This window comes from Rheinheimera soli, from assembly GCF_021290985.1.
In the GTDB taxonomy this organism is placed as follows: Bacteria; Pseudomonadota; Gammaproteobacteria; order Enterobacterales; family Alteromonadaceae; genus Pararheinheimera; species Pararheinheimera soli.
The window spans coordinates 1-51,733 of record NZ_JAJOYU010000030.1; the positions used below are offsets into that span (position 1 = coordinate 1).

At 45.8% G+C, this 51,733-nt stretch carries 57 protein-coding genes; 44 read left to right on the forward strand and 13 right to left on the reverse strand.

From position 1 onward, the window contains the following. From LSG37_RS16990 to LSG37_RS17015, 6 genes are all read left to right on the forward strand, one after another. The coding region (locus tag LSG37_RS16990) for a serine hydrolase domain-containing protein (protein WP_233080997.1) at positions 1–1,044 on the forward strand (1,044 nt) is incomplete at its 5' end. Continuing rightward, positions 1,045–1,305 (forward strand): hypothetical protein, encoded by a 261-nt coding sequence (locus LSG37_RS16995; protein WP_233080998.1) that lies wholly within the window; start codon positions 1,045–1,047, stop codon positions 1,303–1,305. 246 nt (positions 1,306–1,551) lie between these two features. Beyond that, positions 1,552–1,758 (forward strand): hypothetical protein, encoded by a 207-nt coding sequence (locus LSG37_RS17000; RefSeq protein ID WP_233080999.1) that lies wholly within the window; start codon positions 1,552–1,554, stop codon positions 1,756–1,758. 66 nt (positions 1,759–1,824) lie between these two features. Further along, entirely contained in the window at positions 1,825–2,043 is a 219-nt protein-coding gene (locus LSG37_RS17005; RefSeq protein ID WP_233081000.1) for a DUF6500 family protein, read from the forward strand. Between the two features lie 203 nt (positions 2,044–2,246). Beyond that, positions 2,247–2,813 carry a GNAT family N-acetyltransferase gene (locus LSG37_RS17010; RefSeq protein ID WP_233081001.1) on the forward strand — a complete coding sequence of 189 codons (567 nt, stop codon included), beginning with the start codon at positions 2,247–2,249 and terminating at the stop codon, positions 2,811–2,813. 22 nt (positions 2,814–2,835) lie between these two features. Further along, complete coding sequence (locus LSG37_RS17015; protein WP_233081002.1) at positions 2,836–3,273, forward strand: hypothetical protein; 438 nt, start codon at positions 2,836–2,838, stop codon at positions 3,271–3,273. Between the two features lie 180 nt (positions 3,274–3,453). Here the strand turns inward: LSG37_RS17015 and LSG37_RS17020 are convergent, their stop codons facing one another. After that, the gene (locus LSG37_RS17020) at positions 3,454–4,782 is read right to left on the reverse strand and encodes a S41 family peptidase (RefSeq protein WP_233081003.1); all 1,329 of its coding nucleotides are present in this window, start codon (positions 4,780–4,782) and stop codon (positions 3,454–3,456) included. A gap of 283 nt (positions 4,783–5,065) precedes the next feature. On the opposite strand from LSG37_RS17020, the gene LSG37_RS17025 reads away from it, so the two are divergent. Further along, the gene (locus LSG37_RS17025; protein ID WP_233081004.1) at positions 5,066–6,526 is read left to right on the forward strand and encodes an aminoacyl-histidine dipeptidase; all 1,461 of its coding nucleotides are present in this window, start codon (positions 5,066–5,068) and stop codon (positions 6,524–6,526) included. A 236-nt stretch (positions 6,527–6,762) separates the two neighbouring features. On the opposite strand, the gene LSG37_RS17030 is transcribed toward LSG37_RS17025, so the two are convergent. After that, positions 6,763–7,143: a VOC family protein gene (locus LSG37_RS17030; protein WP_233081005.1), complete on the reverse strand. Its 381-nt coding sequence runs from the start codon at positions 7,141–7,143 to the stop codon at positions 6,763–6,765. A 548-nt stretch (positions 7,144–7,691) separates the two neighbouring features. Here LSG37_RS17030 and LSG37_RS17035 point away from each other — a divergent pair. From LSG37_RS17035 to LSG37_RS17120, 18 genes are all read left to right on the forward strand, one after another. Beyond that, positions 7,692–8,186, forward strand: a complete 495-nt coding sequence (locus tag LSG37_RS17035; protein ID WP_233081006.1) for a GNAT family N-acetyltransferase — start codon at positions 7,692–7,694, stop codon at positions 8,184–8,186. Positions 8,187–8,609: 423 nt separating this feature from the next. Beyond that, complete coding sequence (locus LSG37_RS17040; protein WP_233081007.1) at positions 8,610–9,047, forward strand: GNAT family N-acetyltransferase; 438 nt, start codon at positions 8,610–8,612, stop codon at positions 9,045–9,047. A gap of 344 nt (positions 9,048–9,391) precedes the next feature. Then, complete coding sequence (locus LSG37_RS17045; RefSeq protein WP_233081008.1) at positions 9,392–12,112, forward strand: cation-transporting P-type ATPase; 2,721 nt, start codon at positions 9,392–9,394, stop codon at positions 12,110–12,112. A 66-nt stretch (positions 12,113–12,178) separates the two neighbouring features. Further along, positions 12,179–12,721 carry a DUF2569 domain-containing protein gene (locus tag LSG37_RS17050; protein WP_233081009.1) on the forward strand — a complete coding sequence of 181 codons (543 nt, stop codon included), beginning with the start codon at positions 12,179–12,181 and terminating at the stop codon, positions 12,719–12,721. Then, complete coding sequence (locus LSG37_RS17055; protein WP_233081010.1) at positions 12,718–13,026, forward strand: hypothetical protein; 309 nt, start codon at positions 12,718–12,720, stop codon at positions 13,024–13,026. Before LSG37_RS17050 ends, LSG37_RS17055 begins: the two co-directional genes overlap by 4 nt. Before the next feature lie 39 nt (positions 13,027–13,065). Further along, entirely contained in the window at positions 13,066–13,566 is a 501-nt protein-coding gene (locus tag LSG37_RS17060; RefSeq protein ID WP_233081011.1) for a DUF2937 family protein, read from the forward strand. A 75-nt stretch (positions 13,567–13,641) separates the two neighbouring features. Then, on the forward strand, positions 13,642–14,052 hold the full coding sequence (locus LSG37_RS17065) for a DUF2784 domain-containing protein (protein ID WP_233081012.1): 411 nt from the start codon (positions 13,642–13,644) through the stop codon (positions 14,050–14,052). A 45-nt stretch (positions 14,053–14,097) separates the two neighbouring features. Further along, a complete protein-coding gene (locus tag LSG37_RS17070) occupies positions 14,098–14,649 on the forward strand; it encodes an AAA family ATPase (protein ID WP_233081013.1) in 552 nt (183 codons plus the stop codon). 103 nt (positions 14,650–14,752) lie between these two features. Then, positions 14,753–15,532: an alpha/beta fold hydrolase gene (locus tag LSG37_RS17075; RefSeq protein WP_233081014.1), complete on the forward strand. Its 780-nt coding sequence runs from the start codon at positions 14,753–14,755 to the stop codon at positions 15,530–15,532. Between the two features lie 64 nt (positions 15,533–15,596). Then, complete coding sequence (locus tag LSG37_RS17080; protein WP_233081015.1) at positions 15,597–16,238, forward strand: hypothetical protein; 642 nt, start codon at positions 15,597–15,599, stop codon at positions 16,236–16,238. A gap of 95 nt (positions 16,239–16,333) precedes the next feature. Beyond that, positions 16,334–16,795: a nuclear transport factor 2-like protein gene (locus tag LSG37_RS17085; protein WP_233081016.1), complete on the forward strand. Its 462-nt coding sequence runs from the start codon at positions 16,334–16,336 to the stop codon at positions 16,793–16,795. Between the two features lie 105 nt (positions 16,796–16,900). Beyond that, on the forward strand, positions 16,901–17,191 hold the full coding sequence (locus LSG37_RS17090; protein ID WP_233081017.1) for a hypothetical protein: 291 nt from the start codon (positions 16,901–16,903) through the stop codon (positions 17,189–17,191). 51 nt (positions 17,192–17,242) lie between these two features. Next, the gene (locus tag LSG37_RS17095; RefSeq protein WP_233081018.1) at positions 17,243–17,473 is read left to right on the forward strand and encodes a hypothetical protein; all 231 of its coding nucleotides are present in this window, start codon (positions 17,243–17,245) and stop codon (positions 17,471–17,473) included. 369 nt (positions 17,474–17,842) lie between these two features. Continuing rightward, a complete protein-coding gene (locus LSG37_RS17100) occupies positions 17,843–18,619 on the forward strand; it encodes a Crp/Fnr family transcriptional regulator (protein ID WP_233081019.1) in 777 nt (258 codons plus the stop codon). Positions 18,620–18,657: 38 nt separating this feature from the next. After that, complete coding sequence (locus LSG37_RS17105) at positions 18,658–19,548, forward strand: GGDEF domain-containing protein (RefSeq protein ID WP_233081020.1); 891 nt, start codon at positions 18,658–18,660, stop codon at positions 19,546–19,548. Positions 19,549–19,596: 48 nt separating this feature from the next. After that, positions 19,597–19,962, forward strand: coding sequence for a hypothetical protein (locus LSG37_RS17110; protein WP_233081021.1), 366 nt, complete (start codon positions 19,597–19,599; stop codon positions 19,960–19,962). Between the two features lie 165 nt (positions 19,963–20,127). Further along, positions 20,128–21,450, forward strand: coding sequence for a hypothetical protein (locus tag LSG37_RS17115; RefSeq protein WP_233081022.1), 1,323 nt, complete (start codon positions 20,128–20,130; stop codon positions 21,448–21,450). A gap of 58 nt (positions 21,451–21,508) precedes the next feature. Next, the gene (locus LSG37_RS17120; protein WP_233081023.1) at positions 21,509–22,084 is read left to right on the forward strand and encodes a YdeI/OmpD-associated family protein; all 576 of its coding nucleotides are present in this window, start codon (positions 21,509–21,511) and stop codon (positions 22,082–22,084) included. Between the two features lie 278 nt (positions 22,085–22,362). On the opposite strand, the gene fusA is transcribed toward LSG37_RS17120, so the two are convergent. Beyond that, on the reverse strand, positions 22,363–24,468 hold the full coding sequence (gene fusA / locus LSG37_RS17125) for an elongation factor G (RefSeq protein WP_436286426.1): 2,106 nt from the start codon (positions 24,466–24,468) through the stop codon (positions 22,363–22,365). 385 nt (positions 24,469–24,853) lie between these two features. Then, positions 24,854–25,039 (reverse strand): hypothetical protein, encoded by a 186-nt coding sequence (locus tag LSG37_RS17130; RefSeq protein ID WP_233081025.1) that lies wholly within the window; start codon positions 25,037–25,039, stop codon positions 24,854–24,856. A 414-nt stretch (positions 25,040–25,453) separates the two neighbouring features. Here LSG37_RS17130 and LSG37_RS17135 point away from each other — a divergent pair, with 414 nt between their 5' ends. Further along, the gene (locus tag LSG37_RS17135) at positions 25,454–26,911 is read left to right on the forward strand and encodes a PepSY-associated TM helix domain-containing protein (protein WP_233081026.1); all 1,458 of its coding nucleotides are present in this window, start codon (positions 25,454–25,456) and stop codon (positions 26,909–26,911) included. A 139-nt stretch (positions 26,912–27,050) separates the two neighbouring features. After that, positions 27,051–28,076 carry a hypothetical protein gene (locus tag LSG37_RS17140; protein WP_233081027.1) on the forward strand — a complete coding sequence of 342 codons (1,026 nt, stop codon included), beginning with the start codon at positions 27,051–27,053 and terminating at the stop codon, positions 28,074–28,076. Between the two features lie 44 nt (positions 28,077–28,120). Here LSG37_RS17140 and LSG37_RS17145 read toward each other — a convergent pair whose 3' ends face one another. Continuing rightward, positions 28,121–29,173: an alkene reductase gene (locus LSG37_RS17145; protein WP_233081028.1), complete on the reverse strand. Its 1,053-nt coding sequence runs from the start codon at positions 29,171–29,173 to the stop codon at positions 28,121–28,123. Positions 29,174–29,183: 10 nt separating this feature from the next. Next, a complete protein-coding gene (locus LSG37_RS17150; RefSeq protein WP_233081029.1) occupies positions 29,184–29,489 on the reverse strand; it encodes an ArsR/SmtB family transcription factor in 306 nt (101 codons plus the stop codon). Between the two features lie 136 nt (positions 29,490–29,625). Between LSG37_RS17150 and LSG37_RS17155 the strand changes: the two genes are divergently transcribed. From LSG37_RS17155 to LSG37_RS17165, 3 genes are all read left to right on the forward strand, one after another. Beyond that, entirely contained in the window at positions 29,626–30,099 is a 474-nt protein-coding gene (locus LSG37_RS17155) for a hypothetical protein (RefSeq protein ID WP_233081030.1), read from the forward strand. A 161-nt stretch (positions 30,100–30,260) separates the two neighbouring features. Then, positions 30,261–30,743: a fasciclin domain-containing protein gene (locus LSG37_RS17160; protein ID WP_233081031.1), complete on the forward strand. Its 483-nt coding sequence runs from the start codon at positions 30,261–30,263 to the stop codon at positions 30,741–30,743. A gap of 150 nt (positions 30,744–30,893) precedes the next feature. Further along, a complete protein-coding gene (locus LSG37_RS17165; RefSeq protein WP_233081032.1) occupies positions 30,894–31,889 on the forward strand; it encodes a DUF481 domain-containing protein in 996 nt (331 codons plus the stop codon). Between the two features lie 45 nt (positions 31,890–31,934). Here LSG37_RS17165 and LSG37_RS17170 read toward each other — a convergent pair whose 3' ends face one another. Both LSG37_RS17170 and LSG37_RS17175 read right to left on the reverse strand, forming a co-directional pair. Further along, on the reverse strand, positions 31,935–32,378 hold the full coding sequence (locus LSG37_RS17170; RefSeq protein WP_233081033.1) for a hypothetical protein: 444 nt from the start codon (positions 32,376–32,378) through the stop codon (positions 31,935–31,937). Between the two features lie 322 nt (positions 32,379–32,700). Continuing rightward, positions 32,701–33,687: an LLM class flavin-dependent oxidoreductase gene (locus tag LSG37_RS17175; RefSeq protein ID WP_233081034.1), complete on the reverse strand. Its 987-nt coding sequence runs from the start codon at positions 33,685–33,687 to the stop codon at positions 32,701–32,703. Positions 33,688–33,922: 235 nt separating this feature from the next. On the opposite strand from LSG37_RS17175, the gene LSG37_RS17180 reads away from it, so the two are divergent. The 5 genes from LSG37_RS17180 to LSG37_RS17200 all read left to right on the forward strand — a co-directional run bounded on the left by LSG37_RS17180 (position 33,923) and on the right by LSG37_RS17200 (position 37,549). Beyond that, a complete protein-coding gene (locus LSG37_RS17180; protein WP_233081035.1) occupies positions 33,923–35,200 on the forward strand; it encodes an MgtC/SapB family protein in 1,278 nt (425 codons plus the stop codon). 100 nt (positions 35,201–35,300) lie between these two features. Continuing rightward, the gene (locus tag LSG37_RS17185) at positions 35,301–35,855 is read left to right on the forward strand and encodes a cytochrome b (RefSeq protein WP_233081036.1); all 555 of its coding nucleotides are present in this window, start codon (positions 35,301–35,303) and stop codon (positions 35,853–35,855) included. A gap of 58 nt (positions 35,856–35,913) precedes the next feature. Beyond that, on the forward strand, positions 35,914–36,837 hold the full coding sequence (locus LSG37_RS17190; RefSeq protein WP_233081037.1) for a pseudouridine synthase: 924 nt from the start codon (positions 35,914–35,916) through the stop codon (positions 36,835–36,837). Continuing rightward, positions 36,837–37,187, forward strand: a complete 351-nt coding sequence (locus LSG37_RS17195; RefSeq protein ID WP_233081038.1) for a putative quinol monooxygenase — start codon at positions 36,837–36,839, stop codon at positions 37,185–37,187. The genes LSG37_RS17190 and LSG37_RS17195 overlap by 1 nt, the downstream gene beginning before the upstream one ends. A gap of 113 nt (positions 37,188–37,300) precedes the next feature. Next, entirely contained in the window at positions 37,301–37,549 is a 249-nt protein-coding gene (locus tag LSG37_RS17200) for a DUF2798 domain-containing protein (RefSeq protein WP_233081039.1), read from the forward strand. A gap of 75 nt (positions 37,550–37,624) precedes the next feature. On the opposite strand, the gene LSG37_RS17205 is transcribed toward LSG37_RS17200, so the two are convergent. Beyond that, positions 37,625–39,628, reverse strand: a complete 2,004-nt coding sequence (locus LSG37_RS17205; RefSeq protein ID WP_233081040.1) for a PhoX family protein — start codon at positions 39,626–39,628, stop codon at positions 37,625–37,627. A gap of 257 nt (positions 39,629–39,885) precedes the next feature. Further along, complete coding sequence (cobB, locus tag LSG37_RS17210) at positions 39,886–40,590, reverse strand: Sir2 family NAD+-dependent deacetylase (protein ID WP_233081041.1); 705 nt, start codon at positions 40,588–40,590, stop codon at positions 39,886–39,888. Between the two features lie 350 nt (positions 40,591–40,940). Between cobB and LSG37_RS17215 the strand changes: the two genes are divergently transcribed. The 6 genes from LSG37_RS17215 to LSG37_RS17240 all read left to right on the forward strand — a co-directional run bounded on the left by LSG37_RS17215 (position 40,941) and on the right by LSG37_RS17240 (position 45,227). Further along, positions 40,941–41,846 (forward strand): sensor domain-containing protein, encoded by a 906-nt coding sequence (locus LSG37_RS17215; RefSeq protein WP_233081042.1) that lies wholly within the window; start codon positions 40,941–40,943, stop codon positions 41,844–41,846. A 58-nt stretch (positions 41,847–41,904) separates the two neighbouring features. Further along, positions 41,905–42,504: a hypothetical protein gene (locus tag LSG37_RS17220; protein WP_233081043.1), complete on the forward strand. Its 600-nt coding sequence runs from the start codon at positions 41,905–41,907 to the stop codon at positions 42,502–42,504. Positions 42,505–42,768: 264 nt separating this feature from the next. Further along, entirely contained in the window at positions 42,769–43,449 is a 681-nt protein-coding gene (locus LSG37_RS17225) for an energy transducer TonB (protein ID WP_233081044.1), read from the forward strand. 10 nt (positions 43,450–43,459) lie between these two features. Then, complete coding sequence (locus tag LSG37_RS17230) at positions 43,460–44,188, forward strand: MotA/TolQ/ExbB proton channel family protein (protein WP_233081045.1); 729 nt, start codon at positions 43,460–43,462, stop codon at positions 44,186–44,188. Then, a complete protein-coding gene (locus LSG37_RS17235; RefSeq protein WP_233081046.1) occupies positions 44,189–44,602 on the forward strand; it encodes an ExbD/TolR family protein in 414 nt (137 codons plus the stop codon). Between the two features lie 133 nt (positions 44,603–44,735). Further along, entirely contained in the window at positions 44,736–45,227 is a 492-nt protein-coding gene (locus LSG37_RS17240) for a glutathione peroxidase (RefSeq protein ID WP_233081047.1), read from the forward strand. 121 nt (positions 45,228–45,348) lie between these two features. On the opposite strand, the gene LSG37_RS17245 is transcribed toward LSG37_RS17240, so the two are convergent. Further along, positions 45,349–45,690 carry a glycosyltransferase gene (locus LSG37_RS17245; RefSeq protein ID WP_233081048.1) on the reverse strand — a complete coding sequence of 114 codons (342 nt, stop codon included), beginning with the start codon at positions 45,688–45,690 and terminating at the stop codon, positions 45,349–45,351. Between the two features lie 283 nt (positions 45,691–45,973). Here LSG37_RS17245 and LSG37_RS17250 point away from each other — a divergent pair, with 283 nt between their 5' ends. Beyond that, positions 45,974–46,849 carry a DMT family transporter gene (locus LSG37_RS17250; protein WP_233081049.1) on the forward strand — a complete coding sequence of 292 codons (876 nt, stop codon included), beginning with the start codon at positions 45,974–45,976 and terminating at the stop codon, positions 46,847–46,849. 136 nt (positions 46,850–46,985) lie between these two features. Next, the gene (locus LSG37_RS17255) at positions 46,986–48,203 is read left to right on the forward strand and encodes a glycerophosphodiester phosphodiesterase family protein (RefSeq protein ID WP_233081050.1); all 1,218 of its coding nucleotides are present in this window, start codon (positions 46,986–46,988) and stop codon (positions 48,201–48,203) included. Between the two features lie 48 nt (positions 48,204–48,251). Here LSG37_RS17255 and LSG37_RS17260 read toward each other — a convergent pair whose 3' ends face one another. Together LSG37_RS17260 and LSG37_RS17265 are read right to left on the reverse strand one after the other, a co-directional pair. Beyond that, positions 48,252–49,364, reverse strand: coding sequence for an MBL fold metallo-hydrolase (locus LSG37_RS17260; RefSeq protein WP_233081051.1), 1,113 nt, complete (start codon positions 49,362–49,364; stop codon positions 48,252–48,254). Between the two features lie 193 nt (positions 49,365–49,557). Then, entirely contained in the window at positions 49,558–50,436 is an 879-nt protein-coding gene (locus tag LSG37_RS17265) for a LysR family transcriptional regulator (RefSeq protein ID WP_233081052.1), read from the reverse strand. A gap of 119 nt (positions 50,437–50,555) precedes the next feature. Here LSG37_RS17265 and LSG37_RS17270 point away from each other — a divergent pair. Beyond that, positions 50,556–51,733 (forward strand): MFS transporter (locus LSG37_RS17270; protein WP_233081053.1); only part of this gene is annotated, 1,178 nt, incomplete at its 3' end.

Genomic DNA, 51,733 nt, shown 5'->3' on the forward strand with positions numbered 1-51,733 from the left:
GCACCAGTCATTCAGACAAATAACACAGTGGTTACTGCTTTGGCTGATGAACTTCAGCGTGAACACAAGGCGGGCACTTTTGCTGGGCAGGTACTTATTGCTCAGAACAACAGCGTGGTATTTAAGGCCGCTTACGGCTGTGCAGACAGGCAACTTCGGATAAGCAATAGTGCTGGCACTGTCTCGGATATGGGCTCTATTGCTAAAACATTCACCGCCGCTGCAGTGCTTCAGCTTGTTGCCAATAAAAGGTTGCAGCTGTCCACTAGGGTCGGAGATATTTATCCGGAAGCTGCCGCTGCTATAAAACCTGTCACCATTGAGCAGTTGTTGGGGCACTCTGGTGGTTTGGATAACTTTCATAACGATTCTGACTTTGAACCTATGGATAAGGCTGAGGCTGAACGCAGAATTTTATCCATGCCATTGATTGCTGCGCCTGGCGAAAAGATTGCGTATTCAAATGCAGCCTATACGCTGTTGGCCGCCATAGTGGAGAAAATAACTGCTCAAAGCTTTCAACAGTATGTTCATGAGTATCTGTTAAGTCCTTTAAAACTGGCTGATACCGGCTTTTATCAGGACCCAACTATATCGGTCAGTAAGCTGGCTCGTGGATATGGCGGTGATGATCAAGGTAGTACAACCTATCAGAAAGGCTTAACCTGGGCGCTTATTGGCGCTGGAGGCATGGTAACGTCAGTGGATGATTTAGCCTCCTGGTTTGTCGCGCTGAAACAAGGAACTCTGTTTCCCGACAACACAGCTAATTTAACCTTTACTCAGGCCAACGAAAAATGGTTGTTGGGCAGCTTCTCCAAGCTTGATATCCAGGGGGAGCCCATCATTCAAATGGGGGGCAGTACAGACTTTGGTTACACTGCACTCATTCAATTTGTTCCGGATCGCGACTTATTGGTCGTGTTGTTGCTGAACGCACACAACACTAAGTATGCAAATGCAACACACCACCGCCTGAGCCGGAATCATATTTTGCCAATTATTCAAAGTAAAAATCAGACAGATACGTTATCTGACCAATGAATGCAGGTTATCGGTGAAGTGCTGCCTGATGGAGAAGTCAGCAAGAATGTTGAGAGCTTTATGAATACGAAGAAGTACCTTGTTGTCAGCCCACACGAAAGCGAGTTTCCAAAGCCTATTAGGTTCAAAAAGGGGATACGCTTATCGTTGGTGAAAAATATTCAGGAGCTGAAGACTGGGATAACTGGTTCCTTTGCAGCACGTCAGGGCAAGAACCTGGCTGGGTTCCTGGCCAGGTTATTGAGCGACTTGGCGATTTGACAGGGATGGCACTTGAAGGCTATACGGCAAGGGAACTCAATGTGTTGGAAGGAGAGCAACTGAAGGGCATAAGAACTTTGAATGGCTGGGTATGGTGTACAAAACATGCCAGTACAGAATCAGGGTGGGTGCCATTGGAGAAGCTGGAAGAAGTTGTTGAGTAATATCGCGCGGGTGATGTTCAGTTTCCGGGTTTTGTGGAATGCGAAGACCAGGTTTATAGCATTTGAGCTCCGGAGTTATAAATTGAATAATCTAATGAAAATTCTCCTCTGTTCTGTGGCTGTATCTATGTTGGCATCCTGTGCCAGCATAAAAGAAACAGGCAGAACCATAGGCCATACCACGAGGGATGTAACCAAAAAAATTGGACATGCATCAAGAGATACCGTCAAGGCTATTGGAAAAGAGACAAAAGAAGTTGTGAAAGACATCAAGGATGACGAGGGTTAAGCAGAACATTTTTATTTTATACAAATGTCAGATCTGCCAAAGGTTTACAGGCAATGGAGCAAACCGATGAGAGATGAGCTGAGAGAGAAAATTGTCAGGGTGTGCGCCAGTAAAATATTGAGTAAGGGAGAGTCCGTTGGTGTCTCGTTTTATGCTTTTTTCGCCAACCAAAATGATGATCCGGATCTTCTTATGGAAGCCGCAACCTGGTGGATAAAGACCCACAAGCTCAATCACTTCGAGAAAGCGAATAAAGTTAAAACTATGGTTGAAGCGGGGCTTTAGTTAAAACAGGGCGTTACAAATGACTGCTATGGTTCAGCGCTGAACTGGGCTTTTTAGGCTGGTCAACTCATTATCCTGAGTCCTGTAGCTATAAAACTATTATTCTTCCTGCAAAGTACAGCAACTAGTGGTAGGGCTGTACCGCTGTTCCCGCATGTTCCCGCATGTTCCCCAGCAAGATATATACGAAATTGGAGAGATGGATGTTTGAAGCGTTTTATCCGGTTATTGAAACAAAAAGATTAGTATTACGACCGCTGGCCATCAGTGATTCCGAATCCTTGCTGAGCATATTCTCCGATGCTGAGGTGATGAAGTATTGGAATACACCACCCTGGACATCTATTCAGAATGCAGTGGCTTTTATCAATGACAGTAAGGATTCAATGCAACGTCAGGTATCTCTTACTCTTGGAATTTATCTGAAATCTACAGATGAGTTGGTTGGGAAATGTATGCTGTTTAACTATGACAAAGAGTCTAAGCGCGCTGAAATTGGCTTTGGCTTAAGTCGGGCTTGTTGGGGGAAAGGCTATATTAATGAAGCCGGAGAAGCTTTGATCCAGTATGGTTTCAACAAACTAGGGCTTCGTCGTATTGAAGCTGAGATTGACCCGGGCAACCTTTCCTCGGCGAACGCTCTGGAGAAACTCGGGTTTTCCAGGGAGGGGCTGCTAAGGCAGCGCTGGGAAATTAATGGTGTTGTCTCTGATTCGGCACTTTACGGCAGGCTGGTCACTGACGAGCCGTTAAAATTAAACAAAGCGTAATAAAACAATCAAGATCCCCGTTATGATTGCCCTTTTGTTGTTTAACGACAGATTTAAAGAGGGCTTTAGCTTTGCAACTGTCTTAGCACCTGGTGTTGTAACTCTGCGAGCGACGAGTGAGTCGTCGGTCGGGAAAAGATTTAAGGAAAAAATAATGTCGTGGCAATGCCAACATTGTAATACCACTATTGATGATGATGAATTTGAAGTCTGCTGGAACTGTAATTGTGAAAAAGGTCAGGGGGCGCCAGTTCAATCCTTACGGGATATCAGTCCAGATTGTGTCCGGTGCAAGTCGGCTTTAACTTTTTTAGGCACTAAAGGTTTCCACGAAGGCACACGTTGGGGTGTTTTAGGCGAGATGGGCGAGTTTTTTGTTAATAAAGAAAACTTAGATATGTATGCCTGTAAATCCTGCGGAAAAGTTGAATTCTTTATTGCTGGTTTTATTAACCGCTAATGGGGCAGCTTGTGTTTATACCCTTTGTGTTTCAAGCTGAGGGAGCTTTGTGAAGGATAGTCAGTTGTGGAGATTCAAAAACTGACAGCGACGCTTTAATTACTGTCACTGTCAGCTTAGATCCCCTCTCTGGTAAGGCGATGTATCAGCGCAAAGCTGAATTGCAATACCCTCTATGGATTACTTTTGTTGCAGCAAAACGCTGGCAGCTAAAAGCGTATGATCCTGCTCACTTGCTGCCTGATAATCAGTCATAATGTCCGGCTGTACTGGCTGTTTTTTGTGGCTGCCAGAAGCCCGAATAATGTAACGGCTGGGAGCCAGCACCAGCAATTTTGTGTTCGGAAGATAAAAAGGCACAAGGTTACCTGTTTGGTTGGCATGGCCTCCTGTGGCTTGACCCATCAGTGTAGCCAGTTGATGATCTTGCACAGTGGTGGCAAATACAATGCCGGCAGAGTAGGTCATTTCATTGATCAGTACTACAGCCTTTCCGCCGAACCGCAAGTGTTTATCCGCTGGTTTTATGCTTTCTGCATTAAGCACATCCAGCTCTATGGTTTCCCCTGGCTTTCCTTTGTAGCCAAAAAGGCCATTAGTGTCCTGAGTTAATTTCTCTGTGGCTTTCGCTGACTGATGAATAGTTGTGTTCGTTAAATAGCTGATCACTTCAGCGCCTGCATCCGTTTGCCCACCTGTGTTACCTCTGACATCAATAATGAGTTTATCAATTCTCTTATCTGCTATTTCTGTGAAGCTTGTCTGGATCAGTTCTGAGTAATCAGCAGACTCCGCGCCCACATCGAAAGTACCAAGCCGCAGATAGGCGATATTTTGCGGTAAAACCCGGAACCAGTTGTCCTGTGCTTGTCCGTCAGCCATTTCCCACTGATCCAAAGGTGTTAGTTCTAAAGACATCTGTTGCTGTTGGGTTTTTATACGTAGATGAAAATGATCTTTAAAATCCCAGAGTGCATTGAGCCAGTACGGAAATAATAATGTTGCCATATGCTTTCTCAGCTCCTCTGTCTCGCCATGACTGTAGCTTTGAAGCTCGTTCAGTAAATCGGAGCTGAAGACTCCATTTATACTGATAATTTCAGTGCCTTTATCTAATCGTATTGGATCAGATTTCCTTGCATAAGAGTGCTCCAGATAAAGCCTGCCGCCATTGACTGTGAGCCTAAAAGGAAACATTTTATGGCCAGATTTCTTGTCAAAGCTGGTTTCTGCCAGCAATGGGAATATAAAGCTGTGGCCATCATTGAACAATGGATTGATTTTGCCTGCGATCCTGAAGAACTCTTGCCGTGTCATCCCGTCTTTTAACTGGCTTTCTATAAAGGCGTGCTTATTATCTATGGCTTGTTGATCAATAAATTCCGGGTAGGCAGGGTGGCGTTCAGCCATCTGTTTTTTCAGATAAGCAAGGTCAGCAGCTAACTCTTGCTTGCTGAATTTATTTTCTGTAAATGAGCTGTTTACATCTTTATGGATCCAGGATTCCATACCTCCGCATCCAGCCAGAGCCAGCAGAGTCGCAGTCAAAAAAACAGTTAATTTATACATGAAACATTCTCTGTAACTTATGGTGCAGTAAAAGTTATCAGTAACAATGTAAAGAAAACGTCAAAGTTGCCGCTTATCTGAAGTGGATAAAAATCCTGACACTACATCTTTACACTGCAGCCTTTTTGCAGAAGAGGGAACTCAGAGCTGATAACGCTGCGCCAGCTGTGCTTTATGTTAAAATGCCGGCGTTTTTAGCTGAGCGTCTTAATCAGGAGTTGTTGTGTCAGCATTATCATCCTTATACCCACAGCCGTTATGGCAATGGTTTGGTCAAATTTGTGCTATTCCGCACCCGTCGAAACACGAGCAGGCGTTAAGCCAGCATATTCAACACTGGGCGCGTGATAAAGGCTTAACTGTTGTTGAAGACAAAGTGGGCAACCTGATCATTAAAAAGCCTGCAACACCAGGTTTTGAAAACCGTAAAGTGGTGGTGATCCAGGCGCATCTGGATATGGTGCCGCAAAAAAACGCAGACAAAAACCATGATTTCACTACAGATCCTATCGATGCTTATGTCGATGGTGACTGGGTAAAAGCCAGAGGTACAACACTAGGCGCCGACAACGGTATAGGCATGGCCTCAGCACTAGCCATTTTAGGCAGTGACGAGATTAAACACGGTCCTTTGGAAGTGCTGCTGACCATAGACGAAGAAGCAGGTATGACAGGTGCCTTTGGTGTGGAACCTGGCATGCTGGATGCCGAAATTCTGATCAATACCGACTCTGAGCAGGAAGGCGAAATTTACATGGGCTGCGCCGGTGGCGTGGACGCTGAATTTACAGTGCCAGTTGTGTGGCAAGCTGCAGCCACTGGCGTTATCGCTTTTGATTTAAGTCTAACAGGCTTAAAAGGTGGCCACTCAGGTGTGAATATTCATCTGGGCCGTGGCAATGCCAATAAACTGTTGGCGCGTTTTTTAGCTGACCATGCAACAGAACTGGAATTAACCATCGCCAGCTTTAGCGGTGGTTCGTTACGTAATGCGATACCACGTGAAGCCACAGTCACGCTGACTGTTCCTTCGGAAAAACTGACCCAGTTGCAACAAGCGGTGACACAATTTGAAGCCTTGTTGCAGTTTGAGTTAGCTGCAGTTGAACCAGCATTAAAACTCAGTCTGGCCGAGGTGGTTACTCCGGCTCAGGTACTGACTGCTAAGACTCAAACTACTTTAGTTCACTTACTCAATGTCTGCCCTAACGGCGTGATGCGGATGAGTGATGAAGTAGAAGGCGTGACTGAAACCTCATTAAATATGGGCGTGATCAGCACCAAAACAAACAGCATTCAGGTGCTCTGTTTAATCCGCTCCTTAATAGACAGTGGCCGTGAACAGGTAGAAAGCATGTTAACTTCACTGGCTTTATTAGCGGGTGCAGAAGTGAAATTCAGCGGTGCTTACCCTGGCTGGAAACCAAACCCGGATTCACCGGTCATGGCCATAGTGCGCGACACCTATCAGGATATTTATAACAAAGAGCCGGTGATTATGGTGATCCACGCTGGTTTAGAATGTGGTTTGTTTAAAAAGCCATACCCGGATATGGATATGGTGTCGATAGGCCCAACGATCCGCTTCCCGCATGGTCCGGATGAAATGGTGAATATCACTACTGTAGGTCAGTACTGGGAATTATTGCTCGCCGTGCTGGAGCGTATTCCTGAACGTGCTTAACTAATACAGTAAGTCGTCCTGTAAGCCATCAGTAAAAAAGCCCCAGATCCAGTAGGGGCTTTTTTGTGGCTGGAGTCTGGTGTTTTTGTAAAATACGTTTAAATGCGGAGCTGATAATGCCTCTGCTGCTAAGTTGTATTTTTCGTTTTACCTGGAGAAAAAACAGAATTTCCGCTCGTTACAACCTGTGGTGGTGTACAAGCAAACCCCGGTAACCAGGGCTTTGAGTTCAACAGTTATGGTAAAGACTCAATGATGCCAATGCGATTACCCTCGCTATCTTCAATTTCTGCAACGAAGGAGTAGTCGCTTGCTTTAGTTTTAGGAAAAAGAATGGTGGCGCCATTTAACTTAGCGCGTCGCAAAGTCTCGTCTATGTTGTTGGAATGCAAGTAGATCAATGTGCCTTGCCGTGAGGGTATATAGATTTCACCCTGGGCTAATGAGCCACTGATCCCTGAACCATCGATGTTGAAAGGCAAATGCGCCATTTGATTGCCGTGGATCTCTTCAATTTGAAAATCAAAACCAAATACCCTTTCGTAGAATGCCATCGCACGTCTCATATCTGTTACGGGGATCTCAAAATATATCGCTGGATTCTTTTTTTCTGTCACCTTAACATCCTGATTCATTGAACAAGCTGAGATACAGACTAGAGCGGAAGCGAAAAGTAACCTTGTCAGCTTATGTCTGGTTTGTGTTTTGACGTATAGTTGCGACCCGCTGCTATTGATCATTGTTCTGCTTTTTTTCATGCTTTTGACTGATAGCAAACTAATGTCTGTGTACCTGCATTTCAATAGATTTTTCTTAAATTGCTAAAATTAGTGCGTTCAAATTTGCTTTTACCCTCCATTTTTCAGGCAATTAGAGGCGCTTGGTAAAGTGAACTCTGAAATACCATTACTTGCCATTCAGGCGGCGCAGCAGTCCATGTTCGACGGCTGATTTAACGGCGAACTTGAATCATTTATTATCCGCAGCTGGTCTGCTTTGGTTGGCCTCATGATGCTGAGGATGGTTCTGTAACGAACTCCAAAAATTCTAGTGTTCGCTATTGAAAGTCTTTGATAAATAAATTATTTTTTACGTCCCATTAAAAGGCCCACAAGGTTGTGTTGGTTATCACCATCTCAGATTTTTCATCAGATAGGATCTTTGTATGAAAATTGAAGTAAGAAAATTCAAAGAAAATGAAGTCGGGTTGTTGACCAGTCTGTGGCAATTTTATGCATATCACCAAAGTACATTTACTGGTGATAGTGTCAGTGAAAAGGGGCAATTTGATATTGACGATGACTATCTGGCCGATGTTGTCCAAGGTATAGAAGACTGCGAAGCCTGGTTAATTTGCGTTGATGATGCTGTTGCGGGTTTTGTTACCCTTGAATCCACAGAAATAGCGGGCAGAGAAATGCCTGAGCTTTCGGATATTTTTGTGTTACCAAAGTATCGCAATCTCGGGATCGCTACTTTTGTGATTGATAAGTTGTTATTAAATTCTAGCAATGAGTGGCATGTGGCTGTCTATAACGAAGATCGCTCCGCTTATAGTTTTTGGCTACATTTGTTTGCAAAACTCCCAATTAAATCAGTGGAAGAATTAAACCCTCCGGAAAATGACGAGTTTCATGAGTTTGTTATACAAAATAGCTGAACACTCTGTTCTGCTGCTTGTTAAATGAACTGCACCAGCCAACTGTAGTGGGGAAATCGTCCGCTATAGATGGCTGGTCAGTCAACGTCTGCAATTGCAAAGTTAAGCTGAACAGGAGCAGATTTCTCTTACATAAAATGGTTTTCAGGTAACAAGACCTGGGCGACTGGTCAATCAGGATGATTTCTTACAAGGATAGATGTGAGTTGTACTTTTTGTGACATAGTTGCGGGTCAGTCTCCTCGCCATACAGTATCGGAAGATGATGAGCACCTGACTTTTTTGTCTATTTGCCCAAACACCACAGGTTTTATAGCCGTTACTGCAAAGAAACACTACCCGAGTGTACGCCAGTAAAGAGTGCAGGCTAAACACTCTGGCGCGGATGCGCCGTGACCTTTTTCCTAAGTTTAAGGACAAACCGTGCAGGTATCGCTAGAACAAGTTACTAAAGAAAATTATGAAGCAGTGTGTGATCTGGATGTGACAGAGGAGCAACAGGACTATGTGGCCACCAATATGTGGTCACTGGTGGAAGCTATGTTTAACGAGGGTTATGAAACCAGAGCTATCTGTGTGCATCAGAGGCCTGTTGGCTTTTTAATGTGGGTAAAAGAGTCCATGGAAAAAGTATCGATTTGGCGCTTTATGGTGGATCAACACCATCAACAACAAGGCATAGGCCGGATTGCATTAAATCTTGCTCTGGAGCAGATAAAACAAAGTCCGGGCCTGCAGCAAATTGAAATTTGTTATAACCCCAAAAATCCGGTAGCCAAGGACTTTTATGCCAGCTTTGGCTTCGTTGAGGTAGGTATGGATGAAGAAGGCGAGGATATGTTAGCTGTGATTCAGTTGTAGCCCACTGATAAATGCAGCCTAACTAAGGTTGTGGCGTCTTTGATGAACAGTTAAATCTCAAAGTGCCGGGTGCGGCAACGCACCGACGCTTTAGCCAGCATCCCTCAGGCTGGCAGTACCTCAGGCTGACTACACCTCAGAAGTGGCTTCGGACCGCTGCAGTTTTAGTCTCTATCACAAACTCTATTGATCCAGTTCAACCAGGCAAATTGGCTAATAGGCTATGGTGGCAGTAGCGACGCCCTTATAGCTATCTTCTTTTTTCACAGAGTGCTTGCAAGCTTGGACCGCGCAAAAATCCATAACTCTGACACTTCAGAGTGCAACACAAGGCAGGGAAAAAAATGCAAACATCAGAATTGGATAAGCAGAAAACCAGTTGGCATAGTGAGCCTGCAGAGTCGTCGCTTGATGAGTTGAACAGCTCCACTTCAGGTTTGGAGCTACAGGAGGCAGAAGCGCGTCTTGAAAAAAATGGACCTAATCGTTTACCCGAAGCAAAAAAACGCAGTGTTTTGATAAGTTTTCTGCTGCATTTCCACAATATCCTTATTTATGTTTTGCTTGGTTCTGCCTTTATTACCGCAATACTGGGGCATTGGATCGATACCGGGGTAATTCTGGCGGTTGTGGTTGCTAACGCCATTATGGGCTTTATTCAGGAAGGTAAAGCAGAAAAGGCAATGGATGCGATTCGTCAGATGCTTGCGCCTCGTGCCAATGTCATTCGGGGTGGGGAGCGCAGCAGTCTTGAAGGTGAAAAGCTGGTGCCAGGTGACATAGTACTGCTGGAGGCTGGCGATAAAGTGCCTGCCGATTTACGTTTGCTCAGTGTCCATGGCCTATCAGTACAGGAAGCTATTCTGACAGGTGAGTCTGTGCCTGTGCAAAAGCAGACAAAAGCAGTGGCAGCAGATGCAGCTCTTGGTGATCGTCTCTGTATGGCATTTTCCGGAACTCTGGTGGTTGCTGGTCAGGGCAAGGGCGTTGTGGTGGCCACGGCGGAAAATACAGAAATAGGACGGATCAGTCACCTTTTATCGGAAGTAGAAACCCTGAGCACTCCTTTGGTCAAACAGATGAGTGTCTTTGCAACCTGGCTGACTGTACTGATCCTCTGTATTGCGGCGCTTTTGCTGCTCTATGGTTATTTTGTTACCAACACTCCCTTCGCGGATTTGTTTATGGCTGTGGTCGGTTTGTCTGTTGCCGCTATTCCTGAAGGTTTACCCGCCATACTTACTATTACTCTGGCCGTTGGAGTGCAAGCTATGGCCAAACGACAGGTGATAGTACGACGACTGCCAGCCATCGAAACACTGGGGGCGGTTTCGGTGATTTGTTCTGATAAAACCGGCACTTTAACCCGCAATGAAATGCTGGTGACTTCGGTCCTGACTTCAGAGCACTTGTTTAGCCTGGAAGGTGAAGGTTATAAGCCCGAAGGTGTGTTGTCGCTGGACGACAGCCATGTTTCCCCCGCTGACTATGGAGTATTGGACAAACTCGCCAGGGCGGCCGCACTTTGTAATGATGCTGCATTGCGTGACAAAGATGGTCAATGGCAGGCAGAAGGTGATCCAATGGAAGGGGCCTTGCTTGCCTTCGCCGGGAAAATGGGCATGGAGGTTCGCAAAGGACAAAAGGACTGGACTCGTACTGATGCCATTCCCTTTGATGCCCAATATCGTTTTATGGCGACTTTAAATCATAACCATGACCAAAATGCCTTTGTCTTTGTGAAAGGCGCGCCGGAACGTATTCTGAGTATGTGCCAGCAGCAAATGGGCAGTGATGGCACAGAGCAAAGTCTCGATACCGACTATTGGCAGCAACAAGCTGAAGCTATAGCAGCGAAGGGGCAACGGGTGCTGGCTTTTGCACTGAAAACGGTGCCAGCAGAACATAGAGTGTTGCAGCATAAAGATGTGGAAGCTTCGCTTACTTTGCTGGGCATGGTAGGAATGAGCGACCCGCCGCGACCTGAAGCTATTGCCGCTATAGCAGAGTGCTATGAAGCCGGGATCCGGGTAAAAATGATTACCGGCGACCATGCGAAAACAGCAGCAGCCATTGGTCGCCAAATTGGCTTGCAAAACTCAGACAAAGTGCTGACAGGTGCTGATTTGGACGCGATGGACGATCAGACGCTCAGCGCCGTTGTTCTTGACTGTGATATTTTCGCCCGCACCAGTCCTGAGCATAAACTACGGCTGGTGACCGCCTTGCAAGCGCATGATATGACTGTGGCCATGACAGGAGACGGCGTGAATGATGCACCTGCATTAAAGCGCGCTGACGCCGGTATTGCTATGGGGCTTAAAGGTTCAGAAGCGGCCAAAGAAGCTGCAGAGCTGGTGCTGGCAGATGACAATTTTGCTTCTATTGTTGCTGCTGTTCGTGAAGGCCGCACTGTGTATGCCAATCTGAAAAAGGTGATTAGCTGGACACTGCCGACCAATGCAGGTGAAGCCATGGTGATTATTGTGGCTTTGCTTTTAGGTATTGCCTTGCCGATCACTCCGGTACAGATCCTGTGGATCAATCTTATTACCGCTATTACTTTGGGCATTGCATTAGCTTTCGAGCCTACTGAAGACAATACCATGCGCCGGCCGCCCCGTCCGCGCAGTGAGCCTTTGTTAAGCGCTGAACTGATATGGCATATCATTTTTGTCTCATTGCTGTTCTTAGCTGGCGTTTACGGTATTTATTATTTCGCCATAGAAAGAGGTTACTCTATGGAGCTGGCTCGTACCTTAGCGCTTAACACGCTGGTTGCAATGGAGATTTTTCATCTGTTTTTTATCAGAAATATCTACGGCACTTCGTTGACGTGGAAAGCAATACGTGGCACAAAAGTGGTATGGATGGTGGTAATTGCCGTGACAGCAGCGCAGTTTGCTATTACCTATCTGCCAGCACTGCAAACTGTGTTTGCTACGGAGCCTGTGCCGTTTTTGGATGGCATATTGATATTCGCCATAGGTGTAGCCTTGTTTGCCATTGTTGAGACGGAAAAGCAGATCCGTGTTGCTATTCGTCGTAAGTTAAACACTCACTGACAGCTTAGCTATCCGATGTACAGGTCCCTAACCGAGATGCTTAGCACAACAAGAAATGGAGTAACTATGGATAACGATAAAGAGTTAAAGGGACTTGGTGGCTGGCTTATTTTGGTTGCTATAGGAGTTCTTTTAGCGCCAGTCAGGTTATTGGTTACTTATATTCCAATGTATACCCAGATATTTAGCGATGGAACCTGGGAGAGTTTAACGACTGTTGGCTCCGATATGTACCTGCCACTCTGGGGGGCGTTGCTAATGGGGGAACTTTTATACAATTCTTTGATTGTGCTGGTCTCTTTGTATCTGATTTATTTATTCTTTTCAAAGCATTACTTATTTCCCCGTTTTTACATTGCCCTAGTGATCGTGTCTTTGGTGTTTATTCCTATTGATGCTTGGTTGCTGACACAAGTGTTGCCAAATGAAAAAATGTTTGACCCGGAAACAACAAAAGAATTTGTGCGAGTTTTGATTGGCGGTCTCATTTGGATCCCATACATGCTTGTTTCAAAAAGAGTTAAAGCAACCTTTGTAGAGCATAGGCCGGCGCTGCCTGTGTCACAAAATGCAGCCTTTAAATCTGTTGGTCCAGAAGGGTTAAAATGATGAAACTCCCTACAAAAAATGAACTGATAAGCTGTTGTGTGTTGCTGAGTATTGGCCTCTTTATGCTGTGGTATTTTCCGGCACACTCAAAGGCTGGCTGGTACGCGATAGTACTGGGGGTTACTTTTGGGTTATTCCCCGGGCCGCAATTAAAAGCGAAGTTTGAACCCAGTAACGAAAAAACAGCACAACAGCGACAAGATTCTATTGCGGCGCGGCAACACTCATTCAGTTGGTGGGCATCGCCATTTCCCTGGGGACTAGCTGTTTTAATGCTGGCCCTGGTGTTTGCCTTCACAGCATAACTATTTTTAATTCGATAACCGGATACAGGACGCTTAATTTTGATTGGAAGACTGCTCGATAAGTTGGTTTTTGGTGCAGCGTTAATTTTAGCGTTGCAAATGCCTTTGCTGGTGGATCATTATCATCAGTATTTGGCAGGACTTTACAGTGCCACCAAATGGCAAGTGGATGGTTATGAAGCAACGGCAAAAGCCCATCAGTTTGCTGACGTGAACTCTATGATTGATAACCACCTGAAAAATGCTGAACCCAGTGTCAGAACGGATGCAGAACAAAAGCAGCAAACTGTTGAGTTATTGCAGGAGTTAACCAAGGGCATGGATATCTTTGCCCATGGCAATTTGTTAGAGAAGATGATCTTTATGCTGCATCCCGACAGAGTTCATGTGGTGAAAGAAGTGCTACAGAATTTCAAAGTGGGTATACCGCTGAATGCAAGTGGCTTGTTGTTTGGCGTGGTGTTGGCTTTGTTATTAAATATGCTGATTATGTTGCCGTTCAGACTAATGCGCTCAGGTCGTCGTGCAGAGCAGTACTAACAGCGCGTGTAACGTTAAACTGGTTTTATTTGTTGTCTGGTCACGGCCAATGAACAAAGCCTGAGGGGGACTGCGATGTCCAGAGAACTGCTGCTCCTTGTATTGGCTGATGCGATTTTGCTGGTGCATGTGCTTTTTGTCTGTTTTGTTGTCTTTGGGCTTTTGGCTATTTATCTTGGCTATTTTCTGAGCTGGTTGTGGGTCAGAAACCTGACCTTTCGATTGCTGCATTTGTTTGCTATCAGCATAGTGGTTCTGCAATCCTGGTTGGGTGTGATTTGCCCTTTAACCATTTGGGAAATGGCACTTCGAAAAGAAGCCGGCGCTGTGACTTACTCAGGCTCTTTTATTCAGCACTGGTTACATCAGTTGCTGTTTTACACAGCGCCAGAATGGGTATTTATTCTGTTGTACAGTGCTTTTGGCTTACTGGTTTTGGCAAGCTGGTTTGTTGTTCGGCCAAAAGGCCGTAGCGGTAAAGAGTGAGTTTCAGTGCATTAGGCGGCGCTTTATTATTCAAGGACGATCAGTGTGAAATTTGTGATGATTTATGGTGCCTCAGGTGTTGGCAAAGAAAGCGTCGGACGTGAGCTGGCAAAAAAGAATGGCTGGCATCTACTTCCTCAGCATCTGGCTTTTGATATTGCTTGTGCTGTTGTGGGCTTCGGTAATACGGGTTTTGAGAAGTACCAGCGCAAGATTTGCTTAGACGCATTCAGAACGCTGATTGAAAAGAAAGTCACTGGAATCGTCTTTACCTTCTGTTATGTTTATCCGGCCAGCAATTACTTTATCGAAGGCCTTTTTGAGCTGCTCAGTGAGTATCAGATCAAGGCCGACTTTGTCAGATTATCTTGTGATCTGGAAGAGCACATCAGTCGGGTGACGTCTGAGCAACGGAAAAACACCAATAAAATTCAGTCGAAACTTTATCTTGAAGACTATCTGAACAGATTCGATTTTTCTGTGGATATAGCCGAAATTGAAACTTTCCATCTCAACAGCAGCGGATTAACTATTCAGCAGTCGGCACTCGAAATTGAACATTATCTGGCTGAACAGCAGAAAAAAACGCTCACCTGAACCGCTTTTCAACTATAGAATGTTGCTGTCTGTGAAAGTGGTTTAAACAAGGAAGAGTATGTTTTACAACGCATTTATATCACTAAGTTTAATTATAGTTGTTATGTCTTTTCCCCTTTCTGCCGCTGGCAGTAAATTAGTGCAAGTGAAAGATGCTGAACTTGAATATGAAATGGCGGGAAGCGGTAAAACCGTCATTTTGCTGGAAGCCGGCGGTGGTGCTGCACTGTCAGACTGGGAACTGGTATTTCAGCAGATGGCAAAGCAGGCCACTGTGATCCGTTACTCCAGGGCTGGCAACGGCAATTCAACCGCTATAAAGCGCCATTTTACGTCACGTGATTACGCCGATTATGCCAGCGAGCTGCTGACCAAATTGAATATCACAGCACCTGTCATACTGGTGGCTCATTCCTATGGTGGCAGTATAGCCCGGGATTTTGCTGCAACTTACCCAGCACAGGTGAAAGCACTCTTGATGCTAGACCCTTCCTCTGAACATGATGTGGACATTATTCGGGCTATCAATTTAGAGCAGGGAAACCGTGAAATAGCGCAAATTAAGCTCGATGATATGGCCAATGGCATGTCGAATCAGTATCTGGATTTCTGGAGCAAAAGGCCGCTGCCGGATTACCCGCAAATCAAAGATATGCCAGTCACAGTTATTGCTTCCGTCAAAACTCATGAAAAGCCAAGCAACTTGTTTTTCACCGATCAGGCCCGCCAGATGTGGGGCGAGATGTGGCAGCAATGGGCCACAGCATTTCCGCAAGGCCGGGCTGTATTAACCAAAAAAAGCGGTCACTACGTGCAGTTTGATGAGCCGGAATTGGTGCTGAGTGAGCTGCAGTTATTACTGGAGAAGTCAGAGTCAGATTAATCACTGGCTAGTTGATTGAATGACAACGGCTGCGGTGAAAGATGCGATTTAGGTGGAGTTTTAGATGAAGAAAAGTTTGTTAGTAAGCTATGGCATTTTGTACCTGGTGCTTATTGCCTTCAGTGTTTATGGCAGTATTTTAGTAGGGCAGTTTTCAGTAGCCAATCTGATCAGCACCTTGCTTTCGGTGATCTATTTACTGGGATTCTTTGGTTATGCACTGGAAAAAAGGATTTGGAATGCAGCCGTCTGGCGTCGATTCTTTTATTTGGTTTCTATTGCAACTTTAATACAGCTGGTTGCGGCTTTTTGGGCCGACGAGAAACAATCACTAGAGGTCATAGTAGCGACTGTATTGAGTCTGCCAGTCATCTATGCTTTGTATCAATACAGCAAGGCCGATAGTGCTGTCTGGGTGAATGAAAAAGATTATTTAAAAGCAGCTTTGCTTGAGACATTGTTTACCGCTGAGCCTGTTTTGGTTGTCGAAAAGCTGAACGGTACGGACAAAACAACAGTGACCCTATCGAAAGAGGCTGGAGGCTACTCTGTACAAATATCAAGAACAAACCACGGCAAGGAAGAAGCCTTTGCCAACAGCTTTAACAATATCGGAGATCTGGCCGCTTTTGTAGAAAAGTATACAGCAGTTACAGTGAACGATTTTGAAGAAAAATACGCTCATGAGTGTTTGGCAAGGCATTGAAATTAAATAATATATTTTTGAATGTTGCAGAGCGGCGCTTAAATTATATAGCGGGCGCACTGTTGTGTAGATACAGGTCAATAAAAGGAACTTAGATGAAAAAGGTAGTGTTAGCGCTGTTTGGGTTGGTTGCTTTTTATCATGCAGATGTAGCTGCAGATGATTTTGACTACGACGCTTTTGTGAAGGCTTATTATCAGGCTCAGGTGGCCACTCAGCAGCCTGATGCAACCAAAGAAGATTTAGAGCATTACCTGTCTTTTCTGACCGAAGATGTGGGCAACCAGCATTTTCCAAATGCGCCTGACGATTCGCGTGAGCCTGACGGCAAAGCGCTGATGCGTAAGGGGATGAGCCGTTATTTAGGTGTGCATACTGAATACAAGGCTGAACTGATAAATTATGAAGTTGGCTACAATGCTGTGGTGATTAAACATAAGTTTTCAGCCAGGGGAAAACGTGCCGATGGCTCAGAATTTAGTTACGCCAAAACGGCGTTGGATGTGCTGGAGCTTGAAGCAGGCAAAGTAGCAGTGATGCGTCGCTACAGTAAATAGGATGTGCTGCAGTCACTTTGCAAGACTAACTACTTCATCACAGCAAGCAGCTGAAGGCCGCTGTTTTCTGTGCTTTTGCAGCTGTTCGAAAGAGGAGATTATCCTTTGTCTACAGAAAAACCACCTCACAATAGAGCGCTTGCCAGCCTTTGGTTTGGCTTGTCCCTGTTGGTTGCGGCTGCTGCTATAGCTGTTGTGTTTAGTCAAACCCCTTTGCTGATGCCAGGCTTGTTGCTCTTGTCTGTTGTGCTTTTTATGACCGGCAGACAACGAGTGCAGCATCTGGCTATTAATCAGCAAAAGTATCATCAGCGGGTTCGTGTTGTGGCTTTGCTTTCAGCTGTGTTTTGTGGTGCTGCAGTTGCTTTAAATACTGTGTATGCGGCTTTGGTTTAAAAACTCAGCTACAGACTTAGTACAAACAATGCAATAGAAAGAGAGGTGACTATGAGTATTTTTGGCCGAAAACCATGGCTGAGAAGTGCCGTTATCGAAATTGTTATTTTATGTATGCCGTTGTCTGTATTCAGTTTTATTTCGTTCGAAAAACGGGATTTTGCTGCTATGTTTACTTTTTTTGTTGTACTTATGTTGCTGTTTATAGGCTATATTTTTTTCAAAAATCACAGTATTTATCAACAGCTCAAAGGTCATTCTGTTGGTGACCAGTCTGGTTGATCAGGCTCAGCTTGAGCAGAATGGGAGCAAATGTTCTTACACGGAATGAATATCTGCATCCCTGCCTCGTTACTGTGTTATGTTAACCACCGTTATTCATTTCTTCGCCCCTATCCTGCAGGGCGGTCTGTACAGTTCTTGTATTATTTTTGTAAATGAAAAAGCTGCATGGTTTTTCAGTTACCCCTAAACCTACAACATCTGCTGTTTGTCCTTTTACTGCAATGCGATCACAACTGTTTTTGATGTGGTGCTTTGCTGAGTGAAGTTAATCTTGTGTGCGAAATCGCACAGAAGTTGTTTTGAGCTAAGCAGTATCTTCAGCCGGCTCAACCGGATCCTGATCACCATTCCAATTAGAGGGATTGCATGTCGAAAAAACCTAAACCGCACCCGCAACAAAATCATTTTCTTGCGGCCCTGGATCCTGACGTGCAGGAGCGTTTATTTCCCCATCTTGAGCTGGTGCCATTGCCGCTGCGCTCTTTGATGTACGAGTCTGGCCGTACTATGCGCCATGTCTATTTTCCTACAGACTCAATAATTTCGTTGCAGTACATTATGGAAAACGGCGCATCCACAGCCATTCTGGTGGTGGGGAATGAAGGGTTGTTGGGGATTTCATTGCTGATGAGCGGGCAGGGCACGCCAAGCCGCTCTATAGTGCAAAGTGCTGGCCACGCCTATCGTTTGCCCCGGCCAAAAGTGAAAGAAGAATTTAACCGGCACGGCCAATTATTGTTATTGATGTTGCGTTACACCCAGGCGCTTATCACTCAAGTGGCCCAAACAGCAGTGTGCAACAGACATCATTCGATTGATCAGCAGCTGTGTCGCTGGCTGTTATTGTCTATAGACCGTTTATCTCATAATCAGCTGAACATGACGCAAGAGTTTATTGGCAATATGCTGGGTGTCCGCCGTGAAGGCGTAACACAGGCTGCATTAAAGCTGCAACAACAGGGCGTAATTTCTTATTCGCGGGGCCTTATCAAAGTGCTGGACAGAGACAAACTGGAGGCGCTGAGCTGCGAATGCTATGGCGTAGTTAAAAAAGAAACTGAAATGTTATTGCCCTATTTGCCGAAGCGGCAGGTGATCACTGATGTGGCCGCTATTCCAGTCGTCAAACTGCCAATAGTCTAGGCTGGTTCTGAAGCTGTTGTTTTGATAAAGAGGTAAGCATGCCAGCAAAACCGCAAGTGCCTGTGAAAAAGGCGACCGTCAAAAGGGCGACGCTGCATGGTGTGCTGAAAAAAAATGAAGAAATAAAACTAGATGTTGGCAGGGCTGCCGGTGAGCTGGCTTCGGTCAATGATGTTTTAAAACAAGAGAATGCTTCACTCAAGGCGATGAGGATAGCGCTGACTCAAAATGCAGACGCTGAAATCAGAGTAGCAAAAGCGGCGGACGATTTAAAAAGGGTGAACGTTAAATTAGCCAATGAAATTGCAGTGCGTATAGGTATTGAATCTGAACTTGATACTATCAAAGCCGATTTAGCCACAGTGCGTGATGATTTATTGCAGGCTCAGGTAACGGGGCTGCAGGCGCAACAACTGGCACTGACCGATGCTCTGACCGGCTTAGCGAATCGAGCTTCCTATGAGCAGGCTCTGAATCAGGGCTTGGCTCAGGCAAGGCGGCAGGGTTGGGGGCTGGCCGTGATGTTTATCGACGTGGATAAGTTCAAAACCATTAACGACAGCCATGGTCATGAGATGGGTGACAAGGTGTTGTTGATGGTGGCCAACCGGTTACAATCTTTTATCCGTGATGGCGATATGGTCAGCCGCTGGGGCGGTGATGAATTTGTTTGCTTGTTGCTCGAAGTAAAAGATAAAAATGATGTGTTGTGTCTTGCCAGAAAGTTAGCTGTTCGTGTGGCTGAAGCTGTGACTCTGAGTGGCCTGACTTTGCATATAAAAATCAGCATAGGTATTGCACTCTTTCCGGCTGACGGTGACACTGCGCAGCTGCTGATTAAGCATGCAGATACGGCTATGTATCAGGCAAAAGGCTCGGCGCAGCAAGTGATGTTGTTCCGGCATCATAGCGATACAAATCCAGACTAATTAGCTCTGAAAAACGGCTCCGGCTCCAGAAAGATAAAAGTGGGGAAGATGAATAATTCAGCGATAGAAATCAGTTTTCGGTTTCGTCAGTTAAACAAAATGCAGGCTCTGACTTTGTGCCGCGAAATAGATGCTGTCTCTTACACTGCTGAAACAGAGCAGCAAGCAAGTGCGGCAATTGCGGTAAGTGAAAGTAATACAAAACAACTTACCTATAGTGCTCTGGTTGCGCTAAAACCCGAAAACATCGAAGCCATTACCATGTTTTATGTTCGCCAGGGCATAGATCTCAGCCACTGCGATATTTTAATCACTGCAACAGTAGCCAACACCACAAGTTTTACCCTGCCAGCCATAGTGAACCAGATGCTGAAGCATATTGACTGCCCACTCAGCTTCTCAGTACTGACTTAAAAGCCCGGTATAAACAAATCACAGCTTGCTATTGCTGTAGCCAACAATGGACGTCACACAACCTTACAGTTTAATCCACTGATTTAAGGTTTTTGTTTTGCAGATGGTTTTCCAATTGTGGTGCAATAAACTCATTGATTCCTGACTGAAAACGGTAAAATCCATATGGTTAAGCTCGGCGTTTTTATAGCTATTGCTCTTTACACATCTGCTCTGGCCGCTAGTCAGGTATCAACCCTGATTAAAAAAGATGAGAAGGGACAATGGCGGGTGACATACAGCACAGCTTCGCCAATGCAGCGTATGGTGTTTCAACGCAATCCGGATGGCTCAAGGGCAAAACACTGGGTTGCGCAATCAGAGCTTTTTAAAATTCTGTATCTGGATGGTACAGAAGCTGTGGTCAGAGCCGATGGCCGGCCTTTTAGCGAGGTTAGTTTTGACCTTCCTGCGGTTTATACCCCTCTACCTAAAGAATATGCTGCTTTTTCTCCTTTTTCTGACGGCGGTATGCTGCTGCATTCGGGACGCTTTTTTGCCTGTGCAGAGCACTGCCAACCAGAATTGAATACCTGGACTTTGACACTAAAAGTGCCTATTGGTGAGAACATTATTGTTGGTGGCAAGCTCTATCAAAATGAAGTGACCTGGCAGGAGCGGGACAGTGGTTCAAAGCTGTATCTGGGCAAAGCAACCCCTTTAGCCGGGCCTGATTTTATCAGCCTGATTGACTCTGAGTTGCCCTCAATACTTCAGCAGCAAATCAGCAGCCAGTTACCGCAATTGATGGCTTATTTCACCTCACAGATGGGCGCTCTGAACTTCAGACCTGCGCTTTTTGCTTCCTATAGCGCAACAGAAGATGGCAGTTATGGTCATCAGGGCGGTACTTTACCAGGGCAAATTTTTATGCATTGGTATGGCCACAAGGCGATAGAGAAGCTGCAACCAGATGCCGTATTCTGGTTTTTTGCCCATGAAGTGGCGCATTTGTATCAGCGAGAAGCCGGAGCTGTTGATCGCAGTCAGGATGCCTGGGTGCATGAAGGTGCGGCTGAGTACTTGGCTGGGCTGGCAACAACAGCAGTGCAGCAGAACAAGCAGATGTTGCAGCAGAAGCTGACGGATGCCGGGCAGCATTGTGCGGCAGGATTAGAAAAACAGCGAAATTATGCCAAAGCTGCAGCTGCCAATTCACAATTGCACTACAGCTGTGGTTTGTTATTAAACCATGCCATCGATCAGCAATTGCAGCAAGTGGATCCACAGATGAGCTTCTTTAGATTATGGGCGTTGTTTAATACACTGGTGCAAGATGGGCAAACCGCACAAGCTTCGACTTATCTGACTGTGCTCAAAGCTTATGTTTCAGCGGAGTTCTGGCAGCAACTTCACTTATTCAGCAGTCAGGATGATTTTGATGCACTAAAATTTATGCAGCAGTTACAAGCGGCTCATCAGCCTGGACAGGTAAAAACTAAAATATAGACTAGAGGCTTGCCACTGCAGTTGCCTGTATCTACTCAAGCTGGAGCTTTCCGAACAAATGACAAGCAAACTGACAACCCCGCTATTTTTTGACAGCCCACAGGACTTCCGTTCCTGGCTGGAGTTACACGCAGCTACTGCAACAGAGTTATTGGTAGGTTTTCATAAAGTAGCGACGGATAAAGCTTGTATGAGTTGGTCTGAGTCTGTGGATGAAGCTTTATGTTTTGGCTGGATCGATGGCAAACGTAAGCGTATTGATGAGCACAGTTACAGCATACGTTTTACAGCCCGCAAAAAGAGCTCCATCTGGAGTCAAATCAATATAGATAAAATGGAAAATCTGCGCTCTCAAGGCCGGATGACAGCAGCAGGGGAGCTGGCTTTTTCCTACAGAACTGAATACAAGTCTGCAATTTATGCACATGAGCAGCCTACTGTTGCCAGCTTGTCAGCAGAAGAACTAACAATTTTTCAGAGCAATGCTGCAGCCTGGTCGTTTTTTGCAACCACAGCACCTGGTTATCAAAAGGTATTGCTGCACTGGATCTGTAGCGCTAAAAAAGCTGAAACCCGTTTATCCCGACTGGCGAAATTAATCGAAGCCAGTGCTGCAGGGAAAAAAATGCAATAACTGCTGAAAATACAAAAATGTCAGGAACTTTTTTTCACTCACATCTTCCCTGATGCTCGCCGTTGGCCGCTGACGCTGTGAAAAACAGCTGTCCTGCTGTTTTTTGGACAGCTTTAGCTGGTCCCGAAGGGATTTTTCACAGGGATGTGAAAACACAAAAATGTCAGGAACTTTTTTTGGACAGCTTTAGCTGGTCCCGAAGGGATTTTTCACAGGGATGTGAAAAACAAAAAGCCCCGCGGTTTTCACCAGCGGGGCTTTTTTGCATTAGCGGCTAATTAGTTCTTAGCAGCGGCAGCTTTCTTTTCTTTCTCTTTTGCAATCACAGTGTCAGCCACGTTTTGTGGACATGGTGAGTAGTGAGAGAATTCCATAGAGAACTGACCACGACCAGAAGTCATAGTACGCAGTGTAGAGATGTAACCGAACATCTCAGACAGTGGTACGTCGCCTTTGATACGTACGCCAGTTACGCCAGCTTCCTGACCAGAGATCATGCCACGACGACGGTTTAAGTCACCGATTACATCACCTACGTGATCTTCAGGAGTGAAGACGTCAACTTTCATGATTGGCTCAAGCAGTTGTGCGCCAGCTTTTGGAATTGACTGACGGAAAGCACCTTTAGCAGCGATTTCGAACGCGATGGCTGAAGAGTCAACTGCGTGGAAACCACCGTCGAATACTTCAACTTCAACGTCTAATACCGGGAAGCCAGCTAAAGTACCAGTGCTCATCATTGAAGCAAAACCTTTCTCGATGGCTGGCATGAATTCTTTTGGAACGCTACCACCAACAGTAGAGGAGATGAACTTGAAGCCAGAGTTTTGCTCGCCCGGACGAATGCGGTAGTCGATTTTACCGTATTGACCTGAACCACCAGATTGCTTCTTGTGCGTGTAGCTGTCTTCAACTTCACGAGTGATAGTTTCGCGGTAAGCAACCTGTGGTTGACCTACTACTAATTCAACACCGTAAGTACGTTTCAGGATGTCTACTTTGATATCTAAGTGCAGTTCACCCATACCTTTCAGGATGGTTTCGCCTGAATCCGGATCAGTTTCAACACGGAAAGTTGGATCTTCTGAAACCATCTTACCGATGGCGATACTCATTTTCTCAACAGAACCTTTATCTTTTGGTGTTACAGAGATAGAAATTACTGGCTCTGGGAAGATCATTGGTTCTAAAGTACATTCGTGTTTTGGATCACACAGAGTGTGGCCAGTCTGAGTGTTGTTTTTCAGACCTACCAGCGCAATGATGTCACCAGCCTGAGCTGTTGTCAGGTCAGTACGGTCATTTGCGTGCATCTCAACCATACGGCCGATACGTTCTGTTTTACCTGTGAACGAGTTCAGCAGGGTATCACCCTTGTTCAGTACACCAGAGTAAATACGGATAAAGGTCAGGGCGCCGAAACGGTCATCCATGATTTTGAATGCTAAAGCGCGGAACGGCTCATCAGCAGAAACGATAGCGTATTCGCCCGTTGGAGCACCTTCTTCGTCAGTCAGTGGCTGTGGGTTTACTTCAGTTGGTGATGGTAAATAATCAACAACAGCATCCAGCACTAACTGCATACCTTTGTTTTTAAAGGCTGAACCACAGAAAGTAGGGAAGAAGGCCAGGTCACGTGTACCTTTACGGATACAAGCTTTGATCTGTTCAATAGTAGGTTGTTCACCTTCCATATAAGCCATTAACAGGTCATCGTCTTGCTCAACAGCAGTTTCAATCAGTTGCTGACGGTACATTTCAACGTCGTCCAGCATATCAGCAGGGATGTCAGTCACAGTGTAGTTTTCTGGCTGGCCAGAGTCATCCCACACGTAAGCTTTTTCAGTCAGCAGGTCAACCACACCAGTGAAAGTATCTTCACGACCGATTGGCAATACCATGATCAGCGGCTGAGCGCCCAGAACTTTTTTCACCTGTTCTGTAACACGGATGAAGTCAGCACCGATACGGTCCAGCTTGTTTACGAAAATCAGACGAGATACTTTCGCGTCGTTCGCATAACGCCAGTTAGTTTCTGACTGAGGTTCAACACCACCAGAACCACAGAATACACCGATACCACCATCTAATACTTTCAGAGAACGGTATACTTCAACTGTGAAGTCAACGTGGCCTGGTGTATCGATAACGTTGAAACGGTAGCCTTTCCAGTAGCAGCTTACTGCTGCTGATTGGATAGTAATACCACGCTCAGCTTCCTGTTCCATGAAGTCAGTGGTCGATTCACCTTCGTGAACTTCGCCCAGCTTGTGGATTTTACCGGTCAGTTTCAGGATACGCTCGGTAGTAGTGGTTTTGCCGGCATCAACGTGGGCGAAGATACCAATGTTTCTGTATAAGGATAAATCTGCTGACATAGTAATCTCTATAAACTAGGGTTTGAAAATAGTGCGGTAATATACAGGAAATTATTCCGATTTGCCCGAAAAAAAATCACCTGCATCTATGAATTTTATGTCCGTGTTGAGCAAACTTAGCCGGACTTTGTTTCAGCCTTGTGTCTTACACTGTGACTTTACGACTAAGAAGCTTAAATGACGTAGGTTACAGCTGTATTTCTGCACTGATTTTTATCAGCAGACTGATGGATATGGTGTGGAGAAATCTGGCAATTCAGCAGTACAGCCGCCTATACAACGGGCGAACCCGATAGAGGCCAGTTAACTATCTGATCGATAAACAGCCAGAACAACAAAGCCTGCATAGCAGGCATTGGTTCTGCAGTTTTATGCTGTGCCAGCTAAAAGGTCAGACAAATTGCAATACGGCCAGGCCAACGAGGCCGCTAATGGCTAAAATACAATGTTCAAGCAATTGCTCTGTTCTTTTCTCTTTTGTGATTTCTGCACCTGGGAAAAATACGTAAATCAGATTGATCAACAACAGCAGTAACAAACCCAGTCGGGCTGTAAATAACAACATATCGGTCAGCACTTATCACTCCACTACTATCTCAGGATAGGCCAGTACACAATTCACTCTTTTACTATACGGCTGTAACGACCTTGCGGTTTTCAGCCTTTGCCAGCTAAATGGTAAAAGTGCGCAGTTAAAAACCGCGGTAGCATACTGATCAAAGTGGCAATGGGCAAGGCGGCGTATTGTCACATCTGCTAATGGCTATCGTTTTCTATTCTAATAGCCTCTGTTGTATTGTGCAGGTTGCGGCTCTGAGTTCCCCCTAACTGCGACAATATGTCGCATCGGCTGATACAGCCCCTTATGCAAAAATAACGTTCAGTTAACTGTTTAATGCTAAGGCGTTATTTTTTATGCCATTTCCCCGTCGTATTCAGCTGAGTCTGGTTTGTTCTGCATTTTCTTTTTCTGTTATAGCGGGTGAATATCATGGCTGAACTCACTATCCATAACCCACATCAGCAAAAAAGAGAGCAGCGTGCTGCTGGTGCTCAAAGAGCGGTATTTTTCTGGCATGGCTGGTCTGCACTGATGATAGCGCCCGTACTACTGGTGTTAGTAGTTACCGGCTCTGCTTATTTATTCGATCGTGAATTTGATCAGTGGTGGCAGCAGGATGCCTATCAGGTAAAACCACAAGGTACTGCCGCCACATTAGCGCAGCAGCAAGATTACTTGCGTCAGCAGTATCCTGCTTGGACGATCAACAGAGTAATGTTAGCGCAGGCTCCAACTCAGGCCGTGCGCTGGCAACTGACAGCGCCTGATGCGGTGCATTTGATTTATCTGGACCCATACTCTTTAGTGGTGCAGGCCGATATTGACCCTACAACCCAGCCAATGGCCATAGTGCGGCGTTTGCATGGTGAGCTGATGGCTGGCACAACAGGGGGTTATATTGTCGAATGGATGTCATGCTGGACTTTATTTTTACTGCTGACAGGTGGCTGGCTCTGGTGGCCTAAACACTGGCGGCTTGCCGGGGTTTTAGTACCAAGAAAACGCAGTGATGGCCGGGTGCACTGGCGCGACTGGCACGCAGTTCTGGCCCTTGTCAGCTCATTAGCTTTGGCATTTTTGGTATTGAGTGGTATGCCGTGGTCGACGTTTTGGGGCAAGCAGTTTGCCCAGTTGGGTCGAGACTTCAGCCCCCAGTGGCACTGGGTAACGCCATCGCCCAATTTTCATTTGCCGGAGACTGTGAAAAGCAGAGCTGTGGATCCGCACCATGAACATCAGGAGCAGGCTGCAACAGACTCAGCAGCAGTGCATATCATAGGAGGAACTGAATCCTGGGTCACGCAACAGCATCCGGCGCCACAAGCAGCGCATTCTCATCAGTCGAACTTGCACGAATTAACATCTCAGCCACAGCAGGCGGATATCAGCATGGCTGAACCTTATTTAACAAGGCTGGCGCTGGAAACTTATGGTCCGGGTGTACGGGTTTTTTATCCAGCAACTGACAAAGATGTATTTAAAATCAACTATATACCGGACAAAGCCGAAGGCCAGCAGACTCTTTATATAGACCCTGCCAGTGGTGAATTACTGGATGATATTGGCTGGCAACGTTATTCGGCCTTAGCCAAAGTGGTGGAGTGGGGCACCATGACCCATTTAGGGCGGCAATACGGGGTCTGGAATCAGTGGCTGAATTTGCTGTTTTGTTTACTGGTACTGGCGGCTTTAATTGCAGGTTTAACTTTATGGTGGCGACGCAGAAAACCAGGGCGCTGGTTGCCGCCTTTGCAAAGCACAGACCGCTTGCCTTTGGCGTTAAAGCTCAGTTTGCTGGCACTGGTCGTACTGTTTCCGTTACTACTGTTGTCATTGCTTGCTTTTCTAATGTGCAAGTTATGGCAACGCAGAGGTGCGGTTGAGTGAATTGTTGATAGGTAGAAGGGGCTTTATTCGCTTTGGGGCGAATTCAGAGAAATAAACAGGCAGATGTAGCTTTGCAACTCTGGCATAACAAAATAAGTCATGTTAAAACAGTGATCATTAAATGCAAAAGGAGTTGTAGATGAAGTACTTAGTTTCGGTGTTAGCTGTTTTAGTTTTAAGTGGATGTGGTGGCGGTGGTTCAGATACAGGTACGGGACCAGGCCAGGGACAAAGTAAACCACTTCTGGCTGACTATCACGGTAGTTGGGGTATCGATGGATTGGCTGTTGCGATGATTTCCTCCACCAGTGTGACCACTTATGTATACGACGAAAGCCGGGGTTGTTACGAAGCCGATTTTTTTGATGTGACGGCCAGTACCAATACATCACTAACAACAAAAGATGTTACAACAGGTGAGGTTTCTACCTCATCTTTTGCGCTGGTAAACGGTATGCTGCGCATTAAAGAAGGCAATGAAACTCTGGATTTGCCAGCAACAGATTATTTTGTGCCATCACCTGGCTGTTCTAATGTGAACGGCATTCGGACTATTACTGCTGAAATTACTCTGGAGACTTTACCTCCTTATGTCACGATAAACCGCAGTGCACAATCCAGTGGATATGTAGAGTATTCTTACGGTATTAGTTTTGATACCAATAAAAACTCTGAGCTTGATGTCGGGGATGTGACTCTGATGGTACGTCATTTCAAATGGGGTGGTGAAGAAAACATAAAACTGCCACTCAGTGATATCAGAGCCGCTATCTGGCTTTATACCCCTGTGAATGGCAGTACCCGTGTTCAGCAGACCAGTAACTCAATAGCGTCTTTAACCTTAGGTTTGGAGCAGCAAGGTTCAACGTTGAAATTTACTGCCGATGCCAGGCAGCACGCTTCTCTGATGCGTATCGCTGCTGATACTCCAATTGTAGTCCATACCTATCTGCATTACCCATCACCTGAAGCTGACATACTGGAAGGATTCGCTGATGGTCCATGGAACTGGTCCGGCGCTGAGCATCGTGATGTTTTTCCGGAACAAGGTACTGCGATCCCCAATACCTATCCGCAATATGTTATGACAGATGCTACTGGAGACTTGTCAGTAGGTCAGGCCAAATGGGTTGATATTAAGTCGGTCAAACTTAGTTTCAATTAAACGAATAACAGACCTGCCCAGTATGCTGGGCAGGTCTGTCATATTTACGCCAAAGTTGGATAATCGGTATAACCTACAGGCCCTTTGCCGTAAAACAGCTCTGGTCGCGGCTGGTTTAATGGTGCATCCAGCTCTAAACGTTTTGGTAAATCCGGGTTGGCAATAAAAGGTATACCAAAGGCTATAGCGTCAGCTTTACCATCTGCCAGCCACTGATTCGCTTCTGCTTTGCTGAATTTTTCATTCGCAATCACAGGGCCACCAAACAGCTGTTTAATCAGTGGAGTGATGCTGTCTTCTGCTGCATATTCACGGGTAGATATAAAAGCTATATCACGTTTACCCAGTTCAGTGGCGACATAACCAAAAGTGGCAGTGCGGTTCGAGTCACCCATATCGTGAGCGTCCATACGAGGCGCTAAATGCATGGCTACTCTGTCTTTACCCCAGACGTCGATACAAGCATCTGTGATTTCCAGCATTAAACGGGCACGGTTTTCTAAAGAGCCACCGTATTCGTCATCACGTAAGTTGGTACTGTCTTGCAGGAACTGGTCAAGCAAATAGCCATTGGCGCCATGGATCAATACACCATCAAAACCCGCTGCTTTCGCATTGACCGCGCCGACACGGAAAGCTTCAACCACGTCTTTAATTTCGCTTAAGGTTAAAGCCCGAGGTTCTTCATAGTCTTTCATTGGACGTACCAGACTGACATGGCCAGCCGGACGTAACGCACTTGGTGCTACAGGTTTTGCACCCTCTAAATAACTTGGGTCAGAAATACGGCCAACGTGCCACAGTTGCAGGAAAATGCGGCTGCCCGCTTTATGCACTGCATCAGTCACCAACTTCCAGCCTTCAGTTTGAGCCTGCGACCAAATACCTGGTGTATCAGGGTAACCCACGCCCATAGGGGTCACTGAAGTTGCTTCGGATAAAATTAAACCTGCGCTGCTGCGCTGGGTATAGTATTCAGCCATCATGGCATTAGGTACCCGGCCTTCATCAGCGCGACAGCGGGTTAAAGGCGCCATCACAATACGGTTTTTCAGGGTTAAATCACCTATGGTGATTGCATCAAATAAAGTTGGCATCTGTAACTCCTCAAAGTTGATCATTTAACCGCGCCAGAAATTGTTGAATAACTTCTTCATTACGCGAGAAAAAATTCCACTGGCCTACTTTTTTGCTGCTGATAAAACCAGCGCGTTGCAAGGTGGCCAGATGGGCTGACACTGTCGACTGAGACAAACCGGTTTTTTGGTCAATTTTGCCGGCACATACACCGAAACTCAGTGAGTGTTCCTGATCGGCAAAATAGACTTCAGGTTGTTTCAGCCAGTTTAAAATTTCCCGTCGCACTGGGTGGGACAGGGCTTTGATCATATCGTCGAGTTCTGCAGAGCTCATCGGTTAATCCATATATGTATATCGCGATGCGACGAAATATATATCGTTAACTTTCGATATGCAACTTTTATTTTGTTCTGCCCGGTACATTTGTCTGCTGCTATGCTCACAGAAGGCTGAATAATTGAGCGTTGTTATGAATAGTTTTTTATCGTCACTGGAACTGAGTTGCAGTGAAAATGCGCTTTATGTGCGTTTTTCCGGTATTCATGAAGACTACCTGACAGCCCGTTATGCCGAGGCTCTGGAGCAGTTCTCTGCGACTATGCAGGGCAAACCCTGGGCTCGTATTGTCGATTTACGTCAGTGGTCAGTCACGGCAGTACAAAACCAGAAATTGATAGAGCAGTTGCTGCAACAGGATTTAAAGCGGGGCTTAGTTTTGGAGTACGTTTTGCTGCCGCCGGATGCTGTAGGACGCTGGCAAGTAGAGCAAACTTTAAAAAGTTTAAATAGCTTTACATCCAAAGAGATTTTTCATCCGACTGACAGTGAAAATGAGGCGTTAGATGGTTTACTAAAACAAGGTTTTTCTGTCAATTTTGCTGCTATTACCCGACATGAATCACGCTGCTGGAAAGTTCCGAAAACACCAGAGACTAAAAGCTAAATGACTAAAATGCAGCATGAAGAAACCATCTGCTTGTCACAGCGTAATACGGCATTTTTCAACTTAAGTTTACCGAAAATAAATAAATATACTTCTGATCTTTTTAAGCATCGACGCCGTTTTCTATTGCGGGTTTTATGTTCAACTAAAAGGAAATCAGAATGAAATTTCGCTCATTATTGAATTTAACCGTTCTCTCTGCAGCTTTAGTCGTCTCTGCTGCATCTTATGCAGCTGCCAAAGCTGATATCGTTGATACTGCAGTCGCAGCAGGTAGCTTTAACACGCTAGTGACTGCGGTCAAAGCAGCAGACCTGGTCGATACTTTGAAAGGTGCTGGCCCGTTTACAGTGTTTGCACCAAACGACGCTGCTTTTGCCAAAATTCCAGCTGCAGATTTACAGGCGCTGTTAAAAGACAAAGCCGCTCTTGGTAATGTACTAACCTATCATGTGGTGGCAGGTAAAGTGATGGCTGCTGATGTCGTGAAGTTAACCTCAGCCAAAACAGTACAAGGCCAGGATTTAAAAATCGCAGTTAAAGACGGTGTGGTTTACGTTGATGGCGCTAAGGTGATTAGCACTGATATTGAAACCAGCAACGGCGTCATTCACGTGATTGATTCTGTAGTTTTACCGAAATAATCGTTTTTTAAATCAAAGTAAAGGAGCCATGCGCTCCTTTACTTTTTTGCTTTCTTTATATTTTCCATGACAGGAAGCTGCCTGAATGAATTGACTGCTGTTAAACTGGTGTGATTAAAAATTAGTTTTTTCTGTACAAGGATGATGGCTGTGATTAGAGCGCTGCTATTGACTGTTATGTTGTGCTGTACTTTTTCTCATGCTTCGACAGGGAACAGTGCTGTGGTTTGGATGAAAAATGGTGACAGATTAACAGGCACTATCACTCAGCAGGACAAAGATGTCGTATTTTTAAATCTGCCTTATTCGGGGCAGGTGCAATTGCCCAGAACCCAGATTGAGCGTATTGAGCAGCAAAAGCTGCTTGCTGTTGCACCCGCAGTTGTCGTCGTTGAACCTGACACTGAAGCTGTGGTTATTAAAAATCAGCCGGTGAGGCACTACAGTGTCGATTTAACCGCAGGTAAAAAACGCAGTAGTAGCAGGTCGGATAATCTGGGCTTTAAAACCGCTTTTGAGCAACGTGATGACAATTTACGGCTGACCTTTGATGCTAAATACGATTACGAAACCAGTAATTCGTTAAAGAAAACCCATAAATATCTGCTGAATCCAGGTGCCGATTATTTTTTCCAGCCTCAGTTATTCTGGCGGAATAAAATTGACTACTCACAGGATTTTGTCACCTCAGAATACAAAAATATCGATTTAAGTTCTGGGCTGGGTTATAGCTTTTATGATACCAAAGAGCTGAGGGTGGAACTGATAGCTCTGGCCGGTTTAAAACGAACTTACTTTAAGGAGAGTGCCGGATTAGAACTTTTTGTCGGTGACAGACAAAGTCTGGATTTTCGTCATATTCAGTTGGAATGGGACTTGCGCTATTTATGGCCAGGCAGCAGTTTTGAGCTTTTTAACGAAGGCAGTTATTTAAAGCCTGTGAATCAACCCGTGAGTTTTATCAAATTTAAGCAGGATGTGAATCTGAGTACAGGGTTGAGTTATTACCTGACAGAACGCATCCGCTTGTCATTTTCGGTGGATTTTGACTGGTCGGACATTGATGTGATCTTGCCACAGCAACTGAAGATTTCTGCTGATAGTCGAGATTTACATCAAAAGCTTAGTATAGGTGCAAAATTCTGAAATCGGGCCACATTGAGAACTAATCACAATGTGGCACTACAAGCCTTATCTTTCATGCATAGGCGGCAAACTTTCTTTTACTTCATTTGATTTAACGCCAATCAACTGCCCATTAAAGTAAGTAAAAGTGAAGGTAACTGTAACAATATGAGTTGTTGTTTGATAGGTTTGTAATATTACTGTTGCGCACGGACCTTTATCGCAAGGCGCAGCAGGAGCATGCTCAGGCGTTGTAGAACCCACACTGTCGCTTGTGCTCACATGAACCAATTCTGCCGAACTATCCAAATCGAACGTATCGGCTGAAATGATGTTTCCTTTTTCGTCCCAAACGGTAACTGTTGCCTTACCCAATTCCTTGTTGTGAACAATTTCACTACATGCACCTGCAACGCATTCTCGCAGTGGAGTTGTGTTTGCTTCAGCATTTCCCACAAGAAAGCACAAGCCAAAAATCAACACTAACTTATGATATATCTTGATATTCACGAATAAATTCCTTTTATAGTTTCGTTTGGATCCCAACGGGTAGGATAGTTTTGAATGCCTAAATTTAACTACTTTAGGGATTCAGCTTGAACAGTGACACGCCAAATTAACAAATGCAACTTATTTTGTATTCTTTTTGGGTCAGACTTTGTTCTTTGTTCTTTGTTCTGGTGGTTTTTCCATTAACTAGTTGTTTTTGCATTGTTTTTTATTGCATTTTGTCAGGCGATGGCAATAAAAATTCTGCACATCAACAAGCCAAAGCCAGTCCAATAGAGAGATGCAATAAGTCCCAAGCCTTAATCCTGAGCTGAGCCCATTTTTAAGCAGTGATAAGTTCTGCCGCAATCCTAAAACTTGTTTGCCGTGCTTTGGGGTCGTGCATCATGCTGGTCAACATCAGCTCGTTTGGTTGATGCTGTTCGATAAAATTCAATAAGCCTTGTTTCACTTCAGCCGGATTGCCTATCACCGAACAGGCTAAGGCTTTTTCCACATAAGCTTTTTCATGGCTTTGCCAGATCTGGTCCATATCCTCAACTGGAGCAGGTAATAAACCCGGTACGCCCCTCACCAAATTAACAAATTGCTGCTGAGGTGAGGTAAACAGATGCCGGGCTTCTGCTGTAGTTTCTGCGGCAAATACATTCAGCGCCAGCATCAGATAAGGTTTATCCAGTTGAGCCGACGGCTTAAATTCTCTGCGATACAAAGCGGCGGCCTGTTCCATCATCGCTGGGGCAAAATGCGAGGCAAATGCATAGGGTAAACCCATATGGGCCGCCAGTTGAGCGCCGTATAAACTCGAACCTAAAATCCATAGAGGCACATTCAGGTTTTGTCCTGGTACTGCTTGTACCGCCTGATTTGGCTTTACCGGACCAAAGTACTGCTGCAATTCAAGGATATCGCTTGGGAACTGATCTTCAGTTTCCATTCTATTACGTCGCAATGCCCGGGCGGTTTGCTGATCGCTACCAGGCGCCCGGCCTACACCTAAATCGATGCGGTCCGGATACAAAGTAGCTAAAGTGCCAAACTGTTCTGCAATGACCAAAGGTGAATGATTGGGCAGCATAATGCCACCAGCACCTAAGCGAATACGCGAAGTGGCTGCAGCTAAGTGGCTGATCAGCAGGGAGGTCGCGGCACTGGCAATACCCGGCATATTGTGATGTTCAGCCAGCCAATACCGCTTGTAACCCAAAGTGTCTGCCAGTTGCGCTAAGGCTTTGCTGTTGGCAAAACTGTCGCTAATAGTGCTGCCTGAAGAAACAGGGGCTAAATCTAAAATAGAAAAAGGGATCATCGGTACTCCGCAAGGCTGTAATTATCTGCATTCAATACCGTTTGGTATGAAACTAATGCAGCAATGGGTGCTCTACGCTGTGGATTCAAGTGGTGTGCTGTATTTAGCCGGATTTTGCCGCCCGATACTTTATTTTTTGCGGTGAAGTGCTGCAAACAGGCTTAGGGTTGTGACAGATCAACGAACAAAGCAAAAATTCAGCTATGCTGGGATCAACTCACTAAGAATATGAATTATGGCTGGATTTGACATCACACTGGCGCAAAACTTTTTGATTGCGCTGCTTATTGGTGCCTTGGTTGGCATTGAGCGGGAAAAACATAAAAACAATAATCATCCCGGCTCTTTTGCCGGAGTCCGTACTTACATCTTATTTGCTCAATTGGGGGCGGTCAGCGCCTGGTTGTCTGTGCATTTACAAACACCATGGTTGTTTATCGCGGCTTTGGCGGCCGTCTCTGTCACAGTACTCTGTGCTTATTATCTGGAGAATAAAGCCAAAGCAGTGGCGCTGGGATTAACCAGCGAGTTGTCTGCTATTACTGTGTGTTTATTAGGCGGCGCTGTCATTTTTGGTTTTGCAGAAATAGCCGTATCTCTGGCTATTTTCACTTCGGCTATTCTGGCATTTCGGGAGCCTTTGCATGGCTTGATCAGCAAAATTGGTGCTGATGATCTGTATGCCGGCCTGAAACTATTGATCGCCAGCTTTATTGTATTGCCCTTGTTGCCGAATGAAGCAATAGACCCCTGGCAGGCACTTAACCCTTATAAACTCTGGTTACTGGTAATTTTAATTTCTGCTTTGTCTTTAGTAGGTTATATAGCAGTACGCTCTTTAGGTGCAGTCAAAGGCACCATGATCACCGCTCTGACTGGTGGGCTGGTGTCATCCACAGCAATGACCTTAAGTTTTGCCCGCAGCAGTCAAACTGAAAATGACAGTGGGGCAGCTAACCGGCTGGCAGCTGGTATTTTAGTGTCCTGGCTGGTGATGTTTGGCCGGGTGATACTGATTGTGACGGCTATATCCGTGCCTTTAATGCGGCAACTGCTATGGCCTTTAGTGGGATTAGCCTTAGTCACCGCAGTATTGGCGATGGCTTTTTTTCTGGCCAGTCACAGACTGCAATCAGCCTCTGTTGCTACTGCTGTGCCTGTGAATAACCCTTTTAGTTTATGGTCGGCTATCCAGTTTGCTTTGTTATTTGCGCTGGTACTGCTGCTGGTCAAACTGGCGGAGCATTATGCACCAGGTCAGGGTTTGTATTGGCTGGCCGCTCTGGCGGGTTTAACTGATGTGGATGCCATTAGTTTATCTCTTGCCGATTATGCCAGTCGTGGTGAGTCTGTTCAGTTAGCCGCTACAGCTATTGGCATTGCCATCTTAAGTAATTCTTTGGTGAAAACTGTTTTGGTATGGGTGGCTGGCGCTCAAAGCCTGGCACTGCGTATCTCCGCAGCCATGCTGGTGCTGGGTTTGGCAGGGCTTATGTTGTTTAGTGTGGTTTAGTGTTATTTGAATGCCCTGCGAAAAGCAGATTGCGTAGAAGCTCAGCTTGCCTTAAGTTTTCACTGGCAGAATTAAAAAGTAATTCAAAACAGAGGTGGTTATGTCGGCTTCACAACAAAGTTACAGCGTCTGGATGCTGCGTTTGCATTGGCTGACTGTTCTGTTGCTTATTACTGTTTATGCCAGTATTGAGTTCAGAGGGGTATTTGAAAAAGGCACAGTAGAGCGTGACTTGATCAAAGAAGTGCATTTTGTGTTGGGCTTAAGTTTATGGTGTATTACCTGGCTTCGCTTGCTGATCAGGCGTTTTAGTTTCATACCTGTGATAGAACCCGCACCCAAAACCATAGTGATCAAAATTGCAGCTTTGATGCATGCTGTGCTTTATATTTTTTTACTGCTGATGCCTGCATTAGGTTATCTGCTATTAAGCGCATCTGACCATGTTATTCCATTTTGGGGCTTTCAGTTGCCAGCCTTAATAGCACCAGACCCAGATCTGGCCGCGTCTATTAAAGAAGTACATGAAGTGGTGGGCAAAACAGGCTACGCCTTTATCGCTTTCCATGTACTGGGCGCTCTGGCACACCATTACATTGTGAAAGACAATACGTTAAAGCGTATGTTGCCTGGTTTATTCGGCTCGAAAAGCTAAAACAAGTTGACTCAAAGCGCTGAATTGTCTTAACTCTGCCCCTCTGACGTGAGGGGATATGAGCAAAGCAACAAAGCCATCTGAAATTACCTTACCACCCAAAGATTTGGGCTGGGGTACAGTGCTGAATTTTCTGATTGAAAAATTTCACCGCATCGACGCTGCCATTTGGCAACAGCGAGTAGCTGATGGCAAAGTCTATTGGTTTGGTGGCGAAGTGATCAGTGCAACCACCGCATTTTTACCCAGCCGCCGGGTCTGTTATTACCGTGAAGTCGCAGCTGAGCCAGTTATTCCTTTTACCCATCAGATTTTGTATCAGGATGAGCATATTATTGTCGTCTGCAAACCACATTTTTTACCTGTGACGCCGGGCGGTGAGTTCGTCAATGAATGTCTGCTGGAAAGAGTGAAACGCGATACGGGTCTACACGATGTGGTGGCAGTGCACAGGCTGGATAAAGAAACCGCAGGTTTGGTGCTGTTTTCTGTCAATAGCCAAAGCAGGCCTTTGTATTATCAGCTGTTTGCACAAGGGCATATCAGCAAAAGTTATCAGGCGGTGGCCCGGTTATCTGAAGAGCTTCAGCAACTCGAATTACCACACAGCTGGCAAGTTAAAAACCGGCTGGAAAAATCAACTCCGGCTTTTTTAATGCAACAAGTGGATGGTGAAGTGAATGCGTTTTCCAGCCTGACCTTGGTGGAAAGAAGTGCTGAACTTGGATTGTTTGAACTTAGCCCCCATACAGGAAAAACCCACCAGTTGAGGTTGCATATGCTGTCTGTGGGTTGCCCTATTTTATTTGATAAATATTACCCAGAGTTGCTGCCAAAGCAGCAGCCGGATTTTGCCGAACCACTGCAATTATTGGCAAAACGCTTAAGTTTTAGTGATCCGGTTACAGGCCTGGATCATCAGTTTGAATCACCCCGCCAGTTGCAAAGCTGGCCCGTTATTACCGGATCTAAGGAAAACTAATGTCTAAAAAAGTCTATTGCATTGCTCAGTTTTTACCTAAGCCAGGCAAAGAAGCTGAACTCTTCAAAGCACTACAAGGTTTAGAGGCGAATACCTTGCGCGAGGATGCTTGCCTGCACTACAGAGTTACCCGTCATATTCCAAGCCCCTTTGCCGAAGGCAAAAGTTTTCCAATTGTGTTTAACGAAATTTGGGCTGATATCCAAAGCTTTGAAGCTCATTGCCAGCGCAATGAAATAAAAGACTTTTTCCAGACCTATTGCGTCGCTGAAACAGGTTTAGCAGCAGATTGGAATGTCTGTATTTACAGCGATGAGCCGGAAAACTTTGATGCACCAAAGTTGGTGTAACAGAGTCAAACTGAGCTGGCTTTATCTTTTAATCGCAGCTCTGCTACTTTGCCGCGCAATGCCCAAACGTAGCCTGAATGCTGTAAACACGTTCTTACTGGGTGAGTTCCGAGATGTCAAAATCTGTATTTAAAAAACTGCCAGCCCGCTCTATGGCTTATGTCATGCCGCTGATCTTATCCATTATTATGAGCTGTATTGTGTCTTTGATCAGTACCTTAAAAAGCACTGGCTTTAGCGGTTTTGAACTGCCTATCTGGTTGGGAGCCTGGGGGTTATCCTGGGTGGTGGCTTATCCGGTATTACTGTTGATATTGCCGCTGGTGCGAAAACTAACCAGTTTTATTGTTGAAACGCCATAAGTCTGCGAGAAAAATACCCTGAAATGTGCACAAAAAAAGCCGGTTTTTACACCGGCTTTGTGTTTGGAAAGTGTCTTAAGAACCTATTACGCCACCATCATCTTTGGTGACAATCACAGTCGCTGAACGTGGTCTGCTGGCGCCGTCGTTCGCTGGCCAGTTACTGGTAAACTGGTTTGGAGTAGAGCGATCGCCAGGATGTTGAATATTCACAAACATGGTTTTCAAATCTGGTGTAAAAGCTAAACCTGTGACTTCACAATCGACAGGGCCTACCAGAAAACGTTTGATGCTGCGATTGACTGGGTCGGCCACCAGCATTTGGTTGTTACCATAAGGGCCTTCACCTTGCTGAGAACCGCTCATATCGGTTTGGATCCACAGCAAACCGTTGGCGCTGAAACATAAGCCATCCGGGCTTGCCATATGATTGTCTGCAGTCAGAGTCAGGTCAGTACCTGGAGTTGCAGTACCAACATCACCTGCCAGCAGAAAAATATCCCAGTTAAAACTTAAACCCAAAGTTGCGGCATTTTCTTTCCAGCGAATAATATGGCCAGTGGCGTTATTGGCGCGTGGGTTTGCTGCATCAGTCTGAGCTGTGGTTCGGGCTGTATTGTTAGTCAGCGTAAAATACACTTCACCAGTCGTTGGATGCACTGCACCCCATTCAGGTCTGTCCATTTTCGTCGCACCGGCAATATCAGCAGCCAGACGGGTGTTTAACAAAATATCGGCCTGACTGTCGAAGCTGACACCTGCAGCGGCGGCTTTGGTCATCAGGGTTTCGTTGTTGATATCCAGAGCCAACCATTCGCCAGAACCGTCGGCGTTAAATTTAGCAACATACAAAGTACCGTCATTCAGTAAATGACCGCCTGCAGTGGCTTTAAAGTACGGCGCTTTAGATACATATTTGTAGATGTATTCAAAAGTAGAGTCATCGCCTGAGTACACAACGATCGGCTGACCTTCCACCACAGGGCCAAAAATAACGCCTTCGTGGCCAAAACGGCCTAAAGCTGTGCGTTTTTGTGGCACGCTGTCCGGATTAAATGGGTCAATTTCTACTATCCAACCAAAAGTATTTGGCTCGTTACGGTAATCTTCAGTGGCATCGGCACCTAAGCTGGTTGCATTAAAGCGCTGATACTGCTCGGCACCTGAATCGGCAGTTTCCCAGTAATAGCGGCCATTTCTGCTGCCAACGCCATAACGTCTGTGTTCACGTGGCTGAGTGGCATCTGCATTCATAAAATAGCCTGCCCAGTTTTCTTCGCAGGTTAAATAAGTGCTCCAAGGCGTAAAACCATTACCGCAGTTATTTAAGGTACCGCGGGTGCGGGTGCCGTCCTGGCTGTATTTAGTCACTACTTTGGCGTCACCACGCACAGGGCCTGTGATATCCATAGGCGTTGCGCCTGTGATGCGGCGGTTTAGCGGACTGCCTTGCACCAGTTGGAACTGGCCTTGTGCATCTTTTTTGATATGAGCCACAGTGACGCCATGTGCTGCAACTTCTTTACGAACTTCGTCAGCCGGACGCGGTAAGCCTGTCGGACCCATAGGGTGCAGTACGTTGGCATCCAGATATTCATGGTTAAATACCAGTACACCTTCGTTGCTGTTTTGGTTGTTGCTGCGCGCATCTAAAGGGAAAAAATGCATACCGTCGTGGTGAGCACCCACTTGCTGTTCCATATCGGCGCCAGTGTTGCTGCCATCGGCCAGATAAGCCGGGTAACTGCCTGACAGTGGCGTGCCCATAGGTAAGAATGCCCGGGCTGTGTAACCCACTGGCACTGTAATCTCATCCAGACGGTTAGCCGCAATAGCGGCAAAACCCAGCAAAACCGGAGCTGGTTCAGGCTTGACGCCCACAGGACCTGTGACTGGTTCAGCGGTATCGCTGCTGCAGCCGACTAAAGCCGAGCCCATAATGGTGGCTATGGCTGCGCCTAAAGAACCTTTTAAGAAACTGCGGCGCGAGGCCAGTACGGACTGAAAATCAGGATTATCTGAAAAGTTAGTTTGTGGATCTATACCCGAGTTATCAATCTGGAAATTTTTGTTCTGCATTTTGACTCCGATGTCGGTTTAATTAGAAATCTGCCGCGACATTAGAGCTGTTGTTTGTTTCAGTAAGGTTACTTTTTGTTGATAAAATAAAGACAACTAGGGAGCTATAAGAAAAAAACGATTAACGGCTGGAAAAATGCGGTGTAAGTAAGTTACACAAAATCTGAACTTTAATGATGACCCTTGCTGACGCCACCGCTGCCGTCCGGCAAACTGATCCACACATTTTGCATCATGTCCTGATCTTCAGCATAACTTCAGCTTAATTTCGCAAGGTAAGCAGGTACTATTTTAGCCGCAGGGCCGTAATAACCTTCGGCAAAATCGCCACGGGTGGCTTCCAGATTAAGCTCAACTGTATGGGCTCCTGACTCTGCAGCTATCTGCACAAAACCTGCAGCCGGATAGACCTGACCCGAAGTACCAATGGAAATAAACAAATCGGCCTGCATCAGTGCATCTGCGCATTGATCCATCTGATAAGGCATTTCACCAAACCAGACAATATCAGGTCGAAGTGGTTGTGGCGTTTTGCAGCAGTGGCATAAGTCTGTGGCTGTTAAATCTTTTAACCAGCTTTGGCTTTTGCCTGAAACAGCACATTTTACTTTTTGCAGTTGACCGTGCATGGCAATGACATGCTCTGATCCTGCCCTTTGATGCAGGTTATCGACATTTTGCGTGATCAGTAAAAAGTTGCCCCCCTTGGCTTTATGTTGCTGTTCAAACTTCGCTAAAGCCAGATGAGCGGCATTGGGTTTAAGTTTTGGGGCCAGTAGTTGAGCGCGACGCAGATTATAAAACTGCTGCACCAAGGCTGGATCTCGCGCATAACCTTCAGGAGTCGCCACATCCTCTATCTTATGGTTTTCCCATAATCCATTGTTATCACGAAAGGTTTTAATGCCAGATTCGGCAGATACACCTGCACCTGTCAGCACAACTATGTTACTAAATCGCATAAATAAAAGCCTTTATTGCTGCTCATATCAGTATGCTTTGTCAGAGCACGTATTTTGTCAGTAGCTTATCCTGTTGCAAAAGAAGCGCAACTGAAAAGCGGATGGACAGCATCAGGTGTTAGCGTTTGATCCCCAGCTTTCTTTATGATGCGGCTCCCCGTTTTTGTTTCACTTTTATCGTTTTTATTGTGTACTGAGGTTGACTCTGTTACGTTGTGCTTCACTATTGATATGACATAGCTATAGTAAAAGAGCTGTGAGTCGTTTGTATGCAGTAGCTACCTCAATATTCTAGCTAGGCGTGCAAATGTATCTGATATTGCAGTTCAACAGATCCAAGCAGGAGTGGTATGCCAAGCTCGTCGTTAGGCTCGTTAAGTGATTATATCGATCAGTTACTTGAAGCTATTTGTGTGGTTGATGCCAACGGCCACTTCTTGTATCTGAGTTCCGGTTGTGAGCGAATTTTTGGCTACAAAAGCACCGAAATGATCGGTCGGCCCATGATTGAATTAGTGCATCCGGATGACAGAGAACGTACTTTATTGGCCGCCAGCGAAATTATGTCTGGCGATCAGAAAATCGATTTTGAAAACCGCTACATCCGTAAAGATGGTCAGATTGCTTATATCCAGTGGTCTGCCCGTTGGTCTGAAGAGCAAAAAGTGCGGGTGGCTGTAGCGCGCGATATCACCAAACACAAACAACTGTTAGAGCAGTTGCAGCACATTGCCTTTTACGATCCACTGACTCAATTACCTAACAGAGCTTTGTTTGAAGATCGGCTGCAGCAGTCATTAGCACGTGCCAGACGTGAGAAGGGCATGCTGGCTTTATGTTTTGTGGATTTAGATAAATTTAAAGAAGTGAATGACCAGTACGGCCATGCCGCTGGTGATTTGTGTTTAAAAAAAGTAGCAGAGCTTTTGCTACATTCAGTGCGTGAAACCGACACTGTGGCCCGTTTAGGAGGAGACGAGTTTGTTATAGTGATGGATGCTGTGACAGATCAAGCCGCAGTGTTAAGCATTTTGCAGAACCTGTTTACTAAACTTCAGTTGCCGTTTTTATTTGAACAACACTCACTGCAATTGTCCGCCAGTATTGGCATTGCATTTTTCCCGCAGCATGGTCAGGATCAAGCCAGTCTGTTAGCTGCAGCAGACCGGGCTATGTACAAAGCCAAACATGCAGGTGGCAATCAGCTTTGTTGTGCCACAGAGCTGTTGGATTCAGCGGGCAAGATTTTCGGTTAACTCTAGTCTTATTGCTGTTAAACTTTTGTTTTTCCAACGATAGTGAGTCTTGTGTCTGATGTCCTTACCTCGTCGTGTTCATCGCTTTTTAGGCTGGTGTTTAATTCTGCCATTTTTTATCTGGGCTGTTACTGGTCTGGTATTTTTTATCAAACCAGGTTATCAGGCTGCTTTTTCGTATCTAACGGTTAAAACCTATCCTATTAGCAACACTGTTCAAATTAATCCTCAACCAGCTTGGCTGGAAATTAAACTGCTGCAAACTGTGTTGGGTTTACATCTGTTGGTGAAACAAGCAGATGGCTGGCAGCAGTTGAACCCGCAAGACTTCACAGTACGTTCCCTGCCGGCGGAAGATGAACTGCAGCTGCTTATTAAAGATGCAATCAGCGTCGACCCGCAGCGTTATGGCCAACAGCTACAAAAAACAGAGCAAGGTTTTCTCACAGAGACCGGTGTACAAATTCAATTGGATTGGGACAGTTTGAGTTTGTCGCAACAAGGTAAAGATACTGAATTAATTAACAATTTATACAAAGCTCATTACCTGCAGTGGACAGGGCATAAAAGCCTGGATCAGGCACTGGGCGTGATCGGCTTAGTACTGCTGATGTTAACTACTGTACTGGGGATCCGCTTGTTGATCTGCCGTCGTTAAACATGAATAAGAGCCTGTATACCAGGTATACAAAGCTCCCTCTGTATTAAACTGTTTGCAAATAAGAATTATTATCGATAACATGATTCCTGTCTGAGTGCAGTGCGATAAAAGCTTTGTCGCACTGCTGTCGCTGTGGATTCGTGCAGCTTTGCATAGACTCCAGGTTTAACTTTTCAGATCAGAGAGTCCAATTCAGGTTACCCAAAACGCCTGTTTGGCATACTTTGATCTGTTATCTGGCATGAATGTGGTGGAAAAGCGGTGAAAGGATCTGCCCTGTTATTTATTTTTGTACTGATGGTGCATGTAAGTTTAGTTGCAGCAGCTGTGACTCTTTCGACAGAACCACAAGCTAAAGTTGTGGAAACAGCCATTGAAGGCCTGATTATTCCAGCTCCAGTTGTCCCGCAGCCAGAAAAACCTGAACCCAGCCCTGCATTACCAGAACCAGTAAAAAAGCCAAAGCCAAAGCCGCTTCAACCAAAACCGGCTGTCGCTAAAAAAAACGTCAGTCAGCCCAAAGCTGCTCAGTTCAAACCAGCTGCTGTTGCAGAAGCTTCACCCACTGCTATCAGCGCACCAGAAGCTGTTGCAGCGGCAGTACCAGCCAAAACCGTCACTGAAAATCCGGAGCCAGAACCAGAGCCTCCAGCCACTCCACCTGTTGCATCGGCCAGTAATGCGGTGAATAAAGCGCCGCTGTATCCGATGTTATCGCGCCGTTTGAAAGAGCAAGGCACAGTCTATCTGCAGGTGTTGGTATTAAAAAATGGCAAAGTAGGGCAGTTAAAACTGAAACAAAGTTCGGGTTTCGCACGACTGGATCAATCGGCACTGAATGCGGTGCGCAGCTGGACTTATCAACCTGCGCTGAAGTTGGGCCAGCCAATAGATTTCTGGTTTGTACAGCCTGTGGTTTTTAATTTAAATTCAATTCATTAGAGAGTAAATCATGCAAGAAAATCCCTATGGTATTGCCGCACTCTGGGCCCAGGGTGACTTTGTTATTAAAGCTGTGGCTGTGATGCTGCTACTGATGTCAGTAGCAAGCTGGACTGTGATCGTGATCCGGGCCATTAGCTTATGGCGCTTAAAACGCATCAGCAGAGCCAGCAATGATTTTTGGCACGCCCACAGTTTTACCGAAGGTTTACGGATTTTAAGTTCGGCCGACTCAGCAACAGGACCCATGAATCCGTTCCGTTATATGGCCGATGAAGGTCAGGCGGCTTTGGATCATCATCAAAGTCATCAGCAAGACTTACATGGCAATTTACCGCTTGCTGAATGGCTGGTTTCTTGTTTACGGGGCGCTATAGATGAAAGTGCCGAGCAGATGCAAAAAGGCTTAGCTATTCTGGCGTCGGTCGGCTCCACTGCGCCTTTTGTCGGTTTATTTGGCACTGTCTGGGGCATTTATCATGCGCTGGTGGGCATAGGGGTTTCGGGGCAAGCCAGCATCGACAAAGTTGCAGGCCCTGTAGGTGAGGCGCTGATTATGACAGCCTTTGGTCTGGCTGTGGCTATTCCTGCAGTGTTGGGTTACAACGCTCTGCAGCGTGGTAATAAAGAGGTGCTGAACAAAATGCAGCGTTTTGCCCATCAGTTACATGCCTATTTTCTGACGGGCGCAGCGCCAAAAAGCAGTAGAGTGGTTGTGCCTTTAAAGGAGGCAAAATAAATGGCTTTTGGTGGCGGTTTGGACTCAGACAATGAAGTGATGAGCGAAATTAATATGACGCCGTTGGTCGATGTGATGTTGGTGTTGCTGATTATATTTATTATCACTGTGCCTGTGCTGACTCACAGCGTAAAGGTAGATTTGCCTCGTGTCAGCAACGAAAAACAGCAAATTAAACCTAAAACTGTCACTTTAACGGTCAAGGCCGATGGCGCTGTATTTTGGGACGATCTACCTATTGAGGCCGCGGTGCTGGAGTTAAAACTGGCGGAGCAGGCACAACAACAGCCTCAGCCTGAAGTCCATATTCGGGGTGATAAAGCTGCACCTTACGAGCATGTACTCAAAACCATGGCTGCAGTGCAGCAATCTGGTTTGCTGAAGTTAGGCTTTATCAGCGAACCTGCAACCTGACTGTGATTGCTGTCTTGTTCGGTTTTTTGCTTCAACTCCATCGATAAAATTAAATTGCATGCAATTTAATTGTTAGGCATTATGTTTTCACTTTCAGCCTTGACTGAAACCCCAAACAACAGAGGATCGCATGATGCCAAACCCAATTTTTGATTTAGCAGTGACCAACATCAAAGGCCAATCGGTCGAGTTAAAAGATTATCAGGGCAAAGTGCTACTGGTTGTGAACACTGCCAGCAAATGTGGTTTTACGCCGCAATACAAAGGTTTGGAAGAGCTGTATCAGAAATACAAAGATCAGGGCCTGGAGATTTTAGGTTTCCCTTGCAACCAGTTTGGTAAGCAAGAGCAGGGCAATGAAACGGAAATCAGTGAGTTTTGTGAACTGAACTATGGCGTGTCTTTTCCCATGTTCGCCAAAGTTGATGTAAACGGTCCGGACGCTTCGCCCCTATTTAAAAATCTGAAACAGCAAAAGCCAGGCCTGTTAGGCTCAGAATCCATTAAATGGAACTTCACTAAATTTCTGATTGGTCGGGACGGCAAGGCGATTTTACGTGCTGCACCTCTGACCAAACCAGAAGATTTAGAAGCTGAAATTCAGCAGGCGTTAGCCGTAAAATAGATGATTTTGATCAAATAGATAGCGTAGAGGCGACCTTTATGATCGCCCGTCTTGTGTTCAAATCGGTCTAATTTTTACAGCAAGAACAAATGTAAAAAAACGCCTGATGACAGAGGTGCAATCAGGCGCAAAGTACACAAGGCTGGGATTGGTTAAGTAAAAGACCTGTAGCTTTTACAACCTGTTCTGCGGTAAGGCAAGAACGGAGCAGAGTGTGCGCCTGTTTTGCTTTATGTACCTTGATGTAAAACAATAAAATGTCAACTCTGCCAGCTATATCGTCAGCATCGATAAAACCAATAGAGTCGCCTTTTGCTTCGGCTAAACCAGTATTTCTTACCACGCTGACACCTGTATTAGCCTGACATAACAACAGGCAAGAGTTTGGTCGTGCTGAACTACAAATATGCTGTTGCGCCAGTTCAAGGCTGGCGTCTGTGGCACCATCACAGAGCAGAATCACCTGAAACTGCTCTGCCAGTTACTCTGCGATGGAATCAAGCAACTGAGGAAAATAGTTGGGGATATTGTAGAAAAAGACGATAAGAGATAACAGCTGCTAATTGTCCTTCTATTCAGCATGCTGTTGTGACGATACTGTATGCCGCTTTGGCGCCACAAAAGCAGCATCATCTCTGGCATCACTGTGTTTACAGATCAGGCTTAATCTTTACTGTTTTTGCACTTGCTTTAGTCTAAGGATTTTTGAACACTAGCCCGCTGTTTTCTGCATTAATCAGGTGGTTATGAAAAGTCTGCTTCACCCGGCTGTTGATCAACCGACCAAGGGAATTCTGTGTATGTTGCTGGCCGTTGGCATGTTTTGCGCTATGGATGCCTGTATGAAGCAACTGACGCAACATTATGGCCCTATGCAAATCACCAGCTTGCGAGCTTTGTTTGCCTGGCCCTTAATAGTCGTCTGGTTAGTGACAACCAACAGAGTGCAGCATTTACTCAATTCACGCTGGTCTTTGCACTTGTTAAGAGCCGTGCTTGGCATAGTGATGTTGTCGGCTTTTGTGTATGCCATTCAAACTTTATCGCTCTCTGATGCTTATGCCATCTTTTTTGCAGCACCACTGCTCATCACTGCGATGTCGGTTTGGTTTTTAGGTGAGCATGTGCAGCTAAGGCAATGGGTTGCTATCGGCATTGGTATGCTGGCGGTGCTCTTTATGCTAAAGCCAGAAGGCGATCAATTACTGAGTTTAGGCGCGCTGGCGGCTTTGGTTTCAGCACTTTGTTATGCCATTTCTGCTATTACGGTTCGGGTATTATCCCGCACTGACAACAGCGGCAATATGGTGTTTTGGCTGATGACCATGATAGGTCTTGGTGCTGGTGCTTTAGCTTATCCTGATTGGGTATCAATATCTTCGGATCATCTGTGGTTATTAGCGCTGATGGGGTTAAGTGGTGCTATAGGTCAGGTGTTTATTACCGAAGCTTTTCGTTTAGCACCGGCTTCTGTCATTGCGCCTTTTGAATACACGGCGCTGGTGTGGGGTTTAGGTTTTGATATTCTGCTATGGCAGTTGTTTCCAAGCTTATCGCTGCTCATTGGCGCTGGGGTGATTATGGCCAGCGGCTTATATTTATGGGCGCAGGAACGTCGCTGATCTTAGCTTTATGGTACAGCGTTCAACACCAGACGGGCAGGGCAAGCCCAGCTGCTGGATTTTGTGTCATGCTATTGTCATTCTGTGGTTTTAGTATGAAGTTTTTGCAAAAGCTGTGACAAAGGGTGTGAATAATATGCTGATACAAAAAGGTTTTTCCCTGCTGCCTCTGAGCCTGTTGTCTTTCACTATGCTATCTGGCGTTGCCATTGCCGCTGATGCTTGTGTGACTGCTCCTTTAGTTATTGCACACCGTGGTGCCAGTGGTCATTTACCTGAACATACGCTGGAAGCTTATATGCTTGCCATGCGGATGGGCGCTGATTTTATCGAACCCGATTTAGTACCCACCAAAGACGGTCAGCTTATCAGCCGTCATGAAAATGATTTAACTCATACCACCAATGTTGCTGTAGTGCCGCAGTTTGCCGATCGTAAAACCACCAAACGTATTGATGGTATTCCAATCACGGGCTGGTTTAGTGAAGACTTTACTCTGGCTGAAATAAAGCAGTTAAAAGCCCGCGAACCTTTACCTGGGTTAAGGCCTCAGGGCGTAGAGCACAATGACAAGTTTGCTATTGTTACTCTGGCTGAGATTGTGGGTTTGGTTAAACAGTTTGAGGCCGATACCGGCCGCAAAGTCGGGCTTTATATTGAAACCAAACACCCGACTTATTTTCGTTATGAAGGTAAAACTATAGCAGGGAACCCCATAGCGCTGGATATCAGCAAAATGCTGGTACAGCAATTACAGCAGCTGCGTTTTACCGAGCCAAACCGGGTCTTTATTCAGTCTTTTGAAGTGCAAAATTTACTGGAGCTAAAACAACAGTGGATGCCAGCTTTGAAACTAAACATTCCGCTGATCCAGCTGATTGGTGATACAGAAAAAGCTTATTTGCCGCCGAAAGACAGTTTTTCTGTGCCTTATGATGTGTTTTATCATCAGCAACAAAGCACTGATTTAGCTTCCATTTACAAAGACAGCAGCAGCCTTTTAGCAGCAGAGCCCAAACCTCTGGATTATTCAGTTTTACTCAACGACAAAGGCCTGAACTTTATGCACAGCTATGCCGCTGGTATTGGGCCATGGCGTAGCAGTATTTACCAAAAACACAGCCTGAACTTAAAGCCTTTTGTCAAAGCGGCCCAGCAGCAGGGTTTAAAGGTACACCCTTATACCTTCAGGGCTGAAGCGAACTATTTAATGCCCAAAGATGAAAAAACTACATTCAGTTATTCTGATGAAATGCAGGCTTTGTTCAAGCAGGGCATAGATGGATTATTTACGGATTATCCAGACTTAGCGCTGGAACAAAGAGCCTTGTTCCAGCGCAGCTGCAAGATGTGATATCTGCATTGCATTATCGCTAATCTGCTAAAAACATGCTGCTTTCTGTTAGAGAGCAGCTTTCCACCAGGGCTTAAATGCTTGTTCCCTGCCATCAAAATAAATGGTTTGTCCGATCACAGGAGTCCATAGCTGGTAATCATAGTTTTGGCTCGCTTTCGACAAACGCTCAAATGGTTCAAACCAGTCATGAGGTGCCAGAGTAAAACGCCCAACATGGGCCGGAGTCATAGCTTGAGTGTTAAGGTCATCGGCAGCTTGGGCAGCTTGTTCCGGAGTCATATGCAAGTGTGCCCAACGCGGATCATACTGACCACTATCCAAGGTCACCCAATCAAAGGCGCCATATTTACTGCGGATCTCCGCAAAATGTGATCCATAGCCAGAATCACCACTAAAAAACAGCCGACGTTGCTGGCTTTCTATAACAAAGCCAAGCCATAGCGATTGATTGCGGGTAAAAGTGCGGCCTGAATAATGCCGGGCAGGAGTGGCATGTATCTTCAGATCTGCATTGATCTGTAGTTCACCGTACCAGTCCAGTTCCTGAATAAGACTTGGATCGTAGCCCCACAGCTCAAAATGCGCTCCTACCCCTAAACCTGTAACCACCTGTTTAACCAAAGGTTTGAGTGCCAGAATTGTATGGTAGTCCAGATGATCATAGTGGTCATGCGTAATGAGTAACAGGTCTAGCGCCGGTATATCTGCTGCAGAATACAAACTAGTACCGTCAAAGGCTTTAATCATGCCAGGTACTGGCGCTGCGTAGTCGCTGAACACCGGGTCAATCAGCATGCGTTTGCCACCCAGTTGCAGATACCAGGAGGAGTGACCTAACCAAATCGCCAGATCATCCTTGGGATTGAGGGTAAACAGATCGGTTTTTTCTGTGGGGATCAGATGTTCAGGCCGGGTTATTTTCTTGTCGGCAAGCCAGTTTTCTAGACGGATAGATAACTGGGTCGCGCCGTTTGTCAAAAAAGGCGTCTCAAGCTGATTCTTAAAGGCGCCTTGAGCATAGTTTGGAGAGGACTGGATCCTGTCCAGTTTTGCTCCATAAGGTAAGCTGCCGAATAAGGCATGCTGAAAATAGGCATAAGTTAAGGCTGCTAGTAGAGCCAGCAGACAGGCAAATCCAATAACTAGTTTTTTTATCATGTATCAACTCTGATTGTTTACGGCAGCTTTTCACATTGGGTCCACAGCATCGAAGTGCTGAGGTTTTACTGCAGTTTTCTAAGAATACATAGTCCATTGTACAGGTGAACCCGCCAGTCGATTAGCCGAATAAAACTCTATGCAGTGATGAGTTATTTTCAATAATCATAACTTTTACAACGCAGTAAGCTATTTATTCTCTGTATCGGATGGCATCTACAAAAGCCATAAAAGCAGGTGAAGCTTGACGACGATTTGGGTAATACAGATGGTACCCCTGAAAATACGGACTCCAGTCGGTTAGGATCATTTTTAATTGGCCATCTGCCAGATAAGACGCCACCAGAGGCTCTGGTACATAAGCTAGCCCAATACCATCCACAGCTGCATTCAGCACATGCATAATGCTGTTAAACACCAGAGGGCCTTCCGCTTTTACAGTAAAAGAGCGTTGGTCTTTTTCAAACTCCCACGCATAAATTGACCCAGCCACACGATGACGAATATTAATGCAGGCATGTTCTGTAAGTTCATCTGGTGCTGATGGCGCTGAGTGACGTGCAAAGTAGTCAGGAGATCCCACCACAACCAAGCGCCAGTCTGGCCCTATCCGCACGGCAATCATATCTTTACTAATGGATTCTCCAAGCCTGATCCCTGCATCAAAACGATCTTCAACCAGGTTGGTAAAGCCATAATCTACATAGAGTTCCAGTTGGATTTCCGGGTAATCACGCAAAAAATTAGCCAGCATAGGGCGTAAATGCAGCTGGATTTGATCATCTGTGCAGGTTAGCCGAATAGTGCCTTTGGGTTTATCTCTGAGTTCACCCAAAGCGTCCAGCTCAGCGTTGATCTGCTCAAACAATGGAGTGATGGACTCTGATAACCGTACACCCGCTTCGGTCAATGACACATTTCGTGTTGTGCGGGTAAGTAAACGCACTCCCAAACGTTCTTCAAGCGCACGGATGGTGTGACTCAAAGCCGAAGGCGTAACCCGCAGTATGGCTGCTGCTTTGGTAAAGCTTTGCTGCTGTGCTACCGCCAGAAAGGCCTGTAAATCCTTCATCTTGTCTTGTGCCATTGCTGAATTTTTCTCACAACTACATAAAGATTATGTCTACTAATCAAAATATAAAAGCTCTGTCAAGATAAAGCCATGTTTTTGGCAGTGGCAGAGCTGATGAAATGAATAGCCATACTCATACTTCGGAGCTTTCTGAGAGGGCGAATAGCTGGGGCAGCGTATTTGCCATGTCTGTGTGCGCTTTTACGCTGGTTGCCTCTGAGTTTTTGCCTGTGAGTTTGCTCACTCCTTTAGCTGAAGATTTAGGCGTAACTGAAGGTTTAGCTGGTCAGGGTATCGCTATCTCCGGCTTTTTTGCTGTGCTGACCAGCCTGTTTATTTCGCCACTTTGTGGGAAGCTTGACCGCAAAACTTTGCTGCTGGGTCTGACCGTGGCCATGGGCTTGTCAGGCACTATTGTTGCCTTTGCGCCTGACTATCAAATCTATATGCTCGGCCGCGCGCTGATTGGCGTTGTTGTCGGCGGGTTTTGGTCTATGTCAGCCGCTACCGCTATTCGATTAGTACCTTCATATCAGGTGCCACGCGCCCTTGCTATCGTCAATGGTGGTAACGCTCTGGCTACCGTAATAGCTGCGCCGCTTGGAGCCTGGCTCGGGGCCACAGTGGGTTGGCGATTTGCATTTTTTTGTCTGGTGCCTGTAGCGTTGATGGCGCTTGGCTGGTTGTGGCTTTCTTTGCCTTCGATGCCTGCAACTGCGCAAAGAAACCAGGAAAGTCAGGTATTTAAAGTACTTGGTTTACTTAAACGACCCGCTGTTCTGTCTGGGCTTTTTGCCAGCAGTCTGATGTTTATGGGGCAGTTTGCACTATTCACTTATCTGCGGCCTTTTCTTGAAACCGTTACAGGGGTGCAAGGTGCCGCCATCTCGTTTTATTTGCTGGTCGCAGGGGCTGCAGGTTTTATCGGCACTGTGTTTATAGGTCAGATCCTGCAATGGCGCTTTTACCAAACGCTGATTGTTATTCCTCTTGTGATGACTGTGACTGCACTGCTGCTGATCCTGCTTGGCGATCGGAGTCACGCTGTTCTTTTTTTGCTTGGGTTATGGGGCCTTACTGCAACTGCAGCACCTGTAGGCTGGTGGGCCTGGATAGCTCAGGTATTTCCGGATGACGCTGAAGCAGGTGGTGGCCTCTTTGTCGCTATGGTGCAGCTGTCTATTGCCCTGGGGTCGACAGTCGGTGGTCTGCTTTACGATCACAGCGGCTACCAAAGTACCTTTTTACTCAGCGCGGCCCTGCTACTAATTTCTGCTGGCCTGACAGTCATAGCTGC

Bases quoted from the DNA above. Each gene is read 5' to 3' on its own strand.
- LSG37_RS16995 (WP_233080998.1), top strand. From the start codon at position 1,045: ATGCAGGTTATCGGTGAAGTGCTGCCTGATGGAGAAGTCAGCAAGAAT.
- LSG37_RS17005 (WP_233081000.1), top strand. From the start codon at position 1,825: ATGAGAGATGAGCTGAGAGAGAAAATTGTCAGGGTGTGCGCCAGTAAA.
- LSG37_RS17010 (WP_233081001.1), top strand. From the start codon at position 2,247: ATGTTTGAAGCGTTTTATCCGGTTATTGAAACAAAAAGATTAGTATTA.
- LSG37_RS17015 (WP_233081002.1), top strand. From the start codon at position 2,836: ATGATTGCCCTTTTGTTGTTTAACGACAGATTTAAAGAGGGCTTTAGC.
- LSG37_RS17020 (WP_233081003.1), bottom strand. From the start codon at position 4,782: ATGGAATCCTGGATCCATAAAGATGTAAACAGCTCATTTACAGAAAAT.
- LSG37_RS17035 (WP_233081006.1), top strand. From the start codon at position 7,692: ATGAAAATTGAAGTAAGAAAATTCAAAGAAAATGAAGTCGGGTTGTTG.
- LSG37_RS17045 (WP_233081008.1), top strand. From the start codon at position 9,392: ATGCAAACATCAGAATTGGATAAGCAGAAAACCAGTTGGCATAGTGAG.
- LSG37_RS17050 (WP_233081009.1), top strand. From the start codon at position 12,179: ATGGATAACGATAAAGAGTTAAAGGGACTTGGTGGCTGGCTTATTTTG.
- LSG37_RS17055 (WP_233081010.1), top strand. From the start codon at position 12,718: ATGATGAAACTCCCTACAAAAAATGAACTGATAAGCTGTTGTGTGTTG.
- LSG37_RS17065 (WP_233081012.1), top strand. From the start codon at position 13,642: ATGTCCAGAGAACTGCTGCTCCTTGTATTGGCTGATGCGATTTTGCTG.
- LSG37_RS17075 (WP_233081014.1), top strand. From the start codon at position 14,753: ATGTCTTTTCCCCTTTCTGCCGCTGGCAGTAAATTAGTGCAAGTGAAA.
- LSG37_RS17080 (WP_233081015.1), top strand. From the start codon at position 15,597: ATGAAGAAAAGTTTGTTAGTAAGCTATGGCATTTTGTACCTGGTGCTT.
- LSG37_RS17085 (WP_233081016.1), top strand. From the start codon at position 16,334: ATGAAAAAGGTAGTGTTAGCGCTGTTTGGGTTGGTTGCTTTTTATCAT.
- LSG37_RS17095 (WP_233081018.1), top strand. From the start codon at position 17,243: ATGAGTATTTTTGGCCGAAAACCATGGCTGAGAAGTGCCGTTATCGAA.
- LSG37_RS17100 (WP_233081019.1), top strand. From the start codon at position 17,843: ATGTCGAAAAAACCTAAACCGCACCCGCAACAAAATCATTTTCTTGCG.
- LSG37_RS17105 (WP_233081020.1), top strand. From the start codon at position 18,658: ATGCCAGCAAAACCGCAAGTGCCTGTGAAAAAGGCGACCGTCAAAAGG.
- LSG37_RS17110 (WP_233081021.1), top strand. From the start codon at position 19,597: ATGAATAATTCAGCGATAGAAATCAGTTTTCGGTTTCGTCAGTTAAAC.
- LSG37_RS17115 (WP_233081022.1), top strand. From the start codon at position 20,128: ATGGTTAAGCTCGGCGTTTTTATAGCTATTGCTCTTTACACATCTGCT.
- LSG37_RS17120 (WP_233081023.1), top strand. From the start codon at position 21,509: ATGACAAGCAAACTGACAACCCCGCTATTTTTTGACAGCCCACAGGAC.
- LSG37_RS17135 (WP_233081026.1), top strand. From the start codon at position 25,454: ATGGCTGAACTCACTATCCATAACCCACATCAGCAAAAAAGAGAGCAG.
- LSG37_RS17140 (WP_233081027.1), top strand. From the start codon at position 27,051: ATGAAGTACTTAGTTTCGGTGTTAGCTGTTTTAGTTTTAAGTGGATGT.
- LSG37_RS17145 (WP_233081028.1), bottom strand. From the start codon at position 29,173: ATGCCAACTTTATTTGATGCAATCACCATAGGTGATTTAACCCTGAAA.
- LSG37_RS17150 (WP_233081029.1), bottom strand. From the start codon at position 29,489: ATGAGCTCTGCAGAACTCGACGATATGATCAAAGCCCTGTCCCACCCA.
- LSG37_RS17155 (WP_233081030.1), top strand. From the start codon at position 29,626: ATGAATAGTTTTTTATCGTCACTGGAACTGAGTTGCAGTGAAAATGCG.
- LSG37_RS17160 (WP_233081031.1), top strand. From the start codon at position 30,261: ATGAAATTTCGCTCATTATTGAATTTAACCGTTCTCTCTGCAGCTTTA.
- LSG37_RS17175 (WP_233081034.1), bottom strand. From the start codon at position 33,687: ATGATCCCTTTTTCTATTTTAGATTTAGCCCCTGTTTCTTCAGGCAGC.
- LSG37_RS17180 (WP_233081035.1), top strand. From the start codon at position 33,923: ATGGCTGGATTTGACATCACACTGGCGCAAAACTTTTTGATTGCGCTG.
- LSG37_RS17185 (WP_233081036.1), top strand. From the start codon at position 35,301: ATGTCGGCTTCACAACAAAGTTACAGCGTCTGGATGCTGCGTTTGCAT.
- LSG37_RS17190 (WP_233081037.1), top strand. From the start codon at position 35,914: ATGAGCAAAGCAACAAAGCCATCTGAAATTACCTTACCACCCAAAGAT.
- LSG37_RS17195 (WP_233081038.1), top strand. From the start codon at position 36,837: ATGTCTAAAAAAGTCTATTGCATTGCTCAGTTTTTACCTAAGCCAGGC.
- LSG37_RS17200 (WP_233081039.1), top strand. From the start codon at position 37,301: ATGTCAAAATCTGTATTTAAAAAACTGCCAGCCCGCTCTATGGCTTAT.
- LSG37_RS17205 (WP_233081040.1), bottom strand. From the start codon at position 39,628: ATGCAGAACAAAAATTTCCAGATTGATAACTCGGGTATAGATCCACAA.
- cobB (WP_233081041.1), bottom strand. From the start codon at position 40,590: ATGCGATTTAGTAACATAGTTGTGCTGACAGGTGCAGGTGTATCTGCC.
- LSG37_RS17215 (WP_233081042.1), top strand. From the start codon at position 40,941: ATGCCAAGCTCGTCGTTAGGCTCGTTAAGTGATTATATCGATCAGTTA.
- LSG37_RS17220 (WP_233081043.1), top strand. From the start codon at position 41,905: ATGTCCTTACCTCGTCGTGTTCATCGCTTTTTAGGCTGGTGTTTAATT.
- LSG37_RS17230 (WP_233081045.1), top strand. From the start codon at position 43,460: ATGCAAGAAAATCCCTATGGTATTGCCGCACTCTGGGCCCAGGGTGAC.
- LSG37_RS17235 (WP_233081046.1), top strand. From the start codon at position 44,189: ATGGCTTTTGGTGGCGGTTTGGACTCAGACAATGAAGTGATGAGCGAA.
- LSG37_RS17240 (WP_233081047.1), top strand. From the start codon at position 44,736: ATGCCAAACCCAATTTTTGATTTAGCAGTGACCAACATCAAAGGCCAA.
- LSG37_RS17250 (WP_233081049.1), top strand. From the start codon at position 45,974: ATGAAAAGTCTGCTTCACCCGGCTGTTGATCAACCGACCAAGGGAATT.
- LSG37_RS17255 (WP_233081050.1), top strand. From the start codon at position 46,986: ATGCTGATACAAAAAGGTTTTTCCCTGCTGCCTCTGAGCCTGTTGTCT.
- LSG37_RS17260 (WP_233081051.1), bottom strand. From the start codon at position 49,364: ATGATAAAAAAACTAGTTATTGGATTTGCCTGTCTGCTGGCTCTACTA.
- LSG37_RS17265 (WP_233081052.1), bottom strand. From the start codon at position 50,436: ATGAAGGATTTACAGGCCTTTCTGGCGGTAGCACAGCAGCAAAGCTTT.